Here is a 57,671-nt window from a genome sequence, read left to right on the forward strand (position 1 = left end):
GATCGCCGGCACGTTCGCCGCCATGGTCGCCACCCGGCACCTGGTGGCGGGTTTCGGCGTCGGCGTCGCGGCCGGGCTGAAGCTCACCCCGGCGATCTCGGGCCTGTACTTCCTGGTCACGCGCCGGTTCAAGGCGGCGCTGTGGACGTTGGTCGGCTTCGCGGTCACCGTGGCCATCGGCTTCGCCGCCTCCGCGGCGGACTCGTGGCGCTACTGGTTCGAGCTGCTCGGCGCGGCCGACCGGGTCGGCCCGGTGGGGTCCGCGATCAACCAGTCGTTGCGGGGCGCGTTGTCGCGGACCCTCGGCCACGACGTCGAGATGACGTGGCCGTGGCTGCTCGCGGTGGCGGTGTCGGCCGTGCTGACCGGGTTCGCGCTGCGCGCCGCGGTGAAGGCCCGCGACACGCTCGCCACCGTGGTCGCCGTGCAGCTGTTCGGGCTGCTGCTCTCGCCGATCTCGTGGAGCCACCACTGGGTGTGGGTGATCCCCCTGGTGCTGTGGGTGTTCTACGGCGCCCGCCGCTCGTGGCCCGTGCAGGCGGTCGCGGCGGCGTGGGTCGTGGTGACCGGCGCGGACCTGATCACCTTCCTGATCGACCAGCAGCCGACCATCTGGGAGATCCCCCGGCCGTGGCCGTTGGCCGCGCTCGGGTGGTGCTACCCGCTGCTCGGGCTGCTCACCCTCGCGGTGATCCCGTCGGGGCTGCGCGGCGACACCCGCGAGCCCGCCGGCGCCACGCCGCCCCCTGCCACGTCGAAGGTCGAGCCCAGTGTCGGTTGAACCGCCCCCGTCCGCCGCGCGCGTGCTCGTGAAGGCCGAGCGGTGGCTGTCGGCCGCCGCGCCCGTGCTGCTGCTGGCGTCGATCGTGGGCCGCGGCTGGACCATCGTCACCGGGTTCGGCAACGAGACGATCGACCTGTACGTGTACTGGGCGCTGGCGCCGCACGTGCTCTCCGGCGACCTCTACGACGTCACGTCGCCGAACTCGCCGCCCGACTTCCCGCTGCCGTTCACCTACCCGCCGTTCGGCGCGCTGGTGTTCCTGCCGATGACGTGGCTGCCGTGGGTCGTCGCGCAGTGGGTGCTGCGGCTGCTGTCCGGGCTGTGCCTGTACTGGATGGTGCGCGTCGCCCTGCGCCTGGTGGCGGGGGAGGGCTGGACGACGGACGCGGCGACGTGGCGGCGTCGGGCGCTGCTGTGGACCGCCGTGCTGCTGTGGCTGCAGCCCGTGGTGCACACGTTCGACTTCGGGCAGGTCAACCTGCTGCTGGCGGCCGTGGTGCTGGGCGCGATGACGGCCCGGGACTCCCGGCTCGCGGGCGCCGGCATCGGCCTGGCGGCGGGCGTGAAGCTCGTGCCCGCCATCTCCGGGCTGTACTTCCTGGCCACGCGCAGGTTCGCGGCGGCGTTGTGGTCGGTCGCGGCGTTCGCGGCGAGCGTCGGCCTCGGCTTCCTGGTGGACCCGGCGCAGGCCAGGCACTACTGGTTCGAGCTGCTCGGCGCGGCCGACCGGGTCGGCCCGATCGGCACCGCGCACAACCAGTCGTTGCGGGGCGCGTTGTCGCGGACCCTCGGCTACGACGTCGAGATGACGTGGCCGTGGGTGCTCGCGGTGGTGGTGTCGGCCGTGCTCGCCGGGTTCGCGCTGCGCGCCGCGGTGCGGGCGGGCGACGTGCTGATCGGCGTGCTGGTCGTGCAGGTCCTCGGCCTGCTGCTCTCGCCGATCTCGTGGGACCACCACTGGGTGTGGATCGCGCCGCTGCTGATCTGGCTGGTGCACACCAAGGTCGCGCCGTGGGCCCGGGTCGTGCTGCTGGTGCTGTGGTGCCCGGTGATGTTCTGGGACGTGATCGCCTTCCAGCTCGACCGGCAGCCCACCATCTGGACCATCCCGCGGCCCGGCTACCTGTCCGCGATCGGCTGGGCCTACCCGGCGTTGGCGCTGCTCACGCTGGCCGTGATCCCGTTCGTGGTGAAGGCGGTCGCGCGGCGTGAGCCGACGAACGCGGCACCGGCGGACCAAGCCGAGGTTACCGGCAAGTAGGATCCGGGGATGGAGTGGACCGAACCCGGAGTCTTCGAGGTCGCGCCCGGTGTCCACCGGATCCCGCTGCCCCTGCCCAACGACGGGCTGCACACCGTCAACGTGTACGCGGTCGACGACGGCGACGGCCTCGTCCTGATCGACTCCGGCTGGGCCCTCGACGCGGGCGAGACGGCGCTGGAGTCGGCGCTGGGCGCGCTCGGGCGCGGGTTCGAGGACGTCCGGCGCTTCCTCGTCACGCACGTCCACCGCGACCACTACACAATGGCTGTGGCCCTGCGTCGCCGGTTCGGCACGAAGATCGCGCTCGGCGCGGGGGAGCAGCCGTCCCTGGCCAAGGTCATCGGCCGGCGCCGGGACGGTTTCCGCGACCTGGCCCGGTGGGGCGCGCCGCACCTGGCCGAGCGGTGGGAGGCGGTGGTGGCGTCGGTCGGCGAAGCCGAGCTGCGCGACTACGAGGAGCCCGACGAGTGGCTCCGCGAGGGCGACCTGGCCCTGGAGAAGCGGGTGCTGCGCGTCCTGCCGACGCCCGGCCACACCCGCGGGCACGTGGTGTTCGTCGACGTCGAGTCGTCGCTGCTGTTCGCGGGCGACCACGTGCTGCCGCACATCACGCCGTCGATCGGCTTCGAACCCGCCCGGCCCGCGCTGCCCCTGGGCGACTACCTCGACTCGCTGCGCCTGGTCCGCGACTTCCCGGACCTGCGGCTGCTGCCCGCTCACGGCCCCGTCACCGAGTCGAGCCACGCCCGGGTGGAGGAACTGCTCGTCCACCACGAGGACCGGCTCACGGCCACGCTGGACGCCGTGCGGGCGGGCACCGGCACCGCCTTCGAGACCGCGGGCGCGCTCGGCTGGACCAGGCGCGGTCGGAAGTTCGCCGAGCTGGACCTGTTCAACCAGGTGCTGGCCACCGGCGAGACGGCCGCGCACCTCGACGTGCTGGTCCACCGCGGGCTGCTGACCGCCGCCGAGGACGAGGGCGTGGTGCGGTACGCGACGGGCTGACGCGCCGGTCTAGCGGGGCAGCTTCACCACGGTCACGAAGAAGTCGTCGATCTGCCGCACGACCTCGATGAACCGGTCGAAGTCGACCGGCTTGGTGACGTAGGCGTTGGCGTGCAGGTTGTAGCTGCGCAGGATGTCCTCCTCCGCCTCCGACGTGGTCAGCACCACCACCGGGATGGGCCGCAGCGTCTCGTCCGCCTTGATGTCGGCCAGCACCTCGCGGCCGTCCATCTTCGGCAGGTTCAGGTCGAGCAGGATCAGCCCCGGCCGCGGCGCGTCCTCGTAGCGGCCCTCGCGGCGCAGGAACTCCAGCGCCTCGACGCCGTCGCGGACCACGTGCAGCTGGTTGCGGATCTTGTGGTGCTCGAACGCCTCCTGCGTCATCAGCGCGTCGCCGGGGTCGTCCTCCACCAGCAGGACGTCGATCACGTTCAGCGGGTTGCTCATTGCTCGTCGTCCTCTACTGCCGGCAGCGTGAACTTGAAAGTGGTCCCGGTGGCGCCCTCGCTGGTGTCCAGCCAGATGGTGCCGCCGTGGTACTCCACGATCTTCCGGCACATCGCCAGCCCGATCCCGGTGCCGGGGTAGTCGTCCTTGTGGTGCAGGCGCTGGAAGATCACGAAGATCCGTTCAGCGTACTCGGGATCGATGCCGATGCCGTGGTCGCTCACCGTGAACGTCCAGAATCCGCCCGTTCGCTCCACGTCCACGCGCACGTGCGGGGGGTCGTCGCCGTGGAACTTCACCGCGTTGCTGATCAGGTTGCCGAAGACCCCGCCGAGCAGCGACGCCTCGCCGCGCACCGTCGGCAGGTCCGCCACCTCGACCGTCGCGCCGGTCCGCTCGATGGCCTCGGAGTAGTTGTCCAGCACCTGGGCGACCAGCTCGTCGCAGTCCACCAGGGTCTGCTCGCGGGTGAGCCTGCCGACCCGGGAGAACGCCAGCAGGTCGTTGATCAGCACCTGCATCCGCTTCGCGCCGTCCACCGCGAACTTCAGGTACTGCTCGCCGCGCTCGTCGAGCTGACCCGAGTAGCGCCGCTCCAGCAGCTGGCAGAAGCTCGCGACCTTGCGCAGCGGCTCCTGGAGGTCGTGCGAGGCGACGTAGGCGAACTGCTCCAGCTCCGAGTTCGACCGGCGCAGCTCCTCCAGGTCGGACAGGATGCGCACCCGCATGGCCTCGACGTCCTGGCCCAGCATCACCGTCTCGCGGGGCCCGCCCGCCTCGACCGCGTGCGCGTAGTCGCCCGACGACACCTGCCGCACGTCCGCCGCGAGCCCCGTCAACGGCGCGATGACGATCCGGTACAGCATCACCGCCACCCCGGCGATGATCAGCACCAGCAGCACGCCGAGCCCGATCACCAGCCAGAACGCCTGGGTCGCGACGCTCATCACGTTCGCCCGGCCCACCGCGGACGCTTCCTCGACCTTGGTCTTCAACCCCGCCATCGCCTCGCGCGCCCGGTCGAACAGCGCCTTGCCGCGCTCGGCATCGGCCAGGGTGGTCTGCGGGTTGCCCGACACGTACACCAGGTCGATCAGCGGGTCGGCGTAGCTCTCCCGCCAGTCGGCCGCCACCCGCTCGACCTCTTCCAGCTCGCGGACCAGCTCCGGCCGCGCGGTCAGCAGCGACCGGGCGGACGCCGCGGCGTCCAGCTCGGCCTGCTGCCCGTCGGTGTAGGGGCTGAGGAAGTTCCGGTTGGCGGTGAGCACGTACCCGCGCAGACCGGTCTCCTGGTTGGCCAGCGCGGTCTGCATCTCCAGGACCTCGCGGCTCGCCGGGTCGATCCGGTCCAGCAGCTCGATGCGGGCGTCGGTCAGGCCGTCCAACGCGACCAGGAGGCTGCCGATGGCGCCCGCGCAGACCACGATCAGGACCGAGACGGCGGCGATGAGGAGCTTGCTCGCGGGCCAGCGGTTGCGGTAGTCCATCAGGCGCGGTCCGAGATCAGCAGCACTGCCATGTCGTCGTCCAGCTCCCCGCCGTTGAGTTCCTTGACCCGGCTGATGAGGTCGTCCAGCAGCGTCGCCGGCGTGCGCGCCCAGTCCGGCCGCTCCCCGGTGATCTCGCCGATCAGGTCGATCAGCCGCTCCGACCCCAACCGCTCGCTGTCGCCGTGCACCCGGCCCTCGACCAGGCCGTCGGTGTAGAGCAGCATCGCCCAGCCCGGCGGCAGCGGCACGTCCAAGCCGCTCCACGTGCTGTCCGGCAGCACCCCGAGCGGCAGCCCGGCCCGGTCGCGGGGCAGCTCCACCACCCGGTCGCCGACCAGCAGCATCGGCTCCGGGTGCCCGGCCAGGTAGACCCGCGCCCACCGGCGGTCCGGCGAGATCGTCACCATGCACGCCGTGGTGAACAGGCCGGGCTGGTGGCGTTCGTGCTCCAGGATCTCGTGCAACGTGCGCAGCACCCGCGACGGCTCCTGGTCGGCCAGCACCAGCGCCCGCCAGGCGATGCGCAGGAACACGCCGATCGCGGCCTCGTCCGGGCCGTGCCCGCAGACGTCGCCGATCAGCACCTGGAGCGTGCCGTCGGCGGTGCGCACCACGTCGTAGAAGTCGCCGCCGAGCAGCATCCGGCTGCCGCCGGGGCGGTAGCGGACCTGCCAGCCGATGTCGTCGCCGTGCATGATCGGCGACGGCAGCAGGCCGCGTTCCAGGCGGGTCTTCTCGGCCGCGAGCAGCTTCTCGTCGCGCAGTTGGCGCTGGGTCTCCTCGACCCGCTTGCGGCCGACCGCGTAGCGGATGCTCCGGGCCAGGCCGACGCCGTCCACCTGGCCCTTGACCAGGTAGTCCTCCGCGCCCTGGGCGACCGCCCTGGTGCCCTGGTGCTCGTCGTTGAGGCCGGTGAGCACGATGATCGCCACCGGCGCCGGGTCGGCGAGCAGCCTGGTCAGGCCGTCGAGGCCGGTCGTGTCCGGCAGGCCGAGGTCGAGCAGCACGCAGTCCGCCTTGGCCAGCAGGCCCTCGGCTTCCCGCAGCGTCCGCGCCCGGTGCAGGGCGACGTCCGCCTCCACCTCGTCCAACAGGGCTTCGACCAGCACGGCGTCGCCCTCGTCGTCTTCGACGAGGAGCACGTTGATCCGGTTCACCGCGGTCCGCGGTGCGGGGAGCCCTGCCACGGGGGAGGAGATTAGTCGAACTCGATCAGACCCGGGCGACGGCGGTGCGGTGGGGCGCGGTGAGGGCGTCCGCGCCCATGACCGAAGATCCTGCCGTGACGTTCTCCCAGATGGTGGCGCTGACGACCCGCTTGCCCAGACGGGGCCGCGGTTTCTGGTACTCCGTGGCGATCGACCTGCTGTGGCCGCTGGTGGTGCTGTTCGTGCGGATGAGGATGGCGGGCCGGACGAACATCCCGCGCGAGGGCGCGGTGCTGCTGGCGTCCAACCACCTGTCCTTCGCCGACCCGGTGACGCTGACCGCGTTCGCGCTGGCGTCCGGCCGGGTGCCCCGGTACCTGGCCAAGGCGAGCCTGTGGAAGGCGCCGGTGCTCGGGTGGGTGATGTCGTCGGGGCGGCACATCCCGGTCGACCGCAACAGCGTGCGGGCCGGTCGGGCGCTGGACAGCGCGCGCACGTCGTTGGACGAGGGGCAGTGCGTGATCGTCTACCCCGAGGGGACCTTCACCAACGACCCCGACGGTTGGCCCATGCGCGGCAAGAACGGCGTCGCGCGGCTGGCGCTGGCCTCCCGCACGCCGGTCGTGCCGGTGGCGCAGTGGGGCACCCGGGAGCTGCTGCCGCCGGGGAAGTTCGTGCCGCGGCCGTGGCGCAAGGTGTCCGTGGTGGCGGGCGCGGAGGTCGACCTGTCCGACCTGTACGGGCTGGAGCCGACCAAGGCCGTGCTGGACGAGGCGACCGCGCGGATCATGGACGCGGTGACCGCGCTGCTCAGCGGCGTGCGCGAACTGCCCCGGCCCGCGGGCGGCTGAGGGTCAGCGGCTCTTCCCTGCCTTGCCCGAGCGCTCCCGCTCCCACCGCAGGTACTGGCCCGTGACGGTGGACACGCTGGTGAGCAGCCACACGGCGACGCCCGCGTCGTCGGTCACGCCGATCAGCGGCAGCAGCTCGGGCAGCAGGTCGATCGGGGAGACGAGGTAGAGCACGGCGAAACCCCACGTGGCCATCGTGCTGGTCGGCAGGCCGTAGGCCTTGCGCTCGCGCAGCAGCCGGGGCAGGGCCTTCGCCCGGTCGAACACGTTGCCGACCGGGCGCGGCTCGCCGTTGCGCTCCCACCGCCGCCGCCTGCGCACCACCCACAGCACACCGGCCGCCACGCCGAGCACCACCAGGGCGGAGCCGGCGACGACGGGTGGCAGGCCGACCAACTCGTCGTCACGCCACAGCAGTGTGCTCAGCCCGAGCAGGGTGAGGACCACGCTGAGGAAGATCACACGTCCATGGTAGTGGCGGCGAGGCCTCCACGCGGGCGGGGCGGGCGCCGGATCACGGCGCGGAAACTTCCGGATCAACCGGCTCACGGCGCGGGCGGGCCGGTCAATACGATGGCCCGGTGAGCGATTCCCCCCGGTTACCGGCGCGATCCGTCGTCGTGGTGCTGTTCGTCGTCGCCGCTTGTGCCGTCCTCGCGGCCGGCGGGTTGACCGCCGCGGTCCTCGCCGACGCGTCGCCCCGCGAGGCCGCGCCGGTGGCGGCGGGGAGGCCCTCGCCCACCGCCCGCGCGGACACCACCCGCCCCGTCGGGCCCCCGTTGTGCCTGATCGGCTCGTGGCGCACGGTGCAGGAGCAGGTGATGGTCAAGTTCTACAACAACGAGGACCCGCTGCCGTTCGTCACCTCCGGCCGGGCGTACGAGTTCCGACCGGACGGCACCGGGACCGAGCGGATGGACGACGTGGTGTTCCAGGGCACGTTCCAGGGCAACGAGCTGCGGCTGGTCGGCAACGGGATCATCGAGTTCACCTGGAGCGCGACGGAGGGGACCATCACCTACGGCGCCCCGACCAAGGCCGAGTTCACCTGGGCCTACTACGACCAGCGCGGCCTGGTGGAGACCCAGACGATCCCCTCCGAACAGGCGCGGCACGAGGTGGACGACTACGCCTGCCAGGGCGCCCAGCTCGTGGAGAGCAACTCCCGCGGCTACCGCTCGGTGTGGGCCCGGACCACCGGGTTCGGGGTGTACGGCTGATGCGCGCGGTGCTCGTCGCGGCGGCGTTGCTGGCGCTCGCCGCCGCACCCGCCGCGGCGCCCGCTCCGATCGCCTCCGCCGCCGGGCAGCCGTCGAGCCCGGAGGAGCTGGCCGCCGCCATCGCCCGGCCCGCGATCGTGTTCATCACCGTGGAGTGGCACGGCTGGGTGCGGGACAAGCGCACCGGCGAGGTGTTCGGCGGCGCGGACGGCTACGTCGTGAAGGCGACGTGCAGCGGCGTGGTGATCCGGCCGGACGGGCACGTGGCCACCGCCAGCCACTGCGTCCACACCGGACCGCAGGGCGGCGCGGGCGCGTTGTTCGACGCGGCGATCGAGGACCTCGCGGCGGTGGGCCGGGTGGTGGACCGGGCCGCGGCCAAGGCGCAGCTGGCCGAGCACGCCGTCGCCGAGGGCGCGGACCCGGACCGACCGGTCGACCGGGCGATCCAGGTCGAGCGGATGGAGGCCACCGGCGACGGGCCGATCCGGGACGTCGCGCCCGCCACCGTGGTCGACCTCGTCGCGCCGACCGAAGGCGACGTGGCGGTGCTGAAGGTGCCGCGCGAGCACCTGCCGTCGTTGGCGATCAGGGCCGACCAGACGCCGGTCGGCACGCCGATCCTGGCCATCGGCTACCCCGGCTCGGCGGGCGCGGCGGTCGACCCGAGCCTGGAGCCGAGCAACAAGAACGGCCAGGTGTCGGCCCGTCGGACGCAGAACGACCGCCCGTTCTACGAGTTCAGCGCCGCCGCCACGCAGGGGATGAGCGGTGGGCCGGTGGTCGACATGGACGGCCGGATCGTCGGTCTGGTCAGCCAGGGCGCGCCGGGGGAGACGCAGTCGTTCAACTTCGCCGCCGCGTCGTCGACGTTGTCGGACGTGTTGGCGGGCAAGGACGTGTCGGCCGAGCCGGGCCCGCACGACCGCGACTACCGGACCGCGCTGGACCGCTACTTCGCGGACGACTTCGACGGCGCGGTGGAGGGGTTCGACGACGTGCTGGCCGCGTCGCCCGGACACCTGCAGGCGACCGAGTACCGGCGGCTCGCGGTCGACCGGGGCGGGTCGGCCGGCGGGGGCACGTCGCTGCTGATCGGGTTGGCGGTGCTCTGCGGCGGTGTCGCGGTGGCCACGGCGACGGCGGGCACGGCGATCGCGCTGACCCGGCGGCGTCGGCTGTCGCCCGCCGTGCCGCCGCCCGGTCCCGTGCCGCCGCCGGTGGTGTCCGATGTGGACACGCCGCCGTTCGGCATCCCGGTCCGGGTCGCGCCGGCGACGCCCGAGGTGGCGCGACGCGACGACGAGGACGAGCCGACCACGCCGGGGTCCACGTCCTGAGCGTTGAACTCAGGTGCTCCGGGCGTTGGACTCTCGCGCCGTGAGCGTTGGACTCTCGCGGTCAGCCGTGTAGGTCGCGGTAGGTGGCGGCGGCGCCGGGGTGCAGCGGCAGGCCCGCGGTGCCGATCAGGCTGCGCACGTCGAGGAACTGGGTGCCCAGCGCCTGCCGGGGCACCAGGGCGGCGGCGCGGGAGATCAGCGTGCGGGTGACCGCGGCGGCCGCCCCGTCCGGCAGCGACGCCCGGCACACCAGCAGGTTCGCCACCCCGATCGTGGGCACCTCGCGGGTCGCGCCGTACACCTCGATCGGCACCGGCACCTGCTCGTACACCGACCCGTGCGCCGCGCGCAGCTGCGGCACCAGCTCGGCCAGCGGCAGCAGGCGGATGCCGGGCAGCCCGTCCAGCGCCGGCGTCGGCACGCCACCCGACCACAGCAGCGCGTCGACCCGCCCCGCCGCCAACGCCTCCGCCGCGTCGCCGAGCTTGCGGTGCTCCACCCGCACCGAGTCGCCCAGCCCGAGCGCGGCGAGCATCCGCTCACCGGACAGCGACGCGCCGGAGCCCTCCGCGCCCAGCGACACGGTCCGCCCGGCCAGGTCGGCGGGCGTCCGCGCCGGATCGTCCTCCCGCACGACCAGCTGGAGGTAGTTCTCGTACACCCGGCCGAGGGCGCGCAGCTCCAGCCCCGGGTCGGCGACGAGCGCGGAGTCGGCCAGCGCGAGCGCGACCTGGGCCCCGCCCGACGCCAGCAACGCGAGGTTCGCCAGGCTGCCCTCGGTCTCCAGCGCCCGGCCGCGCACGTCCACCAGCTGCTCCGCGAGCAGGGTGGCGAAGTCGAAGTACAGGCCCCCGCGCTCGCCGGCGGCGATGGCCAGCTCACCCGACGGCGCGCCGGTCGCGCACCCGGCGGCCAGCAGCCCGAGCAGGAACACCCGCCGGTTCACAGCGCCGGCTCCAGCGGCAGCGCGACCCGGGCGGTGAACCCGTCGGCCGACGACAGGTCCAGCACCCCCTGCCGCGCCCTGACCAGCTGGTCCGCGATCGCCAGGCCGAGCCCCGTGCCCGGCTGCCCGGACCGCCCGCGCCAGAACCTCGACGTGGCCAACGCCAGCTCCTCCTCGTCCAGCCCGGGGCCGTCGTCGTGCACCTCCACCCAGCCGACGCCGGCCGCGCGGTCCGCGCCGAGCGACACCCGCACCGCGCCGCCGTACTTCACCGCGTTGTCCAGCAGCACGTCCAGCACCTGCGCGAGGTCGGACTCCGGGCAGCGCACCAGCACCGCCAACGCGGGTGTCGCGGGCAGCGGCACCTGCCAGAACCCGGCCCGGTCCACGGCCACCGCGCCGACGTCGGCCAGCTCCGGCTCGCGCCCGCCCGCCGCGACCTCGGTGGCCGCGCTCTCCGCCGAGGCCAGCGCCAGCAGCCCGTCCAGCAGCGACTCCAGCCGTTCGATCTCGGCCACCCCCGCCGTGTAGGCGCGCACGCCCTCCGGCTTGACCTGGCCGCTCAACGTGTCCATCCGCAGCCGCAACGCCGCCATCGGGTTGCGCAGCTGGTGCGAGGCGTCCGCGATCAGCCGTCGCTGCTGGTCGGCGGCCTCGGTGACGGCGTCGGACATCCGGTTGAACGACTCCGACAGCTCGCGCACCTCCGGGGGCCCGCTGCCGCTGGCCACGTGCGCCCGCCGTTCGCCGGCGGCCACCGCCCGCACGCCGTTCGCCAGCTCCGCGAGCGGCTTGAGCAGCCAGCGGGTGACGGCCAGCACCAGCAGGATCGAGATGACGGCCGCCGCGAGCGCGCCACCGAGGACCAGCAGCCACCGCCCGGCCACGTCCCCCGCCGCGCGGTCCACCGACGCGCGCAGCACCACCGCCCCGGCAACCCTGGTGCCGGTGCCGACCGGCCGGGCGAACACCACGTGCCCCGACGACCACGGCGTCAACGTCGGCACGGCCGACGCGGGCTGGTTGCGCAGCGCCGCGTCCAGCACCCGCGCCAGGGCGGGGTCGTCCGAGGTCAGACCGGCCTGGGCGACCGGCTGCCGGCGCGCGTCGACCACCACCACCGGGTCGCCGTACAGCGCGACGTACGCGGCGACCTCGTCCTCCAGCGCGGCCTTGTCGCCGGTGGTCTCGGCCTGCTGGGCGAGCGCGGCGAACCGGTCCAGGTCACCGGTGCGCGTGAGCACGAACCGCTGGGTGCGCTCGGTGGCCGTCGACGACAGCAGCGGTACGGCGAACGCGGCCACGGCGGCGGCCGAGAACAGCAGGAGCACCAGCAGCAGGCGGCGGCGCATTCACGTCCCCGTCCGGTCGTCGGCGCCGCCGGGGCCCAGCCGGTAGCCGAACCCGCGGATGGTGGTCAGCAGGCCGGGGCGTCCCAGCTTGGCCCGCAGGCCCGCCAGGTGCACGTCCAGCGACCGCGACACGGCCAGGTAGGCGTCGCCCCAGACCTCGTCCATGAGCTGCTGGCGGCTGACCGCCGTGCCCGCGCGGCCGGCCAACGCGGCCAGCACGTCGAACTCCTTGGTGGTCAACAAGACCTCCGCCTCGGCCACCACCACCCGCCGGCCCTCCAGGTCGATCTCCACGTCGCCGATCCGCACCGTCCGGTCCTTCGGCCCGGTGAGCGCCGCGCTGCGCCGCGCGACCGCGTCCATCCGGGCGAGCAACTCTCCGAGGCGGACCGGTTTCACCAGGTAGTCGTCGGCGCCGAGCCGCAGACCACGCACTATGGACCGCTCGTCGCCCCGGGCTGTGAGAACCAGCACCGGCACCGGCGACACCTTGCGGATCTTGCGCAGCACCTCCAACCCGTCCGTGTCGGGCAGCCCGAGGTCGAGCAGCAGCAGGTCGAAGTCGCGGTGTACCAGGAGCGCGTCCGAGCCTCGCGCCACCCGGCTCGGGCGGTGGTCGTTGGCCTCGAGCGCCTCGACCAAGGCGTCCGCGACCCCGTCGTCGTCCTCGACGAGCAGCACGCGCACCCGTCCACCCCCTTTTGGTTGGGGCGATTATGGCCTCCGAGGTGTAAACAAGTGGCTGTGAGCATTGAGGAACACGTGCCTGCGTCCCTGCTGGACGAGGCGAGTGAGGCGCTGGAGGAGCTGGCCGGTGTGCTGGCCGACGGCCAGCCGCTGAACGACGCCCTCCAGCAGCTCGCCGAATCGGCGGCGCGGGTCATCCCGGACGCGGAGAACGTGTCCGTGACCCTCATCGGCCCGGAGGGCGCGTCCACCGCGGCCTGGACCGACGAGAAGGTCGTCGCGATCGACCGCGACCAGTACGCGACGGGCAACGGGCCGTGCCTCGAAGCGGCCAGGACCCAGCGGCCGGTGCGGGCCACCGTGGCGGGCGGCCGGGTGATGTGGCCCGAGTTCGCCGCCGCGGCCGAGCGCGCGGGCGTGCGGGCGTACCTGTCCGCGCCGATCGCGGTGGAGGACGACGTGCTCGGCTCACTGAACCTCTACAGCTCGGAGGACCGGGCGTTCGACCCGTTCGACGAGGCGTTGTTGCGGCTGTTCGTCACCGCCGCGATCACCTCGATCACCGGCTTCCGCCGCTACGAGCGGTCCCGCAGGCTGGTCGAGCACCTCCAGCGCGCGCTGGAGTCGCGCGGCGAGATCGACCAGGCCAAGGGCGTGCTGATGGCCGCGCACGGCGTCGACGAGCGGGAGGCGTTCGCCCGGCTGGTGACCGAGTCGCAGCAGCACAACATCAAGCTGCGCGAGGTGGCCCGCAACCTGCTCGCCTCGGTCCGGAGACCCTGATTGTCATGCCCCTGACAAAAGACGTATCAGAATTTTGGTTTTCGGCACAGGCGTGAATTGCCCGGTTCCGGTGCTCTCGAATTCGGTTAGAATGGCCGGCGGAAAGTCGCTCTCCCCCATTCCGGTTCGAGGAGGAGTATGCGCGGGAACCGTGTCGCCGCGGCGGGGTTGGTCGTCGTGGCCTCCGTCGCGCTCACCGCGTGCACCGACGGCCCGCCGTCGACGATGAGGACGTTCGACACGCCGCAGGCGCTGGCCGAGGCGAACCGGGTGGCCGCCGAGCGCGAGGGGTCGGTCACCGTCGACCTCGACCTCGCGAGCAGCGGCAAGGGCAGTTGCGAGGTGCGCACCGACGACTTCGCCGCGTCCTGCCGGATCTCCGTCGCCGACGCCTCGGAGGTCTCGTACGTGATGGTGCCCGACGGCATCTTCGTGCGGATACCGCGGGCCCGGACGCCGCAGCCGGACAGGTCGTGGCTCAGGATCGACCCGGACGACCCGACCAACGCGCTGGCGCGTGCCATGGCGGACGTCGCCGTGCGCGTCCGCGACGCCGCCGACATCCGCAAGGCGCTGCCCGAGGGCGCGCGGATCGTGGAGAGGGCCGAGGAGTCGGTGTCCGGCAGGCAGACCGTCCGCTACACCGCGCACGTGGCGGTGGACGGGCGGGCGTCGGTGCTCGAGCTGTGGGTGGACGACCAGGACCGGCCGGTGAAGACGGAGGTGAGCACGCCGGTCGAGGGCGGTGAGCCGGTGCGGGGGGTCGCGAGCTACCGCGACTGGGGCAAGCCGGTCGAGATCGCCGTGCCCACGCCGGAGCAGCTCGTCGAACTGCCCGGTTGACCCCGCTGCGGACCGGCCCCCTCCGGAGTTCCCGGAGGGGGCCGATGTCGTTGGCGGGCAACGGCTTCGTCAGGTGCGCCGGCGGGTGTGGCGCAGGCGCAGGAGCACGCCGGCTCCCAGGGCCAGGAGCGCGCCGCCGAGGACCAGCGGACCGGTGATGGAGGAGCCGGTGTAGGCGAGCCCCGTCTTGTCCGGGTGCGACACCGGGACCACGGTCTGCGACGTGGTCGTCGTGGTGCTGCTGCTGGTGGTGGCCGACGTCGTGGTGCTGGTGGCGGCGCTCGTGGTGGTGGACGTCGGAGCCGTTGTGGTGGTGGACCTCGTGGTGGTGCTGGTGGTCGGCTGAGCAGTGGTCGTGCTCGTCGTCGTGGTGGTGGTCGGCCGAGTGGTGGTCGTGGTGGTGGTGGTGGTGGTCGTCGGACTCGTCGTGGTCGTCGTGGTGGGATCGGTCGTAGTGGAATCGGTGGTCGAGGTCGTGGTCGTCGTGGTGGTGGTGGGTTCCGTGGTTGTGGTTGTGGAGTCGGTGGTGGTGGTCGTCGGCTCCGTGGTGGTGGTCGTGGTGGTCGTTGTCGTGGGTTCGGTCGTCGTCGTGGTGCCCTCGGGCCGCACCGTGAACTCGTGCAGACGAGTCGACTGGCCCGGCTTGAGCGTGCACGGCGAGGTGAACGTGCCCAACCCCGTCTCCGAACCGTCGGCGGTGCGCGGGGTCAGGGTGGTCACGAAGTCGCCGACGTCGATGGTCGTGGCGCCCGCGAAGGGGAAGCTCAGCGACGGCGTGGTGCCCGTGGCGACCGTGTCGAACGCGCCGGACTCCGGGACCGCGGTCTTGGCCACGGTCAGGTCGGGCACGATGTCGAGCACCAACCCCGCGTTGTCGACCACCGTCTGCGCCGACGCGGTGCCTTCCACGCTCACCGCGCCGACGAGCCGCAGGCCCTGCGTCGCCAGCTCCGGCACGGTGGCGGTGGCGGTCACCCGAGCCTCGGGGACGGGTTCGCCGACCACCGCGGTGTCCGGGAGGTCCTCGACCACGATCTCGACGCTCATGTCCTGCGCGCCGATCAACGGGAACGGGCAGTTGTAGACCAGGGTGAGCCTCGCCGTCGCCGCGCTGCCGACGCCCGCGCCCCACAGGGCCGATCCGCCGACCACCACCGCGGCGACGCCCAGCGCCGCCACCCGGTGCCGCAATCTCATGTCAGGTCCTCTCCTGCGAGAACGTCGGGGCGGGCCGGCGACGTCGCCGGCCCGCCCGCGGTCGGATCACTGCCCGGTGCCGTCGACGACGGTCAGGCGGCCGACACGGTGAAGGTGTGGAGCAGGGTGTTCTGGTTCGCCTTGAGCGTGCAGGGCGAGGTGAACGTGCCGAGGCCGGTCAAGCTGCCGTCGGCCCGGCGCGGCGTCAACGTGGTGCTGAAGGCGCCGACCCGGACCGTGGTGGTGCCCGCCCTGGTGAAGGTGACCGGCGCCGTGCCGCCCGTGGCGATGGTGTTGAACGAGCCGGACGCCGGGATGTTCGTCTTGGCCACCACGAGGTTGGCCACGACGTCCTGCACCGCGCCCGCGTTGTCCACCGCGGTGCTCGCCACCGCGGTGCCTTCGACGGTCGTCGCGCCGACCAGCCTGAGTCCCAGGGTCGCGCTCGACGGCACGGTGGCGACGGCGGTCACCCTCGTGGCCGGGACGGGCTGGCCGACCACCGCGGAGTCGGCCAGGTCGGCCACGGTGATGCGGACCGTCATCTCCTGCGTGCCGATCAACGGGAACGGGCAGCTGTACGCCAGGGTCAGGCTCTTGGTGGCGGCCATGCCGGTGCCCGCGCCGGCGAACGCCACCGATCCGATGACGGCGGTGGCGACCGCGAGTGCGCCGATGACCGTCCGGCCAGTGAGTTTCAGCATGTGCGTCTCCTCGTCGAGAGCAGTGCGAAAACGGGGTGTTCGGAGTGCGGCGGAAGCTACTCGTCAGTAAAGTAGCTTTGTCGACCGAGTTGGGCAAGTATTTCGCTCACGTTTTCCGGGGATGTCAGACGGGCGACAAAAGGGCTGGAAAGGTTTGTCACGCACGTGACAAATCAATGGCCGGCGCTTGTGCGGCCCAGGCCGGGAAAGTAGTTTCGAAGAATGGGCGGAGCCGGGCGGTGAGGGTCGCGGTGGTGCTGGCCGCGGTCGCCGCGCTGCTGGGCGCGGCGCTCACCCCGACGTGGGTCGTGCGCCACGCCGAGGTGCGCGCCCCGGTGCTGACGGCCGGCATCAAGGTCGTCTACCGGGTCGAGGGGGTCAGCCGGATCCACAAGCTCCAGTCCGAGCTCGCCATCGGCCCCGGCATCCTCGAAGCCGAGATCGACCTCGTCAGCGGCACCATCACCGGCGACCTGTCGCTGCCGCCGAGCTTCGGCTACTTCGTCGTGTTCGGCTTCGTGCCCACCACCGCGCGCGCCGACCTGATCCCGGTCGTCGAGGTCACCGGGAAGATCGTGGACGGCTACGTCCGCGCGAGCACCAGGCTCGTCGTCAAGCTCGCCGACGTCGCCGTCGACCGGCAGCCGTTGGACGTCGGCGGGACGTGCGAGACCGTCGAACCCGCGTCGATCGACCTGGAGGGTCCGTTCGAGCTGGCGAAGATGCGGATGACCGGCGTCTACGCGATCCCGCCCTTCGGCGGCTGCCAGGGCCGCGAGCGGCTGGACCCGCTGCTGACCGGGCTGATCTCCGGACCGGGCAACGCGCTCGACCTCACGCTGACCTTGCTCCCGGAGGTCCCGTGAACCCCCGCGGCCCCGCCGGGCCGAGCCGCCGCGGTTGCCCGGCCGCGTCGCCCAGCAGCCGCAGCGCCCGCAGCGCGATGCCCATGTCGAACAACGCGTCCGGGTCGTGCAGCTTCGCCCCGAACAGCTCCTCCAGCTGCCGCAACCGGTAGCGGACCGTCTGCGGGTGCACGGCGAGGCTCGACGCGACCTCCGGCGCGCTGCCGCGCGTCTCCACCCACGCCGCCATCGTCTCCCGCATCCGCTGCTGCTGCTTCGGCGTGAGCCCTTCCAGCGGCGCGAGCGCCCGCTTCACCAGCTCGCGCACCAGCTCCTCGTCGCCGAGCAGCAGCAACGTCGACAGGTGCTCGGTGGTGTCCACCATCGGCCGGTCCGCGATCACGCCCGACTGGATCAGCGTGATGGTGCGGCGCGCCCAGCGCAGCGACTGCCGGGCCGACGTCAGCGGCACGACCGGGCCGACCGCCGCGCGCCACCCGCCCAGCTTCTGCTCCAGCGCGACCAGCTGCCGTTCGGGGTCGGTGAGCAGCAGGCACGGCTCGCTGCCCTCCAGGTCCATCAGGATGTCCTCGTGCAGCACCGGTATCGGCAGCTGGTGCTGGTCGGTGCGCCGTTCCAGGGCCACCACCAGCACCTTGTCGGGCAACGGCCAGTGCGCGGCCTCGGCCAGCTCGGTGAGCGCGTTCGGGTGGTAGCCCGGTTCGCCCAGGAGCAGCTCCAGCAGCCGCTTGCGCCGCCGCTGCACCGCGCCCGCGTGCCGGGCCTGCGCCTCGGCGTAGCCCTCCATCGACCGCAACGACAGCTCGTCGATGTAGGCGAAGATCGCCTCGGCGATCAGGCACATGGTGGCCAGCGGCACGCGTTCGGTCTGCCCGAACTCGGAGATCCGCCGCCACGCGACCCGCGCCCCGATCCGGTACGCGGTCTGCAGCAGGTCCAGGCTGCGCCCGGCGCTGACCTCGAGCTTGCCGAGCAGCCGGAACAGCTTGGCCCGGTCCTCCCGCTGCGCGGTCGGGTCGACCATCCGGTCGATGAACTGGTGGATCGCCTGTTCCACTCCCTCGACCACCACCTGGCCGAACATCCCCTCCAACTTCTGTGAATATTCGGAGATCTGGTTCTGGATTTCCCGGACCATGTCCACGGCCACGTCGCCGGCCCGCGCGCGGAACTTCGGCGCGAGGTCGGCGGGCAGTTGCTCCCACAGGTCCGCGTTCCCGATGAGCGGTAACTCGGAGGCTCGGAGTTCTCCGGTTCTGTTCATGCTGTTCGCCCACCACCAAACGGTCGGGTGTGATTCCGAACACTGTATTTTTGATCAAGAAAAGTTGTCAACCAGGGCGCACTGCCCTGACGAAGTCGCCGGTGTTGTCGTGCGCCGCGTGACAAGAACGGCGTCGGCGGCGGGCCGCCTCGGCCCGGCCGGCGGGGGCTGCGCCTCGGCCGCGCCCGGCCCGGTGATCCGGCGGTCCGCCCCGCCGCGGGGCGCACCCCCGGCACGGGTGCGGCGCGGCCCGGAGCCGTGCGGCCGACCCGGTCGTCCGGCTCGCGTCGAGCCGCCGCGACACCGGTCCGGGGGCCTGTCCGGACACCCGTTCGGACGCCGGGTCCCGGGCGGGCGCCTCGACCGGTGGCCGCGGCGCCCGATCGGGCCGGCGCGGCTGGACCGTCCCGGCGCGGCGGGTCACCCGAACGCAGTGCGCCGACTGTGCCAAGCGTGCACCCCCGATCGTCGACCACGCCGATCATTGTTAGCCGCACCGCGGGCCGGGGCGCCAGGCTCCGATCGGGTTTGTGCAGCCGGGTGAGTGTTTCGCGCACCAACTTTGTCACGTCCCTGACAAAGGTTTCGGGTGCTTGTGCGGTGGACCGCCCGTTAGTAACGTACTCGTCGGTAACGTCATTTCGGTTTATTCGCACCGCACTTTCGGAGAATACCCGTGGCATTACGCCGTCGCCTGTCGGGGCTGCTGTTCGCCGCCCTGCTCGTCGCGCTGTGCGGCTTGTCCGTCGCGGCGTACCAGAAGGTGTTCACGCCCCGGGTCACCGTGCTGCTGCGCACCGACCACGTCGGCAACCAGCTCCAGGCCGAGTCGGACGTGAAGCTGCTCGGCGTGCTGGTCGGCGAGGTGCGGGCGATCCGCTCGCGCGGCGACGGCGCCGAGGTGGAGCTCGGCCTGCACCCCGACCAGGTCGACCGCATCCCGGCCAACGTCTCCGCCCGGCTGCTGCCGAAGACGCTGTTCGGCGAGCGGTTCGTCAGCCTGGAGCTGCCGGACGACCCGGCGGGCGCGCTCGGCGACGGCTCCGTGATCGAGCAGGACCGCACGTCCGGCGCGGTCGAGCTGGAACGGGTGCTCGCCGACCTGCTGCCCACGTTGCAGGCCGTGCGGCCGGACAAGCTGTCCTCCGCGCTGACGTCGATGGCGCAGGCGCTCGACGGGCGCGGCGCGACGCTGGGGCAGGCGATCGTGCGGCTCGACGCCTACCTGCGCGAGCTGAACCCGCAACTGCCCGTCCTCAAGGAGGACATCAGCGAGTTCGCCGACGTCACCGGCGTGTACGCCGACGCGGGACCGGACCTGCTCCGGGCGCTGGGCGACGCCACCGCGGTCAGCCGCACCATCGCCGAGCAGCGCGCCGACCTCGACGCCGTGTACTCCAGCCTCACCACCGCGTCCGCGGACCTGACCGGGTTCCTGCGCGCCAACGGCGAGACGGTGGTGGCGCTCGCGGACCGGTCGCGGCCGACGTTCGAGCTGCTCGCCACCTACTCGCCCGAGTTCGGCTGCGTGCTGAGCGCGGTCAACGCCATCCGGCCGCGGATGGACCAGGTGCTCGGCAAGGGCACGGACCAGCCGGGCGTGCACGTCGAGTTCACCGTCGTGCCGCCGGCCGAGAAGTACGTGCCCGGCCGGGACGACCCGGTGCACCGGGGCGGCGGCCCGCACTGCCCGTCCGGCCCGGCCACCGCCGTCGCGCCGGACCGGGTGCCCGAGTGGGCGGGTCTCCTGACCGGCGGCGGGGAAGGGGGGCACCGATGAGGGACGTCGCCGCGCCGCTGACCAAGTTCCTGGTGTTCGTCCTGGTCACGGTCGCCGCCACCGGGTTCCTCGCGGCGACCGTCGCGGGCAGCCGGGTCGGTTCGACGGCCGTCTACCAGGCGCGGTTCACCGACGTCACGGCGTTGGCCGAGGGCGACGACGTGCGCATGTCCGGGGTGAAGGTGGGCCAGGTCGAGTCGATGGAGCTGGTCGACGACGAGCTGGTGGACGTCGCGTTCTCGGTCGCCGACGGCCGGTCGCTGTCCGCCGACGTCACCGCCACCATCAAGTACCGCAACCTGGTCGGCCAACGGTACGTCGCGCTGGAGCAGCCCGCGGGCCGGCTGGGGGAGAAGCTGCCGCCCGGCGGTCTCATCCCGGTCGAGCGGACCACCCCGGCGCTGGACCTGACCACCTTGTTCAACGGGTTCAAGCCGCTGTTCCAGGCGCTGAACCCGGAGGACGTGAACAAGCTGTCGCACGAGATCGTCCAGGTGCTGCAGGGCGAGGGCGGCACGGTGGAGAGCCTGCTCGCGCACACCGCGTCGCTCACCACCGCGCTGGCCGCCAAGGACGACGTCATCGGCAAGGTCGTGACGAACCTGAACGCCGTGCTGGAGACGGTGAACTCGCGGGACGACCGGTTCGGCGAGCTGCTGACCTCGATGCGGCAGCTCGTGTCCGGGTTCGCCGCCGACCGGGAGCCGATCGGCAACGCGATCACCGGCCTGGCCGCGTTGAGCGACAGCACGGCGTCGTTGCTGGAGCAGGGCCGCCAACCGCTCAAGGACGACATCGCCGCGCTCGGCCTGCTCGCGGGCAACCTCGGCGACGCGCCCGAGCTGGAGCCGTTCATCCGGAACCTGCCGGTGAAGTTCGAGGCGATCGGCCGCACCGCGTCCTACGGCTCCTGGCTCAACTTCTACCTGTGCTTCGCCTCCTCGCAGGCGCCGCCCGCGCCCGGCGGGCCGCCGGTCGGCATCCCCGTCACCGAATCGAGGTGCCACCGATGACGCCCAGAAGGCTGCAACGCCGACCGGTGCTGCTGGGAGCCGTCGGCCTCCTGGTCATCGCGCTCACCGCCCTGCTCACCTTCTTCCTCGAGGACCTGCCGTTCTTCGGCGGCGGCGCCGAGCACACCGCCGAGTTCACCGAGGCGGCCGGCCTGCGCGTGGACGACGAGGTCCGCGTCGCGGGCATGAAGGTCGGCTCGGTGACCGACGTCGAGCTGCACGACGGCCGGGTGCGGGTGACGTTCCGGGTCGCCGGCGTCGAGCTGGGCGACCGCAGCCGGGCCGAGATCCGGATCAAGACCCTGCTCGGGCAGAAGTACCTGGCGCTGGACTCCGAGGGTCGCGACCCGCTCACCGACACCATCCCGGTCGAGCGCACCACCTCCCCCTACGACGTGGTCGAGGCGTTCAACGGGCTGTCGACCACGGTCGGCGGGATCGACACCGGCCGGCTGGCGCAGAGCTTCCAGGTCCTCTCGGACACCTTCCGCGACTCCCCCGAGCACGTGAAGCAGGCGTTGGAAGGGCTGTCGGCGCTGTCGAAGACCATCTCCTCGCGCGACGAGCAGCTCGCGTCGCTGATCGAGGGCGCGAGCAAGGTCAGCGGGGCGCTGGCGGAGCGCAACACCGACTTCGCCGCCCTCATCACCGACGGCACGCTGCTGCTGGAGGAGATCGGCCGCCGCCGGGACGCGATCGCGGCGCTGCTCGACGGGACGCGGGCGCTGTCCCGGCAGCTCTCCGGTCTCGTCGCGGACAACGCCGAGCAGCTGCGGCCCGCGCTGGAGCAGCTGGAACGGGTCACCGACGTGCTGCGGAACAACCAGGACGCGCTGGAGCGCGGGCTCGCGCTGGCCGGGCCGTACTACCGGGTGCTGAACAACGCCCTCGGCAACGGCGAGTGGGTGGACACCTACCTGTGCGGGCTCGTGGTCGAGCCCGGCGCGCGACGCGACTGCCCGACGGGAGGCCGCTGATGTTCGTGCGCACCCGTGGCCGCCGCCGGCTGGTGGTGGCGTTGGCACAGGCATTCGCGCTGGTCCTCGTGGCGACCGCGGTGGTGTGGTGGGTCTTCCTGCGGCCGTCGCCCACCCGGGTCGTCGCCTACTTCACCGCCGCCGTCGGCGTGTACGAGGGCTCGGACGTGCGGGTGCTCGGGGTGAAGGTCGGCCGGGTGGCCGGCGTGCTGCCCGAGGGCGGGTCGGTGCGGGTGGACCTCGAGCTCGACCACGACGTGGAGGTGCCGGCGGACGCCCGCGCCGTGGTCGTGTCACCGAACATCGTGGCCGACCGGTACGTGCAGCTCACCCCCGTCTACACCGGGGGCGACAAGATCGCGCCCGGCGCCGTGATCACCAGCGCGCGCACGGCCGGGACGGTCGAGCTGGACGAGCTGTACTCCAGCCTGGACGCGTTGCTGACCGCGCTCGGCCCGACCGGGGCCAACCGGGAGGGCGCGTTGTCCGACCTGCTGAGCACCGGCGCGGAGAACCTGGACGGGACCGGCGCGGCCCTGGGCGAGTCGATCCGGCAGCTCGCGGACGCGGCGAAGACGTTGGCCGGGTCGAAGGACGACCTGTTCGGCACCGTGGACGACCTCCAGACCTTCACGGCGATGCTCGCGGCGAACGACGAGCAGGTGGGGCGCCTGGCCGACCAGCTGGCCGACGTGTCCGGGTTCTTCGCCGCCGAGCGGGACGACCTGGGCGCGGCGTTGGGCGAGCTGGCCACGGCGCTGGAGCAGGTGCGCGGTTTCGTGCACGACAACCGCGACCGGGTGAAGTCCGGTGTGGAGGACCTGGCCCTGCTGACCGGAACCCTGGTGCGCCAGCAGGAGTCGTTGACCGAGGTGCTGGAGGTCGCGCCGGTGGCGTTGCACAACGTGGTCGACGCCTACGACCCGGCGACCGGGACGCTCAACGCGCGGGCCAACCTCGACGAGTTCGTGACCGACCTGCTGAGCGTGCCCGGCGGCGCGCGGTGAGGCGGCTCGCGGCGGTGGCGCTGGTCCTGGTGCTGACCGGGTGCTCCGCGATGCCGAGCGCGTACGACCTGCCGCTGCCCGGCGGCGCGGACCTCGGCGACCGGCCGTACCGGGTGACCGTCGAGTTCGACGACGTGCTCGACCTCGTGCCGCACGCCGGCGTGAAGGTCGACGACGTGGCGGTGGGCGAGGTCGAGGACATCGGGTTGTCCGAGGACGGCTCCACGGCGTTGGTGCGGGTCGCGGTGCGCGGTGACGTGCTGCTGCCGTCGAACGCGCTGGCCCGGCTGCGGCAGTCGAGCCTGCTGGGGGAGAAGTACCTGGAACTGGCCGGGCCGGCCGAGCGGGCGGGCACGCCGCTGGTGGACGGCGCGGTGATCCCGGTGACGCGGACCAACCGCAACCCCGAGGTGGAGGAGGTGTTCGGCGCGTTGTCGATGCTGCTCAACGGCGGCGGCATCGCGCAGATCCGGGACATCTCGCGCGAGCTGAGCGCCGCGCTGTCCGGCAACGAGGCCGCGGTGAGATCGCTCCTGTCCACTGTGGACACGTTCGTGGGCGCGCTGGACTCGCACAAGGGCGAGATCACGCGCGCCCTCGACGGGCTGGACGAGCTCGCGTCGTCCCTGGAGTCGCGCAAGGGGGACATCGGCGTGGTGCTGGACGGACTGGAGCCGGGTCTGCGGGTGCTGCACGACCAGCGCGGGCAGCTCGTCGGGCTGCTGGACGCGTTGCGCGAGCTGTCCGGCGTCGCGGTCGACACGGTGGACCGCAGCCGCGAGGACCTGGTCGCCGACCTGCGGGCGTTGGAGCCGACGCTGCGGCGGCTCGCCGAGTCGGGGCAGAACCTGCCGCAGTCGCTGGAGATGCTGCTGACGTTCCCGTTCACCGACGCCGTGCTGGACGGCATCAAGGGCGACTACCTCAACACCTACCTGACCCTGGAACCCGGAGCGCGTTGATGACCACTCGGCGGATCAGGGTGCGGGTCGCGTTGTTCGCGGTCATCGCGCTGCTCGGCGTCACGTACGTGAGCGCGGAGTACGTGGGGCTCGTGGTGGTGGACGACGGGTACGCGGTCCGGCTGGAGCTGGCCCGCACCGGAGGCCTGTTCACCGGCGGCGAGGTGACGTACCGGGGTGTGCCGGTGGGGCGGGTCGGGCCGATCCGGCTGGGCGACGGGCAGGTCGAGGTGGAGCTGCGGATCGCGGCGGGCGCCCCGCCGATCCCGGCGGACCTGGAGGCCGTGGTCGCGAACCGCTCCGCGGTCGGCGAGCAGTACGTCGACCTCCGGCCCCGCGGGAGCGGCGGGCCGTACCTGGGCGACGGCTCGGTGATCGCGCGGTCGCGGACCAGGCTGCCGCTGCCGGTGGAGCAGGTCCTGACCAGCCTGGACGACCTGGCGCGCTCGGTGCCGGTCGACTCGCTGCGGACCGTGGTGGACGAGCTCGACCAGGCGTTGCGCGGCACCGGGCCGGACCTCCAGGTGCTGCTGGACGCGACCACGGAGTTCATCGGGACCGCGAGCGCGCACCTGCCGCAGACCACGCGGTTGCTGAACGACTCCGTCGCCGTGCTGCGGACGCAGCTGGACCACTCGGCGGCGATCAACTCCTTCGCCGACAGCGCGCTGCTGGTGGCGTCGCGGCTGCGCGAGTCGGACGGCGACCTGCGGCGGCTGATCGGGGCCGTGCCGGGCGCGTCGACCGAGGTGAGCGCCCTGCTGCGGGAGTCGGGGCCGAACCTGGGCGTCGTCCTGGCCAACCTGCTGACCACGGCGGACGTGCTCGTCACCCGGCAGGGCGCGCTGGAGGAGGTCCTGGTGACGGCGCCGGACGCGGTCTCGGTGGGCGCTTCGACCATCGCCTCCGGCCAGGCGCGGTTCGGGCTGGCCCTGACGTTCTTCGAACCGCCGCCGTGCGAGGCGGGCTACGAGTCCACCCCGCGCAGGAGCGGTCTGGACACGACCGCCGGCCCGTTCAACACCTCCGCCGCCTGCACCCTGCCGCGCGGCTCGGCCACCGGCGTCCGGGGCTCGCAGAACGCCCCGCGCTAGGCGGAGTCGCCGTCCTCGCCCGCGGGGTCGGGGCCGATCGCGACGACAACCTCACGCGGGATGGTGAACCCGACCACCTCCGAGTCGCTGAGAACCGCCGACAGCACCGGCTCGACGTCCCGCGCGACGACGTCGCGGCTCTGCAACATGCGGGTGATGCGCTCGACCGGGCTCGTGAAGCTCTGCCGCGTCTGCTCGTCGATGGTGTCGCTGCTGTAGATGGACTTCACGTTGATGAACCCGCCTCGGCGGGCCGCTCCGCGGATGGCCTCGGCCTGCGGCCGTTCCTCGAAGTCGAGGTGGCGGAGCAGCTCGGCCACCCCTTCGACCGACCAGAGCGAGGTCTCCTGGCTCTCGCTCACCCGGGCGACGTCGTTCACCGATTCGGTGCGCACCGAGACCTCCAACGCGGACGCCCGCCTGAGCAGGTCGACCGGGCGCATCATGTAGAGCTGCTTGCCGGACGCGGCGGCGAACTCCTCCACCAGCTCGACCCGCGGACCGAGGAAGTCCGACCGGTAGCGCCACCACCAGTCCTCCTTCTCGTCGCCGGTCACGAAGAGCAGGTCGGTGTCGCGCCGCGCCGCCTCCTGCGTCGCCTGCGCCCACACCAGGTAGTCGCCCGCCGAGCCCTCGGGGAGGGCCGAGTCGTCCTTGCCCGCGTCGAGGTAGCCGGGCGGCTCCTTGGCGGCGGCACGTCGTCTGCCCTCCTGGACGAACGCCTTCCACTGGCTGTGGTCCGGTTGCGCGCCCACCTTGCCGCGCAACAACGCCTCCAACTGGTCGAGCACCGGCTCGCGTCCCGGCACGCCCGGCGAGTCGGGCGACGGCGGGGTGTGCGACCCGATGGCCACCACCAGTTCCTGGTGCAGCGCGGCGACCTTGCCCCTGAGGTCGTCGCGGACCGCGTCGGCCAAAGCCGTGGTCTTCGCCCACTGGTGCAGCGCGTCGTCAGCGGCCCGCTGCTGCTTGGCCAGCGCCGTGAGCACCTGGTCGGTCGCCGCCGCACGGCCGGCCAGGACCGTCAGCCGGTTGCGCCAGAACTCGCGCATGACCTGGTGCGGCACCCACAGCCGGTCGCCCACCCCGCGCAGCAGGCCGAGCAGGTCGTCACGCGTGGACTCGGTGTACCGGTAGAGGTTGAGCAGCACGTTCGCGTCGACCACGACCAGCGCGGAGCGGAGGGCCTCCGCCACCTCGTCCTCGGCCGGACGGCGATAACCCGGGAAGGCGTCGTAGATTCCTGAGCTGCCCTCTGCCTGCTCGACCATGTCCGGTAGATCGTCGGGCGGGCGGCCGGTGTTTCAGGCGGGGGAGACGTAGGACCAAGCGCCGTCCTCGCGGACGAAGCGGCTGTTCTCGTGCAGCACGTCCCGCTGCCCCCGCCGGCGGTAGTGGGCGCGGAACTCGACCGTGCCCGTCGTCTGGAACGGGGTGCCGCCGGTGTGCGAGAGGATCTCCAGGTGCGTCCAGCGCTGCTCCGGGTCGAGGTCCAGCGACGCCGGGCGGGTGCCGGGGTGCCAGGTGGCCAGCAGGTAGTCCTCGTCGCCCACCGCGAAGGCGCTGTAGCGGGAGCGCATGAGGGCCTCGGCGGTCGGCGCCTCGCGCCGCCCCTGGTGCAGCGGCCCGCAGCACTCGGCGTACGGCTCACCCCGCCCGCACGGGCAGCGGTCGCCCACTCCGGCGCCGCTCATTCCGGTCGGTCGCACGCGGTGCGGCCGGAGCGGTCGTAGCGCACCCACGCCAGCGCGTTCTCCGCCTCGCGGTCACCGGCCGCCGCCTCCGCCGACAGCGACGCGTGCACCTGGTACCGCAGGTCGGCGGGCACGGCCGGATTGGTCAGCAGGTTCGCGCGGATCACCGGGCTCGGGTCGTCGGCGAGCGCCGCCAACGCCCCGGCGGGCGCGGACGGGTCGGTCGACAGCGCCTCGCGCACAGCCGCGGACATCGGTTCGGTCACGCGCGCCAGGATATAAGGAGAGCGGCTCCCCTCCCGTTGACTGCCAGTCGGGGAGGGGAGCCGCATCGAGGGCTGGTGCTACGGCGTCAGCCGCACGCCGCACCGTTCAAAGTGGGAGAAGTGAACGGTGGGGTACTGCCGCTGAAGCTCGCGTTGTACCCGATGGTCGCGGTACCACCGGTCGCGAGTCCGCCGTTCCAGGCCGCGTTGCCGACGCGGACGATGTCGCCGCCGTCGGACCACGTCCCGTTCCAGCCCTGGGAAACGGTCACACCGGGCGCGGAGAACGTCAGGGTCCAGCCGCTGAGGGCCGCGCCCCGGTTCTCGATGACGATCTCGCCGGTGTAACCGCCCGACCACTGGCTCACCACGCGGTGCGTCACCCTGCATCCGTCCCCTGGAGGCGGAGTGGTGGTCGTGGTGGAAGTGGTCGTGGAAGTAGTGGTGGTCGTGGTGGAAGTGGTGGTCGACGTCGTGGTGGTGGTCGACGTCGGGCCGGCTGCGATGGCCAGGTCGTAGGCGCGTTGTGGCACGAACTGGCCGGCCTGGGCGATGCAGCCGTCGGCCTCGCCGGGCAGCTTGACCCAGAGGAACGCGGCGATCTTGGAGTCGCCCGTGTCGGTCGTGCTGGGCGTGCCGATGGCGCGCCCGGCCGGGTCGCACCACTCGGTGCCCAGCGGGCCGTTGCCGTTGCGGCTGGTGTCGATCACCGCGGTCAGCCTGCCGTCACCCAGGGCGTTGAGGATGTTCTTGGTGTAGGCCACCTCGTCGGACGTGCGCCGGTAGTTCGACACGTTCGACGCGATACCGTCGGCGCTGTTGGAAACGTCGGCGCCGCGCAACCGGTTGGCCGCCTCCGACGGGGTCAACCACGCCGAGTTGCCGATGTCGAAGTACACCTTCGCCTGCCCGGACCCGGACTTGAGCTTCTTGCCCGCGTAGGCCATCGACGCACTGGTCTCGGCCTGCTGGCTCGAACTCTGGCAGTTGCTCATGATCGGCAGCACGTCCGGCTCCAGCACGATCGCCGCCGGCCGACCGGCCAGACCCGCCGCGACCTCGTCCACCCACGCCCGGTAGGCCGAGTGCGAGGGCGCGCCGCCGCCGCTGGCGCCACCGCAGTCGCGGTTGGGGATGTTGTACACCACCAGGATCGGGATCTTGCCCGCCGACGCCGCCGCACCGACGTAGGAACTGACCTCCGAACGCACCGTCGAGGTGTTCGTCGTGGTGAACCACCGCGCCGCCGGCACCGACGCGATCCGATCACGGATCACCGCGGCACGCGAATCACCGGGATTGGCCGCGACCCACCTCGCACTCGACGTGTTCGGGTCGACGTAGAACGCGGAGTCGGCCGCCTGCGCGGTCGTCGCGCCGCCGCCGAGGACCAGGGCCACCGCACTGGCCACCAACGCGCTGGACAGCGCGCCGGCCGTCGCCAGCCTGGCCTTGTGCCGCGGCTTGTGGGTCGGGTGGTCGGGGCCGTGGGCGTCGTGTGCTCGCATCGGGTCCTCGCAGCGTCGGTGCTGAACGGGGGCTGACTGGCCTGGGAGCGCTCCCAGGTGGAGGACTGTAGCCAGTGGGAAACGGTGAAGAAAAGAGGCCGTGATCGGCCGGTGACTCACGCCGGTTTATACGGTCCGTGAAGAAAACGCCGGATGAACCGCACCTGAGACCGGTCGCCCGCCGATGAACGCGGGGTTCGCCACTTTCAGTCACAATTTTTCGCCCACATTGGGCCGATAGGGTGAATGAGATCCGAGTCACGGCACGTTCGAAGTTGATGTCGAAAAAGTTGTCGAATTACGCCGCGCGGTCCTGGCGACGCTGCTCCGAGAAGCTCAAGCCTGGTGCTTTAAACCGGACATTCCTACTCTGGGAACGCTCCCAGCCCTTCTCTCGGACCCCGTTCCCGACCCGGAGGCAACGCAATGACGCGCACTCCCTCCCGACCTGTCGCGGTGGCCGCGACGACGGCCCTGCTGGCGGCCGTCGCCCTCGCCGCCACCGTGCTGGTGCCCCACCTGCGACCGGTCGCCACCGCGCAGGTCGCGGCCCGGGCCGACCCGCGGGTCGAGCAGCTGCTCGCCCGCATGTCGTTGGACGACAAAGTCGGCCAGATGACCCAGGTCGACCGCGGCGCGCTCAAGTCCACCGCGGACCTGGCCACCTACCGGATCGGCTCGCTGCTGTCCGGCGGCGGCTCCGCGCCGACCCCGAACACCGCCCAGTCGTGGGCCGACATGTACGACAACTTCCAGCGCACGGCCCTGTCGACGCCGCTGGGCATCCCGCTGGTCTACGGCGTGGACGCGGTGCACGGCCACAACAACGTGCGCGGCGCGACGATCTTCCCGCACAACATCGGCCTGGGCGCGACGCGGGACCCGGCGCTGGTCGAGCGCATCGGGGCGGTCACCGCGAAGGAGGTCGCGGGCACCGGCATCGACTGGAACTTCGCGCCCTGCCTGTGCGTGGCGCGCGACGACCGGTGGGGGCGCACCTACGAGTCGTTCGGCGAGGTGCCGGAGATCCCCACCGCGATGACCACCTACATCGACGGCCTCCAGGGCGCGACCCTCGGCGGCACGCCCGAGTCGGTGCTCGCCACCGCGAAGCACTACATCGGCGACGGCGGCACCGAGGGCGGCGACGACCAGGGCGACGCGCGGATCGGCGAGCAGGAGCTGCGCTCGGTGCACCTGCCGCCGTTCAAGGCCGCCGTGGACCGTGGCGTCGGCTCGGTGATGATCTCCTACAGCAGCTGGAACGGCGTGAAGGCGCACGGCCACCGCTACCTGATCACCGACCTGCTCAAGACCGAGCTGGGCTTCACCGGGTTCGTGGTCTCGGACTGGGCGGGCATCGACCAGCTCGACGGCGCGACCGGGTTCACCGGCGCCGAGGTCGCCGCCGCGGTCAACGCGGGCATCGACATGGTCATGGTGCCGACGGACTACCAGCGGTTCACCGGCCTGCTCAAGGCCGAGGTGCAGGCCGGCCGCGTGAGCACGGCCCGGATCGACGACGCCAACCGCCGCATCCTGACCAAGAAGTTCGAGCTCGGCCTGTTCGAGCGACCCCTCACCGACCGCTCGCTGACCTCGACGGTCGGCTCGGCCGCGCACCGCGACCTGGCCCGCCAGGCGGTGCGGCAGTCGCAGGTGCTGCTGCGCAACGACGGCGTGCTGCCGCTGGCCAAGTCCGGCCGGTACTTCGTGGCGGGCAAGTCGGCCGACGACATCGGCAACCAGAGCGGCGGCTGGACGATCTCCTGGCAGGGCGGCAGCGGCAACACCACGCCGGGCACCACGATCCTGCAGGGCATCCGGGACCTGGTCGGCTCCGGCGCGACGGTCACCCACGACCGGTACGGCGCGGGGGTCGACGGCTCGTACACCGCGGCCATCGCGGTGGTGGGGGAGACCCCGTACGCCGAGGGCCAGGGCGACCGGCCCTACGGCCTCGGCCTCGACCGAGAGGACCTGGAGACGATCAACCGGCTCCGGTCGACGGGCGTCCCGGTGGTCGTCGTGCTCGTGTCCGGGCGTCCGCTGGACGTCGCGAACCAGGTCGGCGACTGGGACGCGCTGCTCGCCTCCTGGCTGCCCGGCACCGAGGGCCGCGGCGTGGCCGACGTGCTGTTCGGCGACTACAACCCCACCGGCAAGCTGCCCGTGACCTGGATGGGCAGCGGCTCGCAGCAGCCGATCAACGCCGGTGACGGCAAGGCCGCCCTCTACCCGCTCGGGCACGGCCTGAGCTACCGCCCGACCACCACCAGTACCACCCCGACCAGCACTTCCACCACCACCTCGACGACGACGACCACGACCACCACGACGACCTCCGCGCCGCCGCCCGGCGGCTGCGTGGCCACGGCCCGGGTGACCAGCTCCTGGCAGGGCGGGTTCCAGGCCGAGGTGACCGTCGCCAACCCCGGCACGACCAGGCTGAACGGCTGGACCGTCACCTGGACGAGGGCCGGTGGCCAGACGGTCGACTCGCTGTGGAACGGCAGGCTGACCCAGACCGGCACGGCGGTGTCCGTGGACGACGTCGGCTGGAACGGCACGCTCGCGCCGGGCGCTTCGGGGTCCTTCGGGTACACCGCGAGCGGTTCGGCGGCCACGCCCGAGCTGACCTGCCGGGCGAGGTAGCGCCGCCTCGTGGTCACGTTCTGGGAGCGCTCCCCCACACTGGGTCATTCAGCCCAGCGCGAGCCAACGTTCGGCCCAGGGGGTCGGGGACCGCAAGCCGAATTTGTCAAGGCTTTGTGGCTGAACCCTCTTTTCACGGTGTTTCGTTGCCGTTACAGTCCCGGACTGGGAGCGCTCCCAGAAACCTCCACCGCCCTGCCCCTCGGAGGCACCGCATGCGACGACGCATGTCCGGTGCGCTGGCCGGCACGCTCGCCGTGCTGGTCAGCGCCTTGACGCTGACCCCGTTCCAGCCGTCCGCGACGGCCGCGCCCGCGTTCAACTACGGCGAGGCCCTGCAGAAGTCGATCTGGTTCTACGACGCCCAGAGGTCCGGTGACCTGCCCGCGGACAACCGGGTGAACTGGCGCGGCGACTCGGCGCTGCGCGACGGCAGCGACGTCGGGCTCGACCTCTCGGGCGGCTTCTACGACGCGGGCGACCACGTCAAGTTCGGCCTGCCGTTCGCGGCCACGATGTCGATGCTGGCGTGGGGCGCGGTGGAGAACCGCGACGCCTACGAGAGCTCGGGCCAGCTGCGGCACCTGATGGCGAACCTCAAGTGGGGCACGGACTGGATCATCAAGGCCCACCCGTCGCCCAACGTGGTGTACGGGCAGGTCGGCAAGGGCGACGACGACCACAAGTGGTGGGGCGCGGCCGAGGTCATGCAGATGGCCCGCCCGTCGTACAAAGTGGACGCGTCCTGCCCCGGCTCGGACCTCGCGGGCGAGTACGCCGCGGCGATGGCGTCGGCCTCGATGGTGTTCAAGGCGACCGACCCGACCTACTCGGCGACGCTGCTGACCCACGCCAAGCAGCTCTACAGCTTCGCCGACACCTACCGCGGCAAGTACAGCGCCTGCATCACCGACTCGGCGAACTTCTACAACTCCTGGAGCGGCTACCAGGACGAGCTCGTGTGGGGCGCGATCTGGCTGTACCGCGCCACCGGCGACACGAGCTACCTGGCGAAGGCCAAGGCGGAGTACCCGAAGCTGTCCACGGAGCCGCAGACCACCACGCGGTCCTACCGGTGGACCATCGCGTGGGACGACAAGTCCTACGGCGCGTACGTGCTGCTGGCCAAGCTCACCGGCGAGGCCGAGTACGTCGCCGACGCCAACCGGTGGCTGGACTACTGGACCACCGGCTACAACGGCAACCGGGTGCGCTACTCGCCGGGCGGCCAGGCGCACCTCGACACCTGGGGCTCGCTGCGGTACGCGGCCAACACCGCGTTCGTCGCGCTGGTCTACGGCGACTGGCTGCGCGAGCGCGACGCCGCCCGCGCCACCGCCTACCACGACTTCGGCGCGCGGCAGATCAATTACGCGCTGGGCGACAACCCGCGCAACGCCAGCTACGTCGTCGGCTTCGGCTCCACCCCGCCGCGCAACCCGCACCACCGCACCGCGCACGGCGCGTGGGCCGACACCATGCAGGATCCCGTGACCAGCAGGCACGTCCTGTACGGCGCGCTGGTCGGCGGCCCCGGCACGAACAACGACGCGTACAAGGACGACCGCACCGACTTCGTCGCCAACGAGGTCGCGCTGGACTACAACGCCGGCTTCACCGGCGCGCTGGCCCGGCTCTACAAGGAGTACGGCGGCACGCCGCTGGCGAACTTCCCGGTCGCCGAGGCCGCGGACGGCCCCGAGCTGACCGTGCAGGCCTCGGTCAACCAGAGCGCGGCCGGCTTCACCGAGATCAAGGCGTTCGTCCTCAACAAGACCGCGTGGCCCGCCCGGATGTTCAACGGCTCGCTGCGCTACTACTTCACCCTCGACGGCGCCACCACGCCGGACCAGGTCACCGTCACCACCAACTACAACCAGTGCGGCACCCCCAGCGGCCCCAAGCAGCACAGCGGGTCGGTGTACTACGTCGACGTGCCGTGCCCCGGCGTGTACCCCGGCGGGCAGTCCGCGCACAAGCACGAGGTCCAGTTCCGCATCACCAGCGCGGGCACCTGGGACCCCTCCAACGACTGGTCGTTCGAGGGCCTCGGCACGGGCAACACGGTCGCGCTGACCGACCGCCTGGTGCTGGTCCAGGACGGCCAGGTGCAGTGGGGCAAGGAACCCGGTGCGGCGGTGGTCGACCGCGAGGCGCCCACCGTCCCGACCGGGCTGCGCGCGTCCAACGTCGGCGCCACCAGCGCGACGCTGACCTGGACCGCGTCCACCGACAACGTCGGGGTGACCGGCTACGACGTGCTCCGGGCGGATGGCACGACCGTAGGTGCCCCGGCCACCCCGACGTTCCAGCTCTCCGGCCTCGCTCCGGCGACCACCCACACGTTCACCGTGCGGGCCAAGGACGCCGCGGGCAACCGGTCCGCCGCCAGCGCGGTGATCACCGTGGTCACCTCGGACACCACCGGCGACCGCGAGTCGCCGACCGTCCCTGGTGGACTGTCCGTCTCCTCGGTCACGAGCACCGGCGCGACGCTCACGTGGACCGCCTCCACCGACAACGAAGCCGTGGCGGGTTACGAGGTCCTCCGCCCGGACGGGACGGTCGCCGCCACCACCGCGGGGCTGAGCCACCAGCTGACCGGCCTCACCGCGGACACCGCCTACACCTTCACCGTGCGGGCCAAGGACACCTCCGGCAACGTCTCCTCGCCCAGCGCCGCGGTGGCGTTCCGGACCACGCCGGGCGGCGCGACCGGCCCGGTCGCCGTGCAGCAGCGCGGCAACGGCTCGGCGAGCGCCAACCAGATCGGCGCGACGCTGGCCGTGGTCAACCGCGGCACGACGGCGGTCGACCGGTCCGCGGTCACCCTCCGGTACTGGTTCACCGGTGACAGCGCCAACGCCAACTACCAGGTCTTCTGCGACTGGGCGGTGGTCGGTTGCGCGAACGTGCGCGCCACCGTCGTGAAGCTGCCCGCCGCGCGTCCGGGCGCCGACTCCTACCTCCAGGTGTCGTTCGCCGCGGGCACGTTCGCCGCGGGCGCGAGCACCGGCGACATCCAGTTGCGGATCGCCAAGTCCGACTGGTCGACCTTCAACCAGGCCGACGACCACAGCTACCGGGTCAGCGCGACCCTCACCGACTTCGACCGGGTGACCGCCTACACCGGCGGAACCCTCGCCTGGGGCACGGAGCCCTAGCACCCAGACTCGGCACGGGACGTTCTGCGCGCCCAGGCGTCCCGTGCCGACTCCACTCTCCGCCACGCCGCTTTCAAGCTCGCGGGTCAATGGCTGATCCGTGCAGGAGGAGGACGCATGAGGTACCGCACCAGAGCGGGACGGTTGCGCACCGGTCCGCTCGCGCTGATAGCCGCGGCGGCAACTGCCGCGGGTGTTATGCCGTTCGTCGCGCCGGTGGCGAACGCGGCCGTCGCATGTACGGTCAACTACCAGGTCACCAACCAGTGGCAGGGTGGCTTCGGCGCCAACGTGTCCGTCCGCAACGAGGGCGACCCGGTGAACAACTGGCGCCTCACGTGGACCTTCCCGGATGGGCAGCGCGTTCAGCAGGGCTGGAGCGGCACGTTCTCGCAGAGCGGCGCCGCGGTCACCGTGGCGGCGCCCGGCTGGGCGCCGAACCTCGGCACGGGCGCCACCGTGACCCCGGGCTTCAACGGCTCGTGGACCGGTCAGAACCGGCCGCCCACGGACTTCGCCCTCAACGGCACGCGCTGCACCGGCCCGAACGTCAACGCCAACCCGACGGTGTCGCTGACGTCGCCGACGACCGCGCAGTCGTTCCAGGTCGGCCAGGCGGTCCCGCTGGCGGCCACCGCGGCCGACACCGACGGCACCGTCGCCAAGGTCGAGTTCCTGGCCGACGGCGTGGTCGTCGCCACCGACACGAGCGCCCCGTACACGGGCTCGTGGACCGGCGCGACCGTGGGCGAGCACGCGATCGTGGCCCGCGCCACCGACGACAAGGGCGGCATCGGCAACTCCAGCATCGCCAGCATCCGCGTCATCGCGGGTCAAGCGGTGCAGGTCAGCCCGCAGTCGCTGAGCGTGCGGCAGGGCAGCACCGGCACCTTCGGCGTCTCCCTGGCCACCGCGCCCACCTCGTCGGTGACGGTCACCGTCGCGCGTTCGGCCGGCAGCACCGACCTGACCGCCGGCCCGACCTCGCTGACGTTCACCACGGCGAACTGGGCGACCAAGCAGAACGTCACGGTCACCTCGGCGGCCAACGGCGGCGACCTGGCCACGGCCACGTTCACCGCCGGCGCCACCGGCGCCACCTCGGCCTCGGTCGAGGTCAAGGAGATCTCCGGGTCCGCCTCGAACTTCGAGCAGGCCTTCCTCGACCAGTACGCCAAGATCAACGACCCGGCGAGCGGCTACTTCCGCACCTTCTCCGACGGGCTGAAGGTGCCGTACCACTCGATCGAGACGCTGATGGTCGAGGCGCCGGACCACGGTCACCAGACCACGTCCGAGGCGTTCAGCTACTACCTGTGGCTGGAAGCCAGCTACGGCAAGATCGTGGGTGACTGGGCTCCGTTCAAGAAGGCCTGGGCCTCGATGGAGAAGTACATCATCCCGGCCAAGGCGGACCAGCCGACCAACGACAAGTACGACGCCTCCAAGCCGGCGACGTACGCGCCGGAGCACCCGCGGATGGACCAGTACCCGTCGGTGCTGGACTCCAACGTGCCGGTCGGCCGCGACCCGATCGCCGCCGAGCTGAAGTCGGCCTACGGCAACAGCGACATCTACGGCATGCACTGGCTGCTCGACGTCGACAACACCTACGGCTTCGGCCGGTGCGGCGACGAGTCGGACGCGCTGCCCGCGTACATCAACACCTACCAGCGCGGCTCGTCGGAGTCGGTGTGGGAGACCATCCCGCAGCCGTCCTGCGACACCTTCGCGCACGGTGGCCCCAACGGCTTCCTCGACCTGTTCACCAAGGACGCCAGCTACGCCAAGCAGTGGAAGTACACCAACGCCCCGGACGCCGACGCGCGTGCGGTGCAGGTGGCCATGCTGGCGCAGGAGTGGGCGACCGAGCAGGGCAAGGGCAGCGAGATCGCGTCCGAGCTGGAGAAGGCCGCCAAGATGGGCGACTACCTCCGCTACGCCATGTTCGACAAGTACTTCAAGAAGATCGGCAACTGCGCCAGCACCAGCTGCCCGGCCGGCACCGGCAAGGACAGCGCGCACTACCTGATGTCCTGGTACTACGCGTGGGGTGGCGCGACCGACACGTCCGCGGGTTGGGCGTGGCGCATCGGTGACGGCGCGTCGCACCAGGGTTACCAGAACCCGCTCGCGGCCTACGCGTTGGCGAACGTGCCCGCGCTGAAGCCGAAGTCGGCGACCGGCCAGCAGGACTGGGCCACGTCGATGACCCGCCAGCTGGAGATGCTGCAGTGGCTCCAGTCGTCCGACGGCGCCATCGCCGGTGGTGTCACCAACAGCTGGGAGGGTTCCTACAGCGCGCCGCCTTCGGGCACGCCGACCTTCTACGGCATGTACTACGACCCGCACCCGGTGTGGCGCGACCCGCCGTCGAACCGCTGGTTCGGCTTCCAGGCGTGGCAGATGGAGCGCACCGCCGCCCTGTACGAGAAGACGGGCAACGCGGCGGCCAAGAAGATCCTCGACAAGTGGGTCCCCTGGGCCATCGCCAACACCACCGTCGGCACCGGCGGCGCGTTCCAGATCCCGAACGACCTGGAGTGGACCGGCGCTCCGGACACCTGGAACGCCACCAACCCCGGCGCCAACTCGAACCTGCGCGTCACGGTGCAGAACCACAGCCAGGACGTCGGCATCGCCGCGTCCTACGCCAAGACGCTCCTCAACTACGCGGCCAAGTCGGGCAACGCCCAGGCGAAGACCGTCGGTGAGGGCCTCTTGACGGCGCTGCTGGCGCACCAGGACGCCAAGGGCATCACGGTGCCGGAGGAGCGCAAGGACTACAACCGCTTCGACGACGTCTACAACACGTCGACGCGTGAGGGTCCGTACGTCCCGTCCGGCTGGTCTGGCGACATGCCCAACGGCGACCAGATCAAGCCCGGCGCGTCCTTCTTGGACATGCGTTCGATGTTCAAGCAGGACCCGGAATGGCCCAAGGTCCAGGCTTACCTGGACGGCGGCCCCGCGCCGACCTTCACCTACCACCGGTTCTGGGCGCAAGCTGAGATCGCCACGGCGTTCCAGCTGCACGTGGAGCTGTTCGGGTAGACCCGCGAAGGTCGCCGACACCCCCCTCACGACGTGGTGAGGGGGGTGTTCGGCGTGTCTCGAAGCGTCTCGAAGCGTCTCGAAGCGTCTCGACGGTCGAACGCGTTCGACGCGGAACGCGCCGGTGTAACAACCGTGGAACTTCGGTGTTGACTCCGGTGAGAGAGCTGTGCCACATTTCTGGCACCCCGCCCCGCTGACCCAGGTCGGCGATGTTGTCGCAGCGATCGAAACGATTCGATTCAGTGAGCTGCAGCTTCGAACAATTCGACGACCGCGAGAGGTGTGCCGTGGACCCGCTGCCATTCCGCGATCCGGGTCTGCCGGTCGAGGACAGGGTGACCGACCTGCTCGGCCGGCTGACCGACGAGGAGAAGGTGGCGCTGCTGCACCAGCACCAGCCCGCCGTGCCGAGACTGGGGCTGGCGGCGTTCCACACCGGCATGGAGGTGCTGCACGGCGTCGCGTGGGCCGGGCCCGCCACGGTGTTCCCGCAAGCCGTGGGGCTGGCTTCGTCGTGGGACCCCGGACTGGTGCGGCGGGTGGGCGAGGCGACCGGGGTGGAGGCGCGGGGCCTGCACCACCGCGACCCGGTCGCGCACGGGCTGAACGTGTGGGCGCCGGTGGTGAACCCGTTGCGCGACCCGCGTTGGGGCCGCAACGAGGAGGGCTACTCCGAGGACCCGACCCTGACCGCCGCGATGGGCACGGCGTACGCGACCGGCCTGCGCGGCGACCACCCGCGCTACCTGCGCACGGCGCCGACCCTGAAGCACTTCCTGGGCTACAACAACGAGAACGACCGCTGCGTCACGTCGTCCGACCTGCGGCCCCGGGTGCTGCACGAGTACGAGCTGCCGTGCTTCCGGGGACCGGTCGAGGCGGGCGCGGCGGTGGCGGTGATGCCGTCGTACAACCTGGTCAACGGCTGTCCCGCGCACCTGAGCCCGTTGATCGAGCAGGAGCTGCGGACGTGGGCGCCGGACGGTGTCGCGGTCGTCAGCGACGCGTACGCGCCGTCGAACGTGGCCGGGTTGCAGGCGTACCTGCCGACCCAGGCCGAGGGGCACGCGGCGCTGCTGAACGCGGGCCTGGACAGCTTCACCGACCAGGACGCCGACCCGACGCTGACGATCGAGAGCGTCACCACGGCGATCAAGGACGGCCTGGTGGAGCGGGCCGTGGTGGAGCGGGCCGTCGGCCGGGTGCTGGCGCTGCGGTTCCGGCTCGGCGAGTTCGACCCCGTGCCCGCGGACCCGGCGCACCCGGCGGACGTCGACCCCTACCGGGCGATCACCTCCGACGTGATCGGCACGCACGGCGCGTTGGCGCTGGAGGCCGCGCGGCAGGCGGTCGTGCTGCTGCGCAACGAGTCCGCGCTGCCGCTGGCGCGCGGCGCGAAGCTCGCCGTGATCGGCACGCACGCCGACACGGTGTTCGAGGACTGGTACAGCGGCACGCTGCCGTACCAGGTGACCGTCCGAAGAGGACTGGAGGAGTTCGCCTCCTCCGTCGTCCACGCCGAGGGCGTCGACCGGATCGCGCTGCGCGCGGCGGACGGCCGCCACCTCGGGGTGCGCGGCGGCGTGGTGGGGCTGGGCGAGCGGGCGCTGTTCGACCGCTTCGACTGGGGCGAGGGCGTGTGGACGCTGCGCGACGTGGGCTCGCGCCGCTACCTGGGCGTGGCCGAGGACGGCACCCTGGTCGCCACCGCCGCGATGCCCGGCGGCTGGGACGTGCGCGAGCTGTTCGAACCGCGGCTGACCGACGGGGGTGTGGTGCTGCGCAACAAGGTCCAGGGCACCGACACCGGTCCCTTCGAGATCGAACGCGTGGTGGACGGGATCGCGGCCGCCGCCGAGGCCGCGGCGCGGGCCGACACCGCCGTGCTGGTGCTCGGCAACGACCCGCACGTCAACGGCCGCGAGACCGAGGACCGCACCACGTTGCGCCTGCCGTCGCTGGACCTGGTGCGCGCGGTGCGGGAGGCCAACCCGAACACGGTGCTGGTGCTCGTGAGCGGCTACCCGTACGCGCTGGACGGCGAGGAGGAGCACCTGCCCGCCGTCGTGTGGACCGCGCACGGCGGGCAGGAGCAGGGCCGGGCGGTCGCGGAGGCGTTGTTCGGCGCGTTCTCCCCGTCGGGCAGGCTCACCCAGACCTGGTACCGGTCCGACGACGACCTGCCGGACATCTTCGACTACGACATCATCCGCGCGGGCAGCACCTACCTGTACTTCGCCGGCGAGCCGCTGTTCCCGTTCGGCCACGGCCTGTCCTACACCACGTTCGAGTACTCCGACCTGACGTGGGCGGACGGCGTGGCCGAGGTCTCGGTCACGAACACCGGCGACGTGGCGGGCGCGGAGGTCGTGCAGCTGTACTCCGCGGCGCTCGACTCGCGGGTGCGCCAGCCGGTGCGCAAGCTCCAGTCGTTCCACCGCGTCCACCTCGCGCCGGGCGGGACCGCGGTGGTGCGGCTGCGGGCCGACCAGCTGTGGCACTGGGACGTCACCACGGGCCGTCGGGTGGTCGAGGCCGGTCGGTACGAGCTCCTCGTCGGGGCGTCCTCCCGCGACGTCCGGGCCCGGCTGGTGGCCGACGTGCCGGGGGAGACCATCGCGCCGCGCACGGGCGCGTTGCCCGCCTTGACCTTCGACGACTGCGACGGGGTGCGACTGGTGGACGACGAGGTGGTGTTCACCCGCGAGGGCGCGTGGATCTCCTTCCGGGACGTGGCGCCCGGGGCGCGGTCGGCGCCACCGGACACCCGGCTCTCGGTGGAGGGCACGTCGCTGGTGCTCACCGCCGCCGCGGCCGGCGTGCGCGTGCGGGAGGTGCGCTGACATGGTCACCATCGCCGACGTCGCGCGGCACGCCGGGGTCGCGCCCAGCACCGTGTCCTACGTGCTCACCGGTCGCCGCTCGATCTCCACGGCCACCAAGGCGCGGGTCGAGGCGAGCGTGCGGGAGCTGGGCTACCACCCGCACGCGGGCGCCAGGTCGCTGGCCAGCAACCGCGCGAACGTGCTCGCGCTCGTGCTGCCGATGCGCGAGGGCATGCACATGCCGGTGCTGATGCAGTTCGTCGTCGCGGTCGCCAACGCGGCCCGCCGGCACGACCACGACGTGCTGCTGGTGACCGCCGACCAGGGCGCGGCGGGCCTGCGCCGGGTGGCGGGCAGCGCCCAGGTCGACGGGCTGCTCGTGATGGACGTCGAGATGCACGACGAGCGCGTGCCCGTGCTGCGCGAACTGGACCGGCCGTCGGTGCTGATCGGCTTCCCCGCCGACGCGGCCGGGCTGACCTGCGTGGACCTGGACTTCGCCGAGGCGGGTTCGCGGTGCGTGGACCACCTGGCCGATCTCGGGCACACCTACGTCGCGCTGGTCGGCGCGCCGCGGGCGGTCTACCAGCGCGACACCGGGTTCGCGCACCGGACCATGGCCGGGTTCAGCGCGGCGGCGATGCGGCGCGGCGTCTCCTCGACCACGCTGCCCACGGAGACCGACCACGAGTCGGTGCGGGTGGCGATCACCGGCCTGCTGGAACGCCACCCCGGGGTGACGGGCCTGGTAGTGCACAACGAGGCCGCGTTGCCGTCGGTGGTCGAGGTGCTGCGGTCGCTGGGCCGCAAGGTGCCCGACGACGTCGCCGTGATCGCGATCTGCCCGGACGACCAGGCCGAGCGCCTCATGCCGCCGCTCACCTCGGTGGCCGTGCCCGCCGAGCAGCTGGGCCACCACGCGGTGGCGCTGCTGATGGCCAAGCTCGACCGGACCCCGACCCCGCCGCTGACGTTACTGCCGCCCCGGCTGACCGAACGGGCCAGCACGACCCGCTGACCGCGGCCGCCGCCGCTACTCTCCGGTGGATGGACGACAACCACGTCGTGGTCATCACCACCACCGACAGCGAGGACGCGGCCGACACCTTGGCGAAGGCGGTCGTCGAGGCGCGGCTGGCGGCGTGCGTGCAGATCAGCGGCCCGGTCCGCAGCGTCTACCGGTGGGACGGCGAGGTCGCCGACGACCGCGAGTGGCAGCTCTGGATCAAGACCGCCTACGACCGGGTGGACGAGCTGACCGAGTTCGTCCGGGCGCGGCACACCTACGACGTGCCCGAGGTGCTGGCCCTGCCGGTGCTCGGCGGCAACCCCGACTACCTGGCGTGGCTCACCGAGCAGACCCGCCCCTGACCCCGAGAGTCCTACGTTCACGCCCCGAGAGTCCTACGTTCACGCCCTCTGAATTCAACGCTCACCACCCGTGCCGCCCGACGTGAGCGTTGAACTCGGGGTGCGTGGACGTAGGACTCTCGCGGCGTGGACGTAGGACTCTCGCGGGTCAGAGGCCCAGGCGCCGCCGGAGCAGGGTGGCCGTGTGCACGGGTTCGGCGTCCGAGCCGTGCCGGACCTGCGTGCGGCAGCTGAAGCCGTCCGCGACGACCGCGGTGTCCGCGTCGGCGGCCCGCACGGCGGGGAACAGGGTCTGCTCGCCCACCGCCATCGACACGTCGTAGTGCCCGCGCTCGAAGCCGAAGTTGCCCGCCAGCCCGCAGCACCCCGCCAGCACCGACGCGCTCACCCCGGCCTTGGCCAGCAGCTCCCGGTCCGCGTCCAGCCCCAGCTCGGCGTACTGGTGGCAGTGCGGCTGCACGACCGCCCGCGCGGCGCCCGCCACCGGCTCCAGCAGCGGCGACACGTGCTCGGCGAACGTGCGCACCGACTCGGCCAGCCGCACCACGTCCGGGTCGTCGCCCGCCACCTCCACCGCGTCGGACCGCAGGAACGCCGTGCAGCTCGGCTCCAGCCCCACCACCGGCACGCCGTCCCGCGTCCACGGCCGCAGCACCCGGGCCGTCCGGCGCACCACCCGCCGCGCCACGTCCAGCTGCCCGGTGGAGAACCACGTCAGCCCGCAGCACACCGCGCCGCGCGGCACCTCGACGGCCTGCCCCGCGTGGCCGAGCACCGCCGCCGCGTCGAACCCGACCTCCGGCTCGAAGTGGTTGGTGAACGTGTCCGGGAACAGCAGCACCCGGTCACCGCCGCCGCCACGGCCGGCGAACCGCGACTGGAACGAGCGCACCGGCGTCGGCAGCGGCCGTTCCGGCGCCACGCCGCCGAACCGGCCGAGCCGCGCGGTGAGCCCGTTCACCAGCCGCAGCCGCAGCCACAGCGGCAGCCAGCCCATCGAGTAGTGCGCCGCCGGCCGCACCCGTCCCCGGTAGTGGTGGTGCAGGAACTCCGCCTTGTAGGTGGCCATGTCCACGTCCACCGGGCAGTCCCGCTTGCACCCCTTGCAGCCCAGGCACAGGTCCAGCGCGTCGCGGACCTCCTCCGACCGCCACCCGCCGCGCACGACCTGCCCGCCGAGCATCTCGAACAGCAATCGGGCCCGGCCGCGGGTGGAGTGCTTCTCCTCCTTCGTCACCCGGTAGCTCGGGCACATCACCCCGCCGGAGGTGTTCAGGCACTTGCCGACGCCGACGCACCGCCGCGTCGCCGCCGCCAGGTCGCCGCCGTCGGCGCGCAGCGCGAGCTTCGCCCTGGTCGGGATCACCGGGGGAGCCACCAGCACGCGCAGGTCGTCGTCCAGCTTCGCGGGCGCGACGATCCGGCCCGGGTTCATCCGGTTGCCCGGGTCGAACGCCGCCTTGAACCGCGCGAACGCCTCGATCGCGGCCGGCGGGTACATCCGGGGCAGCAGCTCCGACCGCGCCTGCCCGTCGCCGTGCTCGCCGGACAGCGACCCGCCGTGCGCCACCACCAGGTCCGCCGCGTCCTGGAGGAACGACCGGTGCCCGCGCCGGAAGTCGAAGTCGATCCGCACGTGCAGGCAGCCCTCGCCGTAGTGCCCGTAGGTGACGCCGCGCCTGCCGTGCCCGGCCAGCAGCGCGTCGAACTCCCGCAGGTAGGCGCCCAGCCGCTCGGGGGGCACGGCCGCGTCCTCCCACCCCGACCAGGCCTCGCCGCCGTCGGCCATCCGCGTCGCCAGCCCCGCGCCGTCCTCCCGCACCCGCCACAACGCGCGCTGCCGCGCCGGATCGGTCACCACCACCGAGTGCGGGGCGAGCGCGGCGGCCAGGTGCGCGACCGAGTCCTCCGCCGCCTCGACGAACAGCCAGCTCTCACCGCGCGGCAGCAGTCGCCGCGACTCGCCCGCCGCCCGCGCCAGCTCGGCGTTCAGGCCCTCGATCGTGAGCACGTCCAGCTCCCGCAGCTGCGGCGCCAGGTCGGCGGCGTCGTACGGGCCGTCGAAGCCGAGCACGGCCAGCACCCGGCGCGGCGGCGCCTGCACCAGCCGCACGGTCGCGCCGAGCACGGTCGCGCAGGTGCCCTCCGAGCCGACCAGCGCCCTGGTCAGGTCGGGCAGCGCGTCCAGCCGGTAGCCGGACACCCGCCGGTCCAGCGCCGGGAACCACGCCGGGTCCACCGCCGGCAGGTCCAGCGGCGGGGGAGTGCGCGTGTCGAACCGCCGGCCGTCGGCCAGCAGCACGTCCAGCGCGTGGACGTTGTCGCTGGTCTTGCCCCAGGCCACCGAGTGGGCGCCGCACGCGTCGTTGCCGATCATGCCGCCGAGCGTGCAGCGGGACCGGGTGGACGGGTCGGGCCCGAACACCAGCCCGTGCGGCCGGGCCGCGTCGTTGAGGCGGTCCAGCACCACCCCGGGCTGGACCACCGCGACCCGCTCGACCGGGTCCACCGAGATCACCCGGTCGAGGTACCGGGAGAAGTCGATCACCAGCCCGGCGCCCGCCGAGTTGCCCGCGACCGACGTGCCCGCGCCCCGGTTGGTGACGGGCACGCCGTGCTCGACCGCCACCGCGACGGCCGCCACCACCCCGTCCACCGACCGGGGCCGCACCACGGCCGCCGGCACGTGGCGGTAGTTGGACGCGTCGACGGAGTACAGCGCGCGGTCGCCGGGGTCGGCGAGCACGTCGCCCTCCACCGCGGCCCTGAGGTGCTCGACGAAACCGGTCACCGCCCGATTGTGATCCACCCCCGGCCAATGATGGCGTACTTGGGGGTAGGGGATAGCCTCGCCCGCATCAACCAGCAGCGATGGGAGCAAGCGTGTCGAGGTCCGTTCTGGTCACCGGCGGCAACCGGGGCATCGGTCTGGCGATCGCGCGGGCGTTCGCCGCGCAGGGCGACAAGGTCGCCGTGACGCACCGGGGGTCCGGGGCGCCCGAGGGCCTGCTCGGCGTCAAGTGCGACGTGACCGGTTCCGCCGAGGTCGACGCGGCGTTCGCCGAGGTCGAGGCCGCGCACGGGCCCGTCGAGGTGCTCGTGGCCAACGCCGGCATCACCGACGACACCCTGCTGCTGCGGATGACCGACGACCAGTTCACCCGGGTCCTCGACGCCAACCTGACCGGCGCGTTCCGGGTCGCGCAGCGCGCGTCCAAGGGCATGCTGCGCAAGCGCTACGGCCGTATCGTGTTCATCTCGTCCGTCGTCGGCCTCATGGGCGGCGCGGGCCAGGTCAACTACGCGGCCAGCAAGGCGGGCCTGGTCGGCGTCGCCCGGTCGATCGCCCGCGAGCTCGGCACCCGCAACATCACCGCGAACGTCGTCGCGCCCGGCTTCATCACCACGGACATGACCGACGCGCTGCCGGAGGACCGCAAGAAGCAGATCCTCGCGCAGGTGCCGTCGGGCCGGTACGGCACGACCGACGAGATCGCCGCCGCCGTCACCTTCCTGGCCTCCGACGCCGCCGCCTACATCACCGGCGCGGTGCTGCCGGTCGACGGCGGCCTCGGCATGGGCCACTGAACCGCCGGACCACCGTGCCGCCGGACCACTGGGCGAGCACCACTACCAAGCACAACATCTCGGAGGACGGGTTTCAGTGACGGGACTGCTCGAAGGCAAGCGGCTGCTGATCACGGGCGTGATCACGGACGCGTCGATCGCCTTCCACGTGGCCAAGGTCGCCCAGGAGCAGGGCGCCCAGGTCGTGCTCACCGGCTTCGGCCGGATGAGCCTCGTGGAGCGGATCGCCAAGCGCCTGCCGCAGGCCGCGCCGGTGGTCGAGCTCGACGTGCAGAACCAGGAGCACCTGGACACGTTGGCGGACCGGCTGCGCGAGCACGTGGACGGCCTGGACGGCGTGGTGCACGCGATCGGCTACGCCCCGCCGTCGTGCCTGGGCGCGCCGTTCATGGACGCGCCGTGGGAGGACGTGGCCACGGCCATGCACGTCTCGGCGTACTCGTACAAGTCGCTGGTGACCGCCACCCTGCCGCTGCTGGGCCGCGGCGCGTCGGTGGTCGGCCTCGACTTCGACGCCCGCCAGGTGTGGCCCGCCTACAACTGGATGGGCCCGACGAAGGCGGCGTTCGAGTCGATCAACCGCTACCTGGCCCGCGAGCTCGGCCCCCAGGGCATCCGGATCAACCTCGTCTCGGCGGGCCCCGTGCGCACGATGGCCGCCAAGTCGATCCCGGGCTTCCCGGCCCTGGAGGCCATGTGGGGCGAGAAGGCGCCGCTGGGCTGGAACGTGGACGACCCGGCGCCGGTCGCCAAGTCGGTGTGCGGCCTGCTGTCCGACTGGTTCCCCGCCACCACCGGCTCCATGGTGTTCGTCGACGGCGGCGTGCACTTCCTGGGCCTGTAGAGCCGCGCCGCGGTAGCCGGCCGCGCCGACGTGACCGGGTCCGGGTGCTTCCAGGCCTGCCTGGAGTGCCCGTGAGGGCCTCATGCCACATCGACGCGGTCGGTGGTCGGCCGGATCACCCCGACCCGGTTGTGCGGGCCGGGCGTGGCGGCGCGAGGATGTCCGGGTGAGTTACGACGCGCTGCTCTGGCTGTCCTTCGGCGGACCGGAAGGACCCGACGACGTCCGCCCCTTCCTCGAGAACGTGACCCGCGGCCGAGGCGTCCCGCCCGAGCGGTTGGACGAGGTCGAGCAGCACTACCAGCACTTCGGCGGCGTGTCGCCGATCAACGCGCTCAACCGCGCCGCCATCGAGGCCGTGCGCGGCCTGGTCGACCTGCCGATCTACTTCGGCAACCGCAACTGGCACCCGATGGTCGAGGACACCCTGGCCGAGATGAAGGCCGCGGGCGTCCGCCGCGCCCTCGTCTTCCCGACCAGCGCCTACGGCGGCTACTCCGCGTGCCGGCAGTACGACGAGGACGTCCTGCGCGCGCGTGCGGCGGTCGAGGACGCGCCCGAGCTGGTCAAGCTGCGCCAGTTCTTCGACCACCCGCTGTTCGTGGCGTCGTTCGCGGACGCCGTGCGCGCCGCCGCGGCGCAGCTGCCCGGCGACGACTACCGGGTGGTGTTCACCGCGCACTCGGTGCCGGTGTCGGCGGACAAGGCCGCCGGACCGCCCGAGGCCGGCGGCCACCTCTACTCCCGCCAGGTCGCCGAGGCGTCCCGGCTCGTCGCGGAGGCCGTCGGCGCGGCCGACCACGACGTGGTGTGGCAGTCGCGGTCCGGGCCGCCGCAGGTCCCGTGGCTGGAGCCGGACATCGTGGACCACCTCGACACCCTCTACGACAAGGGTGTGCGCAACGTGGTGGTGTGCCCGATCGGGTTCGTCAGCGATCACCTGGAAGTGGTGTGGGACCTCGACACCGAGGCCCGCGAGCGCGCCCAGGAGCTGGGCATGGGCTTCGCCCGCGCGGCCACCCCCAACGACGACCCCCGGTTCGCCGAGCTGGTCGCGGAACTCGTCGCCGAGCACGTGGCGGACGCCCCGGCGCGCAAGCTCTCCGACTTCCCGGCGCTGGGCTGCACGGTCGACGGCGCGTTCTGCGCCACCCGGTGCTGCGAGCCGGTGAAACGGCCGGGTGCGGGCCGGTGAGCGTGGACTTCAGCTGGTCGCCGCGGCCCGCCGACTGGCGTGACGCGCTGCGCACCTCCGTGCCGCTGTACCGGTGGGCGCCGTGGTTCGCCGCGGTGCTCGGCGTGCTGGGCGTCGTCGTGCTGGTGATGGGCATGACCTGGGCGGGCGTGTTCGGGCTCGCCCTCGCTGTGATCATCATCGCACTCGTCCCGGTGGGCACCGCGGTGAACTTCCACAACCACCCGCTGGCGGCCAAGGCGGTGACCGGCACGGCGGACGCGCACTCGTTGCGGATGTCCGTCGGCGAGGCCGCGCGCAGCGAGCTGAGCTGGGCAGAACTGCCCGGCTGGGTGGAGACGGCGCGCGGCTTCGTGCTGCGGACCGGCACCACCGCCGTGTACGCCGTGCCGCACCGCGCGTTCGCCGACGCCGAGGCGGTCGGGAAGTTCCGGTCCCTGCTGGTGGAACACGTCGGCCCGGCGGCCTGAGCCGGCTCAGCGCCCGCGTACCCTCGGCAGGCGTGTCTTGTGCGAGTGCGACGCTGGTGGTCTGGACGTCAGCCTGGCTGCATGGTGCGGCCGCGGCCGACGACGTCCTCGACGCCCTGGGATTCTGGGCCGGGCTGCACGAAGTGGTGGCCGACGACGACGGCACCGCGACGGCGCTGGACCTGCCCGGTCCCGACGAGGCCCCGGTAGGCCCCGCGCTGCTGCTGGCGGCGGTGCGCCGCGCGTCCGCGACCACCGCCCGGCTGGTCATCCCCGTGCCCGGTGACGTCCGCGGGCTCGGCGCCAACGGACCGCTGGGCAAGTCGGCGTTGCGCGCCGGCGAGGCCGCCGTGCTGCCGGAGGTCGGCGTGGGGCTGGTGCCGAAGCTGGTGGCCGACGGCGTCGTGCGGTGGACGGTGTTCGACCTGCCCGGCGCGCCCGCCGGCGAGCACGTGCCGATCGGCGAGGCCGAGCACGGCCTGTCCTCGGCGATGCGCGAGGCGGCCACCGCGCTGGTGACGCTGGACGTGGCGCGGCACCGGCCGAACGTGCGGGCCGAGATCGCCGCGCTGGCCGCGGAGCACACGGCGCTGGAGTGGCCCGCCGGGATGCCGTCGCGGGCCCTGCGCGTGCTCCAGCGCGCCTCCGAGGTCGCCGCGATCCTCACCGTGGCGGCGTCCGACGCGCCGGGCGGGGCCGTGTCGGCGACCGCGACGAGGGCGCGGGACGAGGCGCTGCGGCCGTTGTCCGAGGCCGTGCGGCGGGCCCGGCTCGCGGCTGTGGACGAAGCCGTGCGAGTCCTTTCGGATCAGGGCGCCGGCCGCCATTAGGCGGCACGGATCGTCGAATGTTCGACAGCTATTCGGCGACCTTCGAAATGGCTGATTGTCCCGATGCGGGACGCCGAGTCGAATATTCGACTCCGAACGTGCGTCCGAACCGTGCCGAACCTGGGCTGAACAGGCGATCGGCACGACGGCCATTCGCGCTCCGAATCGATTCCGGCTGAACGGGAACAACGGAAGCCGGCATCGGGTGAACCGCTGTCGGTGCAGGTCAGAGGCCTTGGGGCAGGGTACGCGCCCGGGTATAGCGACGGATTATGTCCAGGTCAACCCCTCGTCAACACGAGGTGTCGTGCGTTACGGTACGTCTGGGAGCGCTCCCAGGCAGCTGTTTCGGTCTCGCGTCGAATCCCGATTCGGCGAAATCGCTGGGAGCGCTCCCAGATGGCGGGTTGCTCGCAAGGAGGCGATGCATGAGTCTGCGCACATTCGTACGCTCCCGGAAACTGACCGGGGCATTGGCGGTGACCTCGGTGGCGGCACTGTCCGTTGCCGGGGTGGTGGCTTCGACCGCCACCGCCAACGCCGCACCCGGTTGTCGGGTGGCGTACCAGATCACGAACCAGTGGCAAGGCGGATTCGGCGCCAACGTCACGGTCACCAACCTCGGTGACGCCATCTCCGGCGGCTGGACGCTGGAGTGGGACTTCGCCGCCGGCCAGACGGTCCAGCAGGGGTGGAGCGGCACGTTCTCCCAGTCCGGGAGCCGCGTGACGGTCCGCAACCCCTCTTGGGCCGGGAACCTCGGCACCGGCGCTTCGGTGACGCCCGGCTTCAACGGCTCGTGGAACGGGTCCAACCCGGTGCCCACGTCGTTCCGGCTGAACGGGACGGTGTGCACGGGGAGCGTCGACACCACCACGACGACGACGACCACGTCCACCTCGACGTCGACCAGCACCACGACGACCACCACGACGACCGGTGGCGGCAACCCCGGCACCAAGGTGGACAACCCGTACGTGGGTGCGGGCGTGTACGTGAACCCGCTGTGGTCGGCTCAGGCCGCCGCTGAGAGCGGTGGCTCGCGGATCGCGAACCAGCCCACCGGTGTGTGGTTCGACCGCACCAGCTCTCTCGACGGCAACGGCTCGCCGACCACCGGCAACATGGGCCTGGCAGCCCACCTCGACGAGGCCGAGAAGCAGCGCGCGGCCCGCTCGGACGGTCAGTTGGTCTTCCAGTTCGTCGTCTACAACCTGCCCGGCCGCGACTGCGCCGCGCTGGCCTCCAACGGTGAACTCGGTGCCACCGAGATCGGTCGTTACAAGACCGAGTACATCGACAAGATCGCCGGCATCATCAGCAACTCGAAGTACTCGAAGCTGCGCATCGTCCCGATCATCGAGATCGACTCGCTGCCGAACCTGGTCACCAACGTCTCGCCGCGCGCCACGGCTGTGGCGAACTGCGACACGATGAAGGCCAACGGCAACTACGTCGAGGGTGTCTCGTACGCCGTCGGCAAGCTCGGCGCCGTCGGCAACGTGTACAACTACCTGGACTCCGGCCACCACGGCTGGATCGGGTGGGGCGACACGGTGCCCGAGTACGACAACTTCTACGCCTCGGCGAAGATGATGGCGTCGATCCTGGGCAAGAACGGTGCCACCAAGGACAAGGTCCACGGCTTCATCACGAACACGGCGAACTACTCCGCGCTGGAGGAGCCGTACTGGACGGTCGACGACAACGTCGGCGGCAGCGTGGTGAAGGAGAAGGCCAAGTGGGTCGACTGGAACGACTTCAACGGTGAGCTCGGCTTCGCCACGGCGATGCGCGCCGAGCTGGTCAAGCAGGGCTTCGACAGCGGCATCGGCATGCTGATCGACACCTCGCGCAACGGCTGGGGCGGCGCCAACCGGCCCACCGCGAAGTCGACCTCGACCAACGTGGACGACTACGTGAACCAGTCCCGCATCGACCGCCGCTACCAGAAGGGCAACTGGTGCAACCAGTCCGGCGCCGGTCTGGGCGAGCGGCCGAAGGCCGCGCCGAAGCCGTACATCGACGCCTACGTCTGGATCAAGCCGCCGGGTGAGTCCGACGGTGCGGCCAGCGAGATCCCGAACGACGAGGGCAAGGGCTTCGACCGGATGTGCGACCCGACCTACGGCGGCAACGTGCGCAACGGCAACAACCCCTCGGGTGCCCTTGCCAACGCGCCGCTCTCGGGCCACTGGTTCTCGGCCCAGTTCCAGGAGCTCATGCGCAACGCCTACCCGGCGCTGTGACCATCGGCTGACCGGCACCACAACTGAATAGATCTGCACCACTCGCAGGCGGCGTCCGTTCCGGGCGCCGCCTGCGGGCGTCAACGGGTCGCGCGGCCCTTTACCGTGGCGTCGGTGGACGTCGACGAGATCACCGAGCGGTTGACCCGGCGGTTCGGCCCTCCGGTGGCGGAGTGGTGCGCGCGCGTGCCGGAGCGGGCGGCGGAGGTCGCGGCGCGCTGGGACCTCGTGGTGGGCGAGGTGATGCCGCCGGGCGCTTCGTCGGTCGTGGTGGCGTGCGCGCGGGGTGACGAGCGGTTCGCGCTGAAGCTGAGCCCCGACCTGGTGTTCCTGGCCGGGCAGGCGGCCGTGCTGCGGCACTTCGCCCCTTCCGGTCGTGTGCCGGAGGTGGTGGCCGAGGAGGACGGGGCGGTGCTGCTGACAGCCGTCCTTCCGGGGACGCCGGTGGACGAGGCGCCGATCCCGCCGTCGCCCGGGGAGTGGGCCGACCTGGTGACCGCGCTGCACACCGTGCCGCCCGGGGGAGGGCGTTGGCTGTCCCTGCGCGACCGGTGCGAGGAGGCCTTCGCCCGCATCGGCCGCCGCCTGACCGACCCGGCCGTGGCCGCCCACGTCCCGACCGGGATGTGGGCCCGCGCCCTCGACCGCTGCCGCGCGCTGCTCGACACGCAACCGCAGGTGCTGCTGCACGGCGACCTCCACCTGGGCAACGTGCTGGACGGCGGTCCGGGCAGGGGCCTGGTGGCGATCGACCCGAGGCCGTGCGTGGGCGACCCGTGCTTCGACGTCGTCGACTACGCCCTGACCGCCACGGGCCGCGGAACCATCACCACCCGCGCCACCGCCATCGCCGCCGCGACCAACCTGAACCCCGCCCGCCTCCACGACTGGTGCCGCGCCCTGGCCCCGATGATCGCCATCTCCTACCTGGACGACGACCGGACCCGGACCGACCTGCTGTCCCTCGCCGACCACTGACCCCAGCCCACCGGCCACCCGTCACCGTCCCGCTCGACCACCGCGCGCACAGCCGCACTCCACCCACTCGGCCGGCCACCTGCCCTCGGCGGGGCAGTCGGGCGGCACTTCGACCGGCTCTGCGGCTCCACCCACCGCCGGCACCGCTCGACCCCGAGGCCCCGCTCGACCGGACAAAGCGCCCAGCCGCACTTCCCGTCCCGTCGGCCTGCCCTCGCGGCGCGGCCTTCGCGGTCGGCGCGCACGGGCTGGCGGGGACGGGCTGGCGGGCGTTGCCGCGCAGGAGTCCCCGCCCAGGGGACCCCTGGTTTTCATTCTTCCAGAGGGGTCCGACAATTCCGGTCCGGTCGCGGGCTTCCGGCGGGAAACCCGAGGTGGAGTCGGTCCACGTCGACCGACCGCCCATCAGTGCGTAACTTCGGTGGGGTGACCTCTGACCTCCCCACTACCGCAGGTGCCCTCCGCGAGGCCGGTTACGCGCCGCGCGGGGTCAAGGCCGAGATCCGGGAGAACCTCCTGGCCGCTCTCCGCGACGGCCGCGACCCCTGGCCCGGCATCGTCGGCTTCGACCGCACCGTCCTGCCGCAGCTGGAGCGGGCCCTCCTCGCCGGGCACGACGTGGTGCTCCTCGGTGAACGCGGGCAGGGCAAGACGCGGCTCCTGCGCACCATCGTCGGCCTGCTCGACGAGTGGACCCCGGTGATCGAGGGCGCCGAGCTGAACGAGCACCCGCTCGACCCGATCACCCCCGAGTCGAAGCGCCGCGCCCAGGAGCTCGGCGACGACCTGCCCGTCACCTGGAAGCACCGCGACGAGCGGTTCGCCGAGAAGCTCGCCACCCCCGACACGAGCGTCGGCGACCTGGTCGGCGACGTCGACCCGGTCAAGGTCGCCCAGGGCCGCAGCCTCGGCGACCCGGAGACCATCCACTACGGCCTGCTGCCCCGCTCCCACCGCGGCGTCATCGCCGTCAACGAGCTGCCCGACCTGGCCGAACGCATCCAGGTCGCCCTCCTGAACGTGATGGAGGAACGCGACATCCAGATCCGCGGCTACACGCTGCGGCTCCCGCTGGACGTCCTCCTCGTCGCCACCGCCAACCCCGAGGACTACACCAACCGGGGCCGGATCATCACGCCGCTGAAGGACCGCTTCGGCGCGGAGATCCGCACCCACTACCCGCTGGAGGTCGACGCCGAGGTCGAGCTGGTCCGCCAGGAGGCCCACCTGGTCGCCGAGGTCGGCGACCACCTGCTGGAGGTCATCGCCCGGTTCGTGCGGTACCTGCGCGAGTCGTCCTCGATCGACCAGCGCTCCGGCGTCTCGGCGCGGTTCGCGGTCGCGGCGGCGGAGACGGTGGCCGCCAGCGCGCTGCGCCGCAGCGCGCTGATCGGCGAGAACCCGCCCATCGCCCGCCCGATCGACCTGGAGTCGGTGACGGAGGTGCTGCGCGGCAAGCTGGAGTTCGAGGCCGGTGAGGAGGGCCGCGAGCAGGAGGTGCTGGTCCACCTGCTGCGCCGGGCGGTCGCGGACACGGCGAGGTCCACGTTCGCGGGCGTCGACCTGCGGCCGCTGGCCGAGCTGGTGTCCGACGGCCACCCGGTGGCCACCGGCGAACGCGTGCACCCCGGCGACCTGCTGGCCGCGCTGCCGGAGCTGCCCGTGCTGCACGACGTGGCGCAGCGGGTCGGCGCGGGCCCGAAGGACCCGGCGGGACGCATCGCGTCGGCCGTCGAGCTGGCCCTGGAATCGCTCTACCTCACCCGTCAGCTGGCCAAGGACAGCGACGACGACCGAACGGTGTACGGATGAGCAGCTACCGGTACGGCCGGTACGTCGACGGGCCCGACCCGCTCGCCCCGCCGACCGACCTGCGCGCGGCCATGGACGAGCTCGGCCGTGAAGTCATGGAGGGCGCGTCACCGGCCTCGGCGCTGCGCGAGCTGCTGCGCCGGGGCCTGCCCGGCACCCGCGGCCTGGACGACCTGACCGCGCGGCTGTGGCAGAAGCGCGCCGCCCTCACCCGCCGTCACCGCCTGGACGGCACGTTGCAGGAGGTCCAGCGGCTGCTGGAGGAGGCGCTGGCCGCCGAACGGGCCGCGTTGTTCCCCGACCCGGACGACGAGGCGCGGTTCCGCGAGGCGCAGCTGGACGCGTTGCCGCAGTCGACGGCGGCGGCCGTGAACGAGCTGGCCGAGTACGACTGGCGCTCGCCGCAGGCCCGCGAGTCCTACGAGCAGATCCGCACCCTGCTCGGCCGGGAGCTCATGGACCAGCGGTTCCAGGGCATGAAGCAGGCCATGGAGAACGTCCGGCCCGAGGACGTGCAGCGCATCCAGTCGATGCTGGACGACCTCAACGCCCTGCTCGCCGCGCACGCCGCCGGCGAGGACACGGCCGAGTCGTTCGAGCGGTTCATGCGCGAGCACGGCGAGTTCTTCCCGGAGAACCCGGAGTCGGTGGACGAGCTGATCGACGCGCTGGCCGCCCGGTCCGCCGCCGCCCAGCGCATGATGAACTCGATGTCCGAGGAGCAGCGGCAGGAGCTGTCGGCGTTGTCGCAGCAGGCGTTCGGCGACTCGGGCGTCGGCTCGCAGCTGTCCCGGCTCGACGCCCTGCTGCAAGGGCTGCGGCCGGGCGAGGACTGGAACGGTTCGGCGCGGTTCCGCGGCGACAACCCGCTCGGGTTGGGCGAGGGCGCGCAGGCGATGGCGGACCTGGCCGAGCTGGACGCGCTGGCCGAGCAGCTCTCCCAGGGCTACCCCGGCGCGCGGCTGGAGGACATCGACCTGGAGGCGCTGGTCCGGCAGCTCGGCGGCGAGGCGGGCGTCGACGCGCGGCGGCTGGCCGAGCTGGAACGCGAGCTGCGGTCGCAGAACCTACTGGAACGCGCGCCGGACGGCTCGCTGCGGTTGACGCCGAAGGCGTTGCGGCGGCTGGGCGAGACGGCGTTGCGCGGCGTGATCGACAGCGCCCGCGAACGGGGTCAGCGGGACAACTCGTCGGCCGGCGCGGCCGGTGAGCTGATCGGGTCGACCCGGCCGTGGCGGTTCGGCGACACCGAGCCGTGGAACGTGCCGCGGACCGTCACGAACGCCGTGCTGCGGTCGGCGGGCGGCCCGGTCGAGCTCGACGTGGTCGACGTCGAGGTGAGCGAGACCGAGCAGCGGTCCCGCGCGGTGGTCGCGTTGTGCGTGGACACGTCGTGGTCGATGGTGCAGGACGGCCGGTGGGTGCCGATGAAGCGCACCGCGCTGGCGTTGCACCACCTGGTGCGGACCCGGTTCCGGACCGACGCGCTGGAGCTGATCACGTTCGGCCGGCACGCCGAGACCGTCGACATCGGGCAGCTCACCGCGTTGGAAGGGGTGTGGGAGCAGGGCACGAACCTGCACCACGCGCTGCTGCTGGCCGGTCGGCACGTCCGCAAGCACCCCGACGCGCAGCCGGTGGTCCTGGTGGTCACCGACGGTGAGCCGACCGCGCACCTGGAGGCGACCGGCGACGCCGAGTTCCACTACCCGCCGCTGCCGCGCACCCTCGGCAAGACCCTGGTCGAGGTCGACGCCCTGGCGCGGCTCGGCGCGTCGATCACGGTGTTCCGGCTCGGCGACGACCCGAGGCTGACCAGGTTCGTCGACACGGTGGCGCGGCGCTCCGGCGGCCGGGTTGTCGCGCCCGACGAGGACGGCCTCGGCGCGGCCGTGGTGAGCGACTACCTGAGGGCGCGCAAGCGCCGCTGACGGCCGTCCGGACGATGCGCGGCGGCGCCGCGCACCACGATCACGTGGTGCGCGCCGCCGCGGCCCGGGAACGGCTCAGTCGAACAGGGACAGGTCGACGGCGTCGGCCAGCGCCCGGTAGCCCGCGTCGTTGCCGTGCAGGTGGTCGCCGCAGTGCAGGTCGGCCCTGATCCGGCTGGGGCGGTCCGGGTCGCGCCACACGGCGTCGAAGTCGAGCACGCCGTCGAAGGCGCCGCTGGTGCGCATCCACTCGTTGACCGCCTGACGTGCGGCGTCACCCGCCGTGGTGTAGATCTCCGCGCCTTCGTAGGGCGCGATGGTGGTGGCGTGGACCTTCGCTCCGCGCCCGTGCGTGCGGGCGATCAACTGGCGGTAGCCCGCGATGACGTCGTCCGCCGTCACCGGCGCGCCGGGGAACATCCCCAGGAAGTCGGCCAGGGGACCGTGCTCCTCGCGTGGGGCGAAGGAGATGCCGATGTCGTTGGCGCCGATGGAGAGCACCACGTGGCCGAGGCCGGGTGTCGCCAGCACGTCGCGGTCGAAGCGCGCCGCCGCGGCGGCGCCGATGCCGTCGTGGAGCAGCCGGTTGCCGCTGATGCCCTGGTTGACGACGTAGCCGGTGGGGGCGAGGCGCTCGGCCAGCAGCTCCGGCCAGCTGTGGTGGGTGCCCGGGGTGGACCCGGCGCCGTCCGTGCGGGAGTCGCCGACCGCGACCACGGTCCTGGCCGGGGTGTCGGGCAGCAGGTCGACGGCGGAGAGCAACGCCCGCACCGGCAGCACCCGGGCGTTCGCCGGCAGGGCGGTCGCGGCCACGGCGTCGCCCGGGACCGCCCAGCCGGTGTCCAGCGCGGGGTCGTGGCAGGTGCAGGTCTCCACGCGCCCCGGCAGGTGGAGGCTGACGACCAGCTCGGCGAGGGCGGGCAGGCGCAGGTCGACCGGGTCGCTGAGGATCGGCGCGCCCGCCGGGACGGTGACGGCCGGCGCGCCGGAGAAGGTCAGCACGCGCTCGCTGCCCGGCCGCACCGCACCCGGCGCCGATGTCGCGAGTCCCACCCGCGCCGCGCCGATGGTGAACGGCGCGGTCCCGAACTCGTTGGTGAAGCGGATGCGCGCCCGGCGCCCGCCGCCGCTGAGGCGCACCACCTGGCGCAGCGTCACGTCGGCGAGCGGCGGGTGGTCGTCGAGCGAGCCGAGCCCGTCGTGGGCGGCCTGGGGCGACGCGCCCCAGCTCCGGACCCAGCCGTCGGTGTTGGTCGTGCCGGTCATCGGATGCCTCCGTGGTTCGTGGTCCTGGTGCCGCGAAGACTGGAGCGGGTCGCTCACACGGCGCGGACACGGCGCGAACACGGACGGCCGAGGGCGGACAGGGCGCTGACGCGGCCGCGCTGATTTGAGGTCTCGCGGGTGGGCGGACGAGGATCGGGGCATGGACGGGGGCGCCGGGCTTCGGGTCACGCTGCTCGGCGCGTTCCGGGTGTCGCGCGGTGACGCCGTCCTGCCCGTCCCGGGCGCGCGGCTGCGCGGCCTGCTCGTCCGGCTGGCACTCGCCGGCGGTCGCGTGGTCGAGCCGGGTGTGCTGGTCGACGCGGTCTGGGCCGGGGACCCGCCGTCCGGTCCCGGCCCCGCCCTCCAGACCCTCGTGTCGCGGCTGCGCGGCGCCCTCACGCCGACCGGCGCGGCCCGAGCCGTCATCGTGCGGGTCGCGGGCGGCTACCGGTTGGCGGTGGACGCGGCCGGCGTGGACGCGCTGCGCTTCGAGCAGCTCACCGCCGCCGGTCGGGAGCGGCTGCGGGCGGGTGACCCGGAGGCCGCGCTCACCGCCCTCACCGCGGCCGTGGCGTTGTGGGGCGAGGAGCCGGGCTCGGAACCCGCGCTCATCGCCGAGGTCGCGCCCGCGGTCGCGACCCGGTTGGCCCGGGTGTCGGTCGAGGCGGTCGCCGACCTCGCCGACGCCGAGCTCTCGCTGGGGAGGACCGAGGCCGCGGCGGCCAGGCTGACCGGGTTGCTGGCCCTGCACCCGGTCCACGAGCGGGCGGCCGCGCTGCTGATGGACGCGCTCACCGCCGCCGGGCGGCAAGCGGAGGCGCTGGCCGTCTACGACCGGGTGCGCCGGACGCTGGCCGACGTCCTCGGCGCCGACCCGGGCGCGGCCCTGCGGGAACGCCACCTGCGCCTGCTGCGCCCCGACCCGTCGCCGCGCGGCACGCCGG

General features: G+C 72.6%; 47 protein-coding genes and 1 pseudogene (2 of these 48 only partly in view). 32 read left to right on the forward strand and 16 right to left on the reverse strand.

What is annotated here, in order from left to right; translation table 11 throughout:
• The 3 genes in view from IOD16_RS11155 to IOD16_RS11165 are tightly spaced (at most 9 nt apart) and all read left to right on the forward strand, a layout consistent with a single transcriptional unit that may run on beyond the window.
• Positions 1-781, forward strand: the 3' portion of a protein-coding gene (locus IOD16_RS11155) for a mannosyltransferase (RefSeq protein WP_201439967.1). The gene continues 464 nt to the left of window position 1, outside the view; the window shows 781 of its 1,245 coding nt (coding positions 465-1,245); its start codon lies beyond the left edge, outside the window; it ends in the stop codon at positions 779-781.
• On the forward strand, positions 771-2,045 hold the full coding sequence (locus IOD16_RS11160) for a glycosyltransferase 87 family protein (RefSeq protein ID WP_201439968.1): 1,275 nt from the start codon (positions 771-773) through the stop codon (positions 2,043-2,045). The genes IOD16_RS11155 and IOD16_RS11160 overlap by 11 nt, the downstream gene beginning before the upstream one ends.
• Positions 2,046-2,054: 9 nt before the next feature.
• The gene (locus IOD16_RS11165; protein ID WP_201439969.1) at positions 2,055-3,053 is read left to right on the forward strand and encodes an MBL fold metallo-hydrolase; all 999 of its coding nucleotides are present in this window, start codon (positions 2,055-2,057) and stop codon (positions 3,051-3,053) included.
• 9 nt (positions 3,054-3,062) lie between these two features.
• On the opposite strand, the gene IOD16_RS11170 is transcribed toward IOD16_RS11165, so the two are convergent.
• The 3 genes from IOD16_RS11170 to IOD16_RS11180 are packed head-to-tail and all read right to left on the reverse strand — an operon-like array spanning position 3,063 to position 6,177.
• The gene (locus IOD16_RS11170) at positions 3,063-3,500 is read right to left on the reverse strand and encodes a response regulator (protein WP_201439970.1); all 438 of its coding nucleotides are present in this window, start codon (positions 3,498-3,500) and stop codon (positions 3,063-3,065) included.
• Positions 3,497-4,987, reverse strand: coding sequence for a sensor histidine kinase (locus tag IOD16_RS11175; RefSeq protein ID WP_201439971.1), 1,491 nt, complete (start codon positions 4,985-4,987; stop codon positions 3,497-3,499). The genes IOD16_RS11170 and IOD16_RS11175 overlap by 4 nt, the downstream gene beginning before the upstream one ends.
• On the reverse strand, positions 4,987-6,177 hold the full coding sequence (locus IOD16_RS11180; RefSeq protein ID WP_123742361.1) for a PP2C family protein-serine/threonine phosphatase: 1,191 nt from the start codon (positions 6,175-6,177) through the stop codon (positions 4,987-4,989). Before IOD16_RS11180 ends, IOD16_RS11175 begins: the two co-directional genes overlap by 1 nt.
• Positions 6,178-6,254: 77 nt before the next feature.
• Between IOD16_RS11180 and IOD16_RS11185 the strand changes: the two genes are divergently transcribed.
• The gene (locus tag IOD16_RS11185) at positions 6,255-6,989 is read left to right on the forward strand and encodes a lysophospholipid acyltransferase family protein (RefSeq protein ID WP_236594903.1); all 735 of its coding nucleotides are present in this window, start codon (positions 6,255-6,257) and stop codon (positions 6,987-6,989) included.
• Between the two features lie 3 nt (positions 6,990-6,992).
• Here the strand turns inward: IOD16_RS11185 and IOD16_RS11190 are convergent, their stop codons facing one another.
• Positions 6,993-7,451, reverse strand: coding sequence for a YkvA family protein (locus IOD16_RS11190; RefSeq protein ID WP_201439972.1), 459 nt, complete (start codon positions 7,449-7,451; stop codon positions 6,993-6,995).
• Positions 7,452-7,570: 119 nt separating this feature from the next.
• On the opposite strand from IOD16_RS11190, the gene IOD16_RS11195 reads away from it, so the two are divergent.
• Positions 7,571-8,209, forward strand: coding sequence for a lipocalin family protein (locus tag IOD16_RS11195; RefSeq protein WP_201439973.1), 639 nt, complete (start codon positions 7,571-7,573; stop codon positions 8,207-8,209).
• Positions 8,209-9,549, forward strand: coding sequence for a S1 family peptidase (locus tag IOD16_RS11200; RefSeq protein ID WP_201439974.1), 1,341 nt, complete (start codon positions 8,209-8,211; stop codon positions 9,547-9,549). Before IOD16_RS11195 ends, IOD16_RS11200 begins: the two co-directional genes overlap by 1 nt.
• A 61-nt stretch (positions 9,550-9,610) precedes the next feature.
• On the opposite strand, the gene IOD16_RS11205 is transcribed toward IOD16_RS11200, so the two are convergent.
• The 3 genes from IOD16_RS11205 to IOD16_RS11215 are packed head-to-tail and all read right to left on the reverse strand — an operon-like array spanning position 9,611 to position 12,534.
• Positions 9,611-10,495, reverse strand: coding sequence for a TAXI family TRAP transporter solute-binding subunit (locus tag IOD16_RS11205; protein WP_201439975.1), 885 nt, complete (start codon positions 10,493-10,495; stop codon positions 9,611-9,613).
• Positions 10,492-11,847 carry a sensor histidine kinase gene (locus IOD16_RS11210; protein WP_201439976.1) on the reverse strand — a complete coding sequence of 452 codons (1,356 nt, stop codon included), beginning with the start codon at positions 11,845-11,847 and terminating at the stop codon, positions 10,492-10,494. Before IOD16_RS11210 ends, IOD16_RS11205 begins: the two co-directional genes overlap by 4 nt.
• Positions 11,848-12,534, reverse strand: coding sequence for a response regulator transcription factor (locus IOD16_RS11215; RefSeq protein WP_201439977.1), 687 nt, complete (start codon positions 12,532-12,534; stop codon positions 11,848-11,850).
• A 57-nt stretch (positions 12,535-12,591) separates the two neighbouring features.
• On the opposite strand from IOD16_RS11215, the gene IOD16_RS11220 reads away from it, so the two are divergent.
• Together IOD16_RS11220 and IOD16_RS11225 are read left to right on the forward strand one after the other, a co-directional pair.
• A complete protein-coding gene (locus IOD16_RS11220) occupies positions 12,592-13,317 on the forward strand; it encodes an ANTAR domain-containing protein (RefSeq protein ID WP_236594904.1) in 726 nt (241 codons plus the stop codon).
• Positions 13,318-13,455: 138 nt separating this feature from the next.
• Positions 13,456-14,160 carry a hypothetical protein gene (locus IOD16_RS11225; RefSeq protein WP_201439979.1) on the forward strand — a complete coding sequence of 235 codons (705 nt, stop codon included), beginning with the start codon at positions 13,456-13,458 and terminating at the stop codon, positions 14,158-14,160.
• A gap of 69 nt (positions 14,161-14,229) precedes the next feature.
• Here IOD16_RS11225 and IOD16_RS40925 read toward each other — a convergent pair whose 3' ends face one another.
• Complete coding sequence (locus IOD16_RS40925) at positions 14,230-15,357, reverse strand: DUF6801 domain-containing protein (RefSeq protein WP_268957700.1); 1,128 nt, start codon at positions 15,355-15,357, stop codon at positions 14,230-14,232.
• 92 nt (positions 15,358-15,449) lie between these two features.
• Entirely contained in the window at positions 15,450-16,061 is a 612-nt protein-coding gene (locus IOD16_RS11235; RefSeq protein WP_123742350.1) for a DUF6801 domain-containing protein, read from the reverse strand.
• 239 nt (positions 16,062-16,300) lie between these two features.
• Here IOD16_RS11235 and IOD16_RS11240 point away from each other — a divergent pair, with 239 nt between their 5' ends.
• Complete coding sequence (locus IOD16_RS11240; RefSeq protein ID WP_201439980.1) at positions 16,301-16,927, forward strand: hypothetical protein; 627 nt, start codon at positions 16,301-16,303, stop codon at positions 16,925-16,927.
• Here the strand turns inward: IOD16_RS11240 and IOD16_RS11245 are convergent.
• The gene (locus IOD16_RS11245) at positions 16,896-18,191 is read right to left on the reverse strand and encodes a PucR family transcriptional regulator (protein WP_201439981.1); all 1,296 of its coding nucleotides are present in this window, start codon (positions 18,189-18,191) and stop codon (positions 16,896-16,898) included. The genes IOD16_RS11240 and IOD16_RS11245 overlap by 32 nt on opposite strands.
• Positions 18,192-18,867: 676 nt before the next feature.
• On the opposite strand from IOD16_RS11245, the gene IOD16_RS11250 reads away from it, so the two are divergent.
• The 6 genes from IOD16_RS11250 to IOD16_RS11275 are packed head-to-tail and all read left to right on the forward strand — an operon-like array spanning position 18,868 to position 25,024.
• Positions 18,868-19,971, forward strand: coding sequence for an MCE family protein (locus tag IOD16_RS11250; protein ID WP_201439982.1), 1,104 nt, complete (start codon positions 18,868-18,870; stop codon positions 19,969-19,971).
• Positions 19,968-20,984 carry an MCE family protein gene (locus tag IOD16_RS11255; RefSeq protein ID WP_201439983.1) on the forward strand — a complete coding sequence of 339 codons (1,017 nt, stop codon included), beginning with the start codon at positions 19,968-19,970 and terminating at the stop codon, positions 20,982-20,984. Before IOD16_RS11250 ends, IOD16_RS11255 begins: the two co-directional genes overlap by 4 nt.
• The gene (locus tag IOD16_RS11260; RefSeq protein ID WP_201439984.1) at positions 20,981-21,961 is read left to right on the forward strand and encodes an MCE family protein; all 981 of its coding nucleotides are present in this window, start codon (positions 20,981-20,983) and stop codon (positions 21,959-21,961) included. Before IOD16_RS11255 ends, IOD16_RS11260 begins: the two co-directional genes overlap by 4 nt.
• A complete protein-coding gene (locus tag IOD16_RS11265) occupies positions 21,961-22,968 on the forward strand; it encodes an MCE family protein (RefSeq protein WP_201439985.1) in 1,008 nt (335 codons plus the stop codon). Before IOD16_RS11260 ends, IOD16_RS11265 begins: the two co-directional genes overlap by 1 nt.
• Positions 22,965-23,930 (forward strand): MCE family protein, encoded by a 966-nt coding sequence (locus tag IOD16_RS11270; protein ID WP_201439986.1) that lies wholly within the window; start codon positions 22,965-22,967, stop codon positions 23,928-23,930. The genes IOD16_RS11265 and IOD16_RS11270 overlap by 4 nt, the downstream gene beginning before the upstream one ends.
• Positions 23,930-25,024 carry an MCE family protein gene (locus IOD16_RS11275; RefSeq protein WP_201439987.1) on the forward strand — a complete coding sequence of 365 codons (1,095 nt, stop codon included), beginning with the start codon at positions 23,930-23,932 and terminating at the stop codon, positions 25,022-25,024. The genes IOD16_RS11270 and IOD16_RS11275 overlap by 1 nt, the downstream gene beginning before the upstream one ends.
• On the opposite strand, the gene IOD16_RS11280 is transcribed toward IOD16_RS11275, so the two are convergent.
• The 4 genes from IOD16_RS11280 to IOD16_RS11295 form a co-directional block, all read right to left on the reverse strand.
• Complete coding sequence (locus tag IOD16_RS11280; protein ID WP_201439988.1) at positions 25,021-26,295, reverse strand: PIN-like domain-containing protein; 1,275 nt, start codon at positions 26,293-26,295, stop codon at positions 25,021-25,023. The two genes, IOD16_RS11275 and IOD16_RS11280, sit on opposite strands and share 4 nt — an antisense overlap.
• A gap of 33 nt (positions 26,296-26,328) precedes the next feature.
• Positions 26,329-26,718, reverse strand: coding sequence for a YchJ family protein (locus tag IOD16_RS11285; protein WP_201439989.1), 390 nt, complete (start codon positions 26,716-26,718; stop codon positions 26,329-26,331).
• On the reverse strand, positions 26,715-26,984 hold the full coding sequence (locus tag IOD16_RS11290) for a hypothetical protein (RefSeq protein WP_148088726.1): 270 nt from the start codon (positions 26,982-26,984) through the stop codon (positions 26,715-26,717). The genes IOD16_RS11285 and IOD16_RS11290 overlap by 4 nt, the downstream gene beginning before the upstream one ends.
• 86 nt (positions 26,985-27,070) lie before the next feature.
• Entirely contained in the window at positions 27,071-28,492 is a 1,422-nt protein-coding gene (locus IOD16_RS11295; protein WP_201439990.1) for a glycoside hydrolase family 6 protein, read from the reverse strand.
• A 426-nt stretch (positions 28,493-28,918) separates the two neighbouring features.
• Here IOD16_RS11295 and IOD16_RS11300 point away from each other — a divergent pair.
• The 7 genes and pseudogenes from IOD16_RS11300 to cutA all read left to right on the forward strand — a co-directional run.
• Positions 28,919-30,757, forward strand: a pseudogene (locus IOD16_RS11300) (glycoside hydrolase family 3 protein); the annotation flags it as partial.
• A gap of 102 nt (positions 30,758-30,859) precedes the next feature.
• Entirely contained in the window at positions 30,860-31,147 is a 288-nt protein-coding gene (locus IOD16_RS40095; protein ID WP_268957732.1) for a cellulose binding domain-containing protein, read from the forward strand.
• 215 nt (positions 31,148-31,362) lie between these two features.
• Positions 31,363-34,311, forward strand: coding sequence for a glycoside hydrolase family 9 protein (locus IOD16_RS11305; RefSeq protein ID WP_201439992.1), 2,949 nt, complete (start codon positions 31,363-31,365; stop codon positions 34,309-34,311).
• Positions 34,312-34,509: 198 nt separating this feature from the next.
• Positions 34,510-37,365, forward strand: coding sequence for a glycoside hydrolase family 48 protein (locus IOD16_RS11310; RefSeq protein WP_236594905.1), 2,856 nt, complete (start codon positions 34,510-34,512; stop codon positions 37,363-37,365).
• A gap of 290 nt (positions 37,366-37,655) precedes the next feature.
• Positions 37,656-40,211: a beta-glucosidase family protein gene (locus IOD16_RS11315; RefSeq protein ID WP_236594906.1), complete on the forward strand. Its 2,556-nt coding sequence runs from the start codon at positions 37,656-37,658 to the stop codon at positions 40,209-40,211.
• A gap of 1 nt (position 40,212) precedes the next feature.
• A complete protein-coding gene (locus IOD16_RS11320) occupies positions 40,213-41,211 on the forward strand; it encodes a LacI family DNA-binding transcriptional regulator (RefSeq protein ID WP_123742335.1) in 999 nt (332 codons plus the stop codon).
• Between the two features lie 29 nt (positions 41,212-41,240).
• Positions 41,241-41,564: a divalent-cation tolerance protein CutA gene (gene cutA, locus IOD16_RS11325; RefSeq protein ID WP_201439995.1), complete on the forward strand. Its 324-nt coding sequence runs from the start codon at positions 41,241-41,243 to the stop codon at positions 41,562-41,564.
• A gap of 148 nt (positions 41,565-41,712) precedes the next feature.
• Here cutA and IOD16_RS11330 read toward each other — a convergent pair whose 3' ends face one another.
• On the reverse strand, positions 41,713-44,355 hold the full coding sequence (locus IOD16_RS11330; protein ID WP_201439996.1) for an FAD-binding and (Fe-S)-binding domain-containing protein: 2,643 nt from the start codon (positions 44,353-44,355) through the stop codon (positions 41,713-41,715).
• Between the two features lie 92 nt (positions 44,356-44,447).
• On the opposite strand from IOD16_RS11330, the gene fabG reads away from it, so the two are divergent.
• The 9 genes from fabG to IOD16_RS11375 all read left to right on the forward strand — a co-directional run bounded on the left by fabG (position 44,448) and on the right by IOD16_RS11375 (position 55,461).
• On the forward strand, positions 44,448-45,152 hold the full coding sequence (gene fabG / locus IOD16_RS11335; RefSeq protein ID WP_123742332.1) for a beta-ketoacyl-ACP reductase: 705 nt from the start codon (positions 44,448-44,450) through the stop codon (positions 45,150-45,152).
• Positions 45,153-45,228: 76 nt separating this feature from the next.
• On the forward strand, positions 45,229-45,996 hold the full coding sequence (gene fabI, locus IOD16_RS11340; RefSeq protein ID WP_123742331.1) for an enoyl-ACP reductase FabI: 768 nt from the start codon (positions 45,229-45,231) through the stop codon (positions 45,994-45,996).
• Between the two features lie 166 nt (positions 45,997-46,162).
• Complete coding sequence (locus IOD16_RS11345; protein ID WP_201439998.1) at positions 46,163-47,191, forward strand: ferrochelatase; 1,029 nt, start codon at positions 46,163-46,165, stop codon at positions 47,189-47,191.
• On the forward strand, positions 47,188-47,661 hold the full coding sequence (locus IOD16_RS11350) for a YcxB family protein (protein WP_201439999.1): 474 nt from the start codon (positions 47,188-47,190) through the stop codon (positions 47,659-47,661). The genes IOD16_RS11345 and IOD16_RS11350 overlap by 4 nt, the downstream gene beginning before the upstream one ends.
• A 32-nt stretch (positions 47,662-47,693) precedes the next feature.
• On the forward strand, positions 47,694-48,491 hold the full coding sequence (locus IOD16_RS11355) for a hypothetical protein (protein WP_201440000.1): 798 nt from the start codon (positions 47,694-47,696) through the stop codon (positions 48,489-48,491).
• 428 nt (positions 48,492-48,919) lie between these two features.
• Complete coding sequence (locus IOD16_RS11360; protein WP_201440001.1) at positions 48,920-50,740, forward strand: glycoside hydrolase family 6 protein; 1,821 nt, start codon at positions 48,920-48,922, stop codon at positions 50,738-50,740.
• 114 nt (positions 50,741-50,854) lie between these two features.
• A complete protein-coding gene (locus tag IOD16_RS11365) occupies positions 50,855-51,718 on the forward strand; it encodes an aminoglycoside phosphotransferase family protein (protein WP_236594907.1) in 864 nt (287 codons plus the stop codon).
• 426 nt (positions 51,719-52,144) lie between these two features.
• Entirely contained in the window at positions 52,145-53,530 is a 1,386-nt protein-coding gene (locus IOD16_RS11370) for a sigma 54-interacting transcriptional regulator (protein WP_123742326.1), read from the forward strand.
• Entirely contained in the window at positions 53,527-55,461 is a 1,935-nt protein-coding gene (locus tag IOD16_RS11375; RefSeq protein WP_201440002.1) for a vWA domain-containing protein, read from the forward strand. The genes IOD16_RS11370 and IOD16_RS11375 overlap by 4 nt, the downstream gene beginning before the upstream one ends.
• Before the next feature lie 75 nt (positions 55,462-55,536).
• Here the strand turns inward: IOD16_RS11375 and IOD16_RS11380 are convergent, their stop codons facing one another.
• Positions 55,537-56,727 (reverse strand): SGNH/GDSL hydrolase family protein, encoded by a 1,191-nt coding sequence (locus IOD16_RS11380; RefSeq protein ID WP_201440003.1) that lies wholly within the window; start codon positions 56,725-56,727, stop codon positions 55,537-55,539.
• A 160-nt stretch (positions 56,728-56,887) separates the two neighbouring features.
• Between IOD16_RS11380 and IOD16_RS11385 the strand changes: the two genes are divergently transcribed.
• Positions 56,888-57,671: the beginning of a BTAD domain-containing putative transcriptional regulator gene (locus tag IOD16_RS11385; protein ID WP_201440004.1), read on the forward strand. The gene runs 2,483 nt beyond the window's last position; only the first 784 of its 3,267 coding nucleotides appear in the window; it begins with the start codon at positions 56,888-56,890; the stop codon falls past the right edge of the window.

The sequence above is a fragment of the Saccharothrix sp. 6-C genome, assembly GCF_016695385.1.
In the GTDB taxonomy this organism is placed as follows: Bacteria; Actinomycetota; Actinomycetes; order Mycobacteriales; family Pseudonocardiaceae; genus Actinosynnema; species Actinosynnema texasense.

Excerpts from the sequence above, each read along its gene's own strand:
- IOD16_RS11165 (WP_201439969.1), top strand. The coding sequence starts at position 2,055 with ATGGAGTGGACCGAACCCGGAGTCTTCGAGGTCGCGCCCGGTGTCCAC.
- IOD16_RS11170 (WP_201439970.1), bottom strand. The coding sequence starts at position 3,500 with ATGAGCAACCCGCTGAACGTGATCGACGTCCTGCTGGTGGAGGACGAC.
- IOD16_RS11175 (WP_201439971.1), bottom strand. The coding sequence starts at position 4,987 with ATGGACTACCGCAACCGCTGGCCCGCGAGCAAGCTCCTCATCGCCGCC.
- IOD16_RS11185 (WP_236594903.1), top strand. The coding sequence starts at position 6,255 with ATGACCGAAGATCCTGCCGTGACGTTCTCCCAGATGGTGGCGCTGACG.
- IOD16_RS11200 (WP_201439974.1), top strand. The coding sequence starts at position 8,209 with ATGCGCGCGGTGCTCGTCGCGGCGGCGTTGCTGGCGCTCGCCGCCGCA.
- IOD16_RS11210 (WP_201439976.1), bottom strand. The coding sequence starts at position 11,847 with ATGCGCCGCCGCCTGCTGCTGGTGCTCCTGCTGTTCTCGGCCGCCGCC.
- IOD16_RS11225 (WP_201439979.1), top strand. The coding sequence starts at position 13,456 with ATGCGCGGGAACCGTGTCGCCGCGGCGGGGTTGGTCGTCGTGGCCTCC.
- IOD16_RS40925 (WP_268957700.1), bottom strand. The coding sequence starts at position 15,357 with ATGAGATTGCGGCACCGGGTGGCGGCGCTGGGCGTCGCCGCGGTGGTG.
- IOD16_RS11235 (WP_123742350.1), bottom strand. The coding sequence starts at position 16,061 with ATGCTGAAACTCACTGGCCGGACGGTCATCGGCGCACTCGCGGTCGCC.
- IOD16_RS11245 (WP_201439981.1), bottom strand. The coding sequence starts at position 18,191 with ATGAACAGAACCGGAGAACTCCGAGCCTCCGAGTTACCGCTCATCGGG.
- IOD16_RS11255 (WP_201439983.1), top strand. The coding sequence starts at position 19,968 with ATGAGGGACGTCGCCGCGCCGCTGACCAAGTTCCTGGTGTTCGTCCTG.
- IOD16_RS11260 (WP_201439984.1), top strand. The coding sequence starts at position 20,981 with ATGACGCCCAGAAGGCTGCAACGCCGACCGGTGCTGCTGGGAGCCGTC.
- IOD16_RS11265 (WP_201439985.1), top strand. The coding sequence starts at position 21,961 with ATGTTCGTGCGCACCCGTGGCCGCCGCCGGCTGGTGGTGGCGTTGGCA.
- IOD16_RS11275 (WP_201439987.1), top strand. The coding sequence starts at position 23,930 with ATGACCACTCGGCGGATCAGGGTGCGGGTCGCGTTGTTCGCGGTCATC.
- IOD16_RS11280 (WP_201439988.1), bottom strand. The coding sequence starts at position 26,295 with ATGGTCGAGCAGGCAGAGGGCAGCTCAGGAATCTACGACGCCTTCCCG.
- IOD16_RS11285 (WP_201439989.1), bottom strand. The coding sequence starts at position 26,718 with ATGAGCGGCGCCGGAGTGGGCGACCGCTGCCCGTGCGGGCGGGGTGAG.
- IOD16_RS11295 (WP_201439990.1), bottom strand. The coding sequence starts at position 28,492 with ATGCGAGCACACGACGCCCACGGCCCCGACCACCCGACCCACAAGCCG.
- IOD16_RS11305 (WP_201439992.1), top strand. The coding sequence starts at position 31,363 with ATGCGACGACGCATGTCCGGTGCGCTGGCCGGCACGCTCGCCGTGCTG.
- IOD16_RS11310 (WP_236594905.1), top strand. The coding sequence starts at position 34,510 with ATGCCGTTCGTCGCGCCGGTGGCGAACGCGGCCGTCGCATGTACGGTC.
- IOD16_RS11320 (WP_123742335.1), top strand. The coding sequence starts at position 40,213 with ATGGTCACCATCGCCGACGTCGCGCGGCACGCCGGGGTCGCGCCCAGC.
- cutA (WP_201439995.1), top strand. The coding sequence starts at position 41,241 with ATGGACGACAACCACGTCGTGGTCATCACCACCACCGACAGCGAGGAC.
- IOD16_RS11360 (WP_201440001.1), top strand. The coding sequence starts at position 48,920 with ATGAGTCTGCGCACATTCGTACGCTCCCGGAAACTGACCGGGGCATTG.
- IOD16_RS11375 (WP_201440002.1), top strand. The coding sequence starts at position 53,527 with ATGAGCAGCTACCGGTACGGCCGGTACGTCGACGGGCCCGACCCGCTC.
- IOD16_RS11380 (WP_201440003.1), bottom strand. The coding sequence starts at position 56,727 with ATGACCGGCACGACCAACACCGACGGCTGGGTCCGGAGCTGGGGCGCG.